Source organism: Devosia sp. ZW T5_3 (assembly GCF_044987315.1).
GTDB lineage: Bacteria > Pseudomonadota > Alphaproteobacteria > Rhizobiales > Devosiaceae > Devosia.
In genome coordinates, this window is sequence record NZ_JBJDRE010000017.1 from 56,898 (window position 1) to 101,261 (window position 44,364).

General features: G+C 63.0%; 43 protein-coding genes and 1 pseudogene (1 of these 44 cut by a window edge). 28 read left to right on the forward strand and 16 right to left on the reverse strand.

The features are described from left to right. The 15 genes from ACI3KW_RS19140 to ACI3KW_RS19210 all read left to right on the forward strand — a co-directional run. Positions 1-732: the 3' portion of an ABC transporter permease gene (locus tag ACI3KW_RS19140; protein ID WP_404849415.1), read on the forward strand. It extends 117 nt beyond the left edge of the window; the window shows 732 of its 849 coding nt (coding positions 118-849); the start codon falls outside the window, past its left edge; it ends in the stop codon at positions 730-732. Beyond that, positions 729-2,378, forward strand: a complete 1,650-nt coding sequence (locus ACI3KW_RS19145) for a dipeptide ABC transporter ATP-binding protein (RefSeq protein ID WP_404849416.1) — start codon at positions 729-731, stop codon at positions 2,376-2,378. Before ACI3KW_RS19140 ends, ACI3KW_RS19145 begins: the two co-directional genes overlap by 4 nt. Continuing rightward, on the forward strand, positions 2,375-3,415 hold the full coding sequence (locus ACI3KW_RS19150) for a putative FMN-dependent luciferase-like monooxygenase (RefSeq protein ID WP_404849417.1): 1,041 nt from the start codon (positions 2,375-2,377) through the stop codon (positions 3,413-3,415). Before ACI3KW_RS19145 ends, ACI3KW_RS19150 begins: the two co-directional genes overlap by 4 nt. Before the next feature lie 30 nt (positions 3,416-3,445). Next, entirely contained in the window at positions 3,446-4,105 is a 660-nt protein-coding gene (locus ACI3KW_RS19155) for a CMD domain protein (RefSeq protein ID WP_404849418.1), read from the forward strand. Between the two features lie 10 nt (positions 4,106-4,115). Beyond that, entirely contained in the window at positions 4,116-4,718 is a 603-nt protein-coding gene (locus ACI3KW_RS19160; RefSeq protein WP_404849419.1) for an alkylhydroperoxidase domain protein, read from the forward strand. 326 nt (positions 4,719-5,044) lie between these two features. Continuing rightward, positions 5,045-6,358 carry a PQQ-dependent sugar dehydrogenase gene (locus ACI3KW_RS19165; RefSeq protein WP_404849420.1) on the forward strand — a complete coding sequence of 438 codons (1,314 nt, stop codon included), beginning with the start codon at positions 5,045-5,047 and terminating at the stop codon, positions 6,356-6,358. 526 nt (positions 6,359-6,884) lie between these two features. Continuing rightward, positions 6,885-7,910, forward strand: a complete 1,026-nt coding sequence (locus ACI3KW_RS19170) for a glycine betaine ABC transporter substrate-binding protein (protein ID WP_404849421.1) — start codon at positions 6,885-6,887, stop codon at positions 7,908-7,910. Between the two features lie 310 nt (positions 7,911-8,220). After that, positions 8,221-9,090: an ABC transporter permease gene (locus ACI3KW_RS19175; protein WP_404849422.1), complete on the forward strand. Its 870-nt coding sequence runs from the start codon at positions 8,221-8,223 to the stop codon at positions 9,088-9,090. Next, positions 9,091-10,146, forward strand: a complete 1,056-nt coding sequence (locus ACI3KW_RS19180; RefSeq protein ID WP_404849423.1) for a glycine betaine/L-proline ABC transporter ATP-binding protein — start codon at positions 9,091-9,093, stop codon at positions 10,144-10,146. A 90-nt stretch (positions 10,147-10,236) separates the two neighbouring features. After that, positions 10,237-10,554, forward strand: coding sequence for a hypothetical protein (locus ACI3KW_RS19185; protein WP_404849424.1), 318 nt, complete (start codon positions 10,237-10,239; stop codon positions 10,552-10,554). 26 nt (positions 10,555-10,580) lie between these two features. Then, positions 10,581-12,308 (forward strand): ABC transporter ATP-binding protein, encoded by a 1,728-nt coding sequence (locus ACI3KW_RS19190; RefSeq protein WP_404849425.1) that lies wholly within the window; start codon positions 10,581-10,583, stop codon positions 12,306-12,308. A 389-nt stretch (positions 12,309-12,697) separates the two neighbouring features. After that, positions 12,698-14,233 carry a glucan biosynthesis protein gene (locus tag ACI3KW_RS19195; RefSeq protein WP_404849426.1) on the forward strand — a complete coding sequence of 512 codons (1,536 nt, stop codon included), beginning with the start codon at positions 12,698-12,700 and terminating at the stop codon, positions 14,231-14,233. Next, positions 14,230-14,367: a hypothetical protein gene (locus tag ACI3KW_RS19200; RefSeq protein ID WP_162740180.1), complete on the forward strand. Its 138-nt coding sequence runs from the start codon at positions 14,230-14,232 to the stop codon at positions 14,365-14,367. The genes ACI3KW_RS19195 and ACI3KW_RS19200 overlap by 4 nt, the downstream gene beginning before the upstream one ends. Before the next feature lie 42 nt (positions 14,368-14,409). Further along, on the forward strand, positions 14,410-16,170 hold the full coding sequence (gene mdoH / locus ACI3KW_RS19205) for a glucans biosynthesis glucosyltransferase MdoH (RefSeq protein WP_404849427.1): 1,761 nt from the start codon (positions 14,410-14,412) through the stop codon (positions 16,168-16,170). After that, on the forward strand, positions 16,157-17,380 hold the full coding sequence (locus ACI3KW_RS19210) for an OpgC family protein (RefSeq protein WP_404849428.1): 1,224 nt from the start codon (positions 16,157-16,159) through the stop codon (positions 17,378-17,380). Before mdoH ends, ACI3KW_RS19210 begins: the two co-directional genes overlap by 14 nt. Here the strand turns inward: ACI3KW_RS19210 and cobM are convergent, their stop codons facing one another. The 7 genes from cobM to cobF are packed head-to-tail and all read right to left on the reverse strand — an operon-like array spanning position 17,381 to position 23,591. Then, on the reverse strand, positions 17,381-18,145 hold the full coding sequence (gene cobM, locus ACI3KW_RS19215) for a precorrin-4 C(11)-methyltransferase (protein ID WP_404849429.1): 765 nt from the start codon (positions 18,143-18,145) through the stop codon (positions 17,381-17,383). A gap of 19 nt (positions 18,146-18,164) precedes the next feature. Continuing rightward, positions 18,165-19,370, reverse strand: a complete 1,206-nt coding sequence (gene cbiE, locus ACI3KW_RS19220) for a precorrin-6y C5,15-methyltransferase (decarboxylating) subunit CbiE (protein WP_404849430.1) — start codon at positions 19,368-19,370, stop codon at positions 18,165-18,167. After that, positions 19,367-20,128 carry a precorrin-3B C(17)-methyltransferase gene (locus ACI3KW_RS19225; protein ID WP_404849431.1) on the reverse strand — a complete coding sequence of 254 codons (762 nt, stop codon included), beginning with the start codon at positions 20,126-20,128 and terminating at the stop codon, positions 19,367-19,369. The genes cbiE and ACI3KW_RS19225 overlap by 4 nt, the downstream gene beginning before the upstream one ends. Continuing rightward, complete coding sequence (locus tag ACI3KW_RS19230) at positions 20,125-20,850, reverse strand: precorrin-2 C(20)-methyltransferase (protein WP_404849432.1); 726 nt, start codon at positions 20,848-20,850, stop codon at positions 20,125-20,127. Before ACI3KW_RS19230 ends, ACI3KW_RS19225 begins: the two co-directional genes overlap by 4 nt. Beyond that, positions 20,847-21,479 (reverse strand): precorrin-8X methylmutase, encoded by a 633-nt coding sequence (locus tag ACI3KW_RS19235; RefSeq protein ID WP_404849433.1) that lies wholly within the window; start codon positions 21,477-21,479, stop codon positions 20,847-20,849. The genes ACI3KW_RS19230 and ACI3KW_RS19235 overlap by 4 nt, the downstream gene beginning before the upstream one ends. 2 nt (positions 21,480-21,481) lie before the next feature. Next, positions 21,482-22,792 (reverse strand): precorrin-3B synthase, encoded by a 1,311-nt coding sequence (gene cobG, locus ACI3KW_RS19240; RefSeq protein ID WP_404849434.1) that lies wholly within the window; start codon positions 22,790-22,792, stop codon positions 21,482-21,484. A 52-nt stretch (positions 22,793-22,844) separates the two neighbouring features. After that, positions 22,845-23,591, reverse strand: a complete 747-nt coding sequence (cobF, locus tag ACI3KW_RS19245) for a precorrin-6A synthase (deacetylating) (RefSeq protein ID WP_404849435.1) — start codon at positions 23,589-23,591, stop codon at positions 22,845-22,847. Between the two features lie 102 nt (positions 23,592-23,693). Here cobF and ACI3KW_RS19250 point away from each other — a divergent pair, with 102 nt between their 5' ends. Together ACI3KW_RS19250 and ACI3KW_RS19255 are read left to right on the forward strand one after the other, a co-directional pair. Continuing rightward, the gene (locus tag ACI3KW_RS19250) at positions 23,694-24,032 is read left to right on the forward strand and encodes an ArsR/SmtB family transcription factor (RefSeq protein ID WP_404849436.1); all 339 of its coding nucleotides are present in this window, start codon (positions 23,694-23,696) and stop codon (positions 24,030-24,032) included. Between the two features lie 11 nt (positions 24,033-24,043). Next, a complete protein-coding gene (locus ACI3KW_RS19255; protein WP_404849437.1) occupies positions 24,044-24,541 on the forward strand; it encodes an SRPBCC domain-containing protein in 498 nt (165 codons plus the stop codon). Positions 24,542-24,553: 12 nt separating this feature from the next. On the opposite strand, the gene ACI3KW_RS19260 is transcribed toward ACI3KW_RS19255, so the two are convergent. Continuing rightward, positions 24,554-24,895, reverse strand: coding sequence for an ArsR/SmtB family transcription factor (locus tag ACI3KW_RS19260; RefSeq protein WP_404849438.1), 342 nt, complete (start codon positions 24,893-24,895; stop codon positions 24,554-24,556). Between the two features lie 108 nt (positions 24,896-25,003). Here ACI3KW_RS19260 and ACI3KW_RS19265 point away from each other — a divergent pair, with 108 nt between their 5' ends. Next, complete coding sequence (locus tag ACI3KW_RS19265; protein WP_404849439.1) at positions 25,004-25,357, forward strand: DUF305 domain-containing protein; 354 nt, start codon at positions 25,004-25,006, stop codon at positions 25,355-25,357. A 65-nt stretch (positions 25,358-25,422) separates the two neighbouring features. Here ACI3KW_RS19265 and ACI3KW_RS19270 read toward each other — a convergent pair whose 3' ends face one another. The 3 genes from ACI3KW_RS19270 to ACI3KW_RS19280 are packed head-to-tail and all read right to left on the reverse strand — an operon-like array spanning position 25,423 to position 28,306. After that, positions 25,423-25,623, reverse strand: a complete 201-nt coding sequence (locus tag ACI3KW_RS19270; protein ID WP_404849440.1) for a heavy-metal-associated domain-containing protein — start codon at positions 25,621-25,623, stop codon at positions 25,423-25,425. A 2-nt stretch (positions 25,624-25,625) separates the two neighbouring features. Continuing rightward, positions 25,626-26,033, reverse strand: coding sequence for a Cu(I)-responsive transcriptional regulator (gene cueR, locus ACI3KW_RS19275; RefSeq protein WP_113121316.1), 408 nt, complete (start codon positions 26,031-26,033; stop codon positions 25,626-25,628). After that, positions 26,030-28,306 carry a heavy metal translocating P-type ATPase gene (locus ACI3KW_RS19280; protein ID WP_404849441.1) on the reverse strand — a complete coding sequence of 759 codons (2,277 nt, stop codon included), beginning with the start codon at positions 28,304-28,306 and terminating at the stop codon, positions 26,030-26,032. The genes cueR and ACI3KW_RS19280 overlap by 4 nt, the downstream gene beginning before the upstream one ends. Positions 28,307-28,734: 428 nt before the next feature. Between ACI3KW_RS19280 and ACI3KW_RS19285 the strand changes: the two genes are divergently transcribed. Beyond that, positions 28,735-28,881 (forward strand): DUF1127 domain-containing protein, encoded by a 147-nt coding sequence (locus tag ACI3KW_RS19285; protein WP_113121314.1) that lies wholly within the window; start codon positions 28,735-28,737, stop codon positions 28,879-28,881. A gap of 173 nt (positions 28,882-29,054) precedes the next feature. Here the strand turns inward: ACI3KW_RS19285 and ybaK are convergent, their stop codons facing one another. Beyond that, positions 29,055-29,528 (reverse strand): Cys-tRNA(Pro) deacylase, encoded by a 474-nt coding sequence (ybaK, locus tag ACI3KW_RS19290; RefSeq protein WP_404849442.1) that lies wholly within the window; start codon positions 29,526-29,528, stop codon positions 29,055-29,057. 546 nt (positions 29,529-30,074) lie between these two features. On the opposite strand from ybaK, the gene ACI3KW_RS19295 reads away from it, so the two are divergent. Both ACI3KW_RS19295 and ACI3KW_RS19300 read left to right on the forward strand, forming a co-directional pair. Beyond that, complete coding sequence (locus ACI3KW_RS19295; protein ID WP_404849443.1) at positions 30,075-30,434, forward strand: hypothetical protein; 360 nt, start codon at positions 30,075-30,077, stop codon at positions 30,432-30,434. Positions 30,435-30,447: 13 nt separating this feature from the next. Then, positions 30,448-31,338, forward strand: coding sequence for a LysR substrate-binding domain-containing protein (locus ACI3KW_RS19300; RefSeq protein WP_113123197.1), 891 nt, complete (start codon positions 30,448-30,450; stop codon positions 31,336-31,338). Positions 31,339-31,387: 49 nt separating this feature from the next. On the opposite strand, the gene rhaI is transcribed toward ACI3KW_RS19300, so the two are convergent. Both rhaI and ACI3KW_RS19310 read right to left on the reverse strand, forming a co-directional pair. Beyond that, entirely contained in the window at positions 31,388-32,677 is a 1,290-nt protein-coding gene (gene rhaI / locus ACI3KW_RS19305) for an L-rhamnose catabolism isomerase (RefSeq protein WP_113123196.1), read from the reverse strand. A gap of 207 nt (positions 32,678-32,884) precedes the next feature. After that, a complete protein-coding gene (locus ACI3KW_RS19310) occupies positions 32,885-34,984 on the reverse strand; it encodes a bifunctional rhamnulose-1-phosphate aldolase/short-chain dehydrogenase (protein WP_404849444.1) in 2,100 nt (699 codons plus the stop codon). A 181-nt stretch (positions 34,985-35,165) separates the two neighbouring features. Between ACI3KW_RS19310 and ACI3KW_RS19315 the strand changes: the two genes are divergently transcribed. The 6 genes from ACI3KW_RS19315 (at position 35,166) to rhaM (ending at position 40,941) form a co-directional block, all read left to right on the forward strand. After that, positions 35,166-35,969 (forward strand): DeoR/GlpR family DNA-binding transcription regulator, encoded by an 804-nt coding sequence (locus tag ACI3KW_RS19315; protein ID WP_404849445.1) that lies wholly within the window; start codon positions 35,166-35,168, stop codon positions 35,967-35,969. A 39-nt stretch (positions 35,970-36,008) separates the two neighbouring features. After that, the gene (rhaS, locus tag ACI3KW_RS19320) at positions 36,009-36,995 is read left to right on the forward strand and encodes a rhamnose ABC transporter substrate-binding protein (RefSeq protein ID WP_262169007.1); all 987 of its coding nucleotides are present in this window, start codon (positions 36,009-36,011) and stop codon (positions 36,993-36,995) included. A gap of 140 nt (positions 36,996-37,135) precedes the next feature. Then, entirely contained in the window at positions 37,136-38,644 is a 1,509-nt protein-coding gene (locus ACI3KW_RS19325) for a sugar ABC transporter ATP-binding protein (RefSeq protein ID WP_404849446.1), read from the forward strand. Continuing rightward, positions 38,641-39,624: an ABC transporter permease gene (locus ACI3KW_RS19330; protein WP_404849447.1), complete on the forward strand. Its 984-nt coding sequence runs from the start codon at positions 38,641-38,643 to the stop codon at positions 39,622-39,624. Before ACI3KW_RS19325 ends, ACI3KW_RS19330 begins: the two co-directional genes overlap by 4 nt. After that, positions 39,617-40,612: an ABC transporter permease gene (locus ACI3KW_RS19335; protein ID WP_404849448.1), complete on the forward strand. Its 996-nt coding sequence runs from the start codon at positions 39,617-39,619 to the stop codon at positions 40,610-40,612. The genes ACI3KW_RS19330 and ACI3KW_RS19335 overlap by 8 nt, the downstream gene beginning before the upstream one ends. Then, positions 40,609-40,941 (forward strand): L-rhamnose mutarotase, encoded by a 333-nt coding sequence (gene rhaM, locus ACI3KW_RS19340; RefSeq protein WP_404849449.1) that lies wholly within the window; start codon positions 40,609-40,611, stop codon positions 40,939-40,941. Before ACI3KW_RS19335 ends, rhaM begins: the two co-directional genes overlap by 4 nt. A gap of 316 nt (positions 40,942-41,257) precedes the next feature. On the opposite strand, the gene ACI3KW_RS19345 is transcribed toward rhaM, so the two are convergent. Both ACI3KW_RS19345 and ACI3KW_RS19350 read right to left on the reverse strand, forming a co-directional pair. Beyond that, positions 41,258-42,517 carry a DUF3422 family protein gene (locus ACI3KW_RS19345; protein WP_404849450.1) on the reverse strand — a complete coding sequence of 420 codons (1,260 nt, stop codon included), beginning with the start codon at positions 42,515-42,517 and terminating at the stop codon, positions 41,258-41,260. A gap of 32 nt (positions 42,518-42,549) precedes the next feature. After that, the gene (locus ACI3KW_RS19350) at positions 42,550-43,740 is read right to left on the reverse strand and encodes a LysR family transcriptional regulator (protein ID WP_404849451.1); all 1,191 of its coding nucleotides are present in this window, start codon (positions 43,738-43,740) and stop codon (positions 42,550-42,552) included. A 119-nt stretch (positions 43,741-43,859) separates the two neighbouring features. On the opposite strand from ACI3KW_RS19350, the pseudogene ACI3KW_RS19355 reads away from it, so the two are divergent. Next, positions 43,860-44,364 (forward strand): annotated as a pseudogene (locus ACI3KW_RS19355) (aromatic amino acid lyase); the annotation flags it as partial.

Below are 44,364 nucleotides of genomic sequence, written 5' to 3' on the forward strand. Positions count from 1 at the left end.
GCCGTGGCGCCGGGCCTGTTCACCCCCCATAGCGGCACCATCGGCATTGCCGGCAACCAGCTCAAGGCGCCCGACGCCGCCCATTGGCTCGGCACCGACGAAATCGGCCGCGATGTGCTGGCGCGCATCATCTATGGCTCGGTCAATTCCCTCTCCGGCGCCATTGTTGCGGTGGCGGTCGGACTGTTCGGCGGCACCGCGCTGGGCCTCTTCGCCGGCGCCATCGGCGGCAAGGTCGATGACATCATCATGCGCCTGGTCGATGTCATGCTCTCCATTCCTGGCCTGTTGCTGCAGCTCTCCATCATCATCATTCTGGGCTTCGGCACCATCAATGTCGCCGCCGCTGTCGGCGTCACCACCGTGGCCAGCTTTGCCCGCCTCATGCGTTCCGAAGTCATCCGCGTGCGCCGCGCCGACTATGTCGAGGCCGCCTTCGGCAGCGGCGGCCGCTTCTCCGCAGTGCTGTGGCGCCATGTCCTGCCCAATTCCCTGGGCACCATCATCTCCTATGCAGCGCTGCAATTCGGCACCGCCATTCTCGCCATTTCCACGCTTGGCTTCCTCGGCTATGGCGCGCCGCCGCCCATTCCAGAATGGGGCCTGCTCATTTCCGAAGGCCGCAAATATCTGACTTCGGCCTGGTGGCTCACCGCATTCCCCGGTCTCGCCGTCATTCTCGTCGTGCTCGCCGCCAATCGCATCAGCCAATCGCTGCGGAGGACATCATGAACTCTTTGGCCTTTGCCGCCGCCCCGCCCATTCTTGACGTTACCGGCCTCGATATTGCCTATCGCGATGCCGCCGGCTGGCGCCGCGTCGTGCAGGACGTGTCCTTCACGGTCGGCGCTGGCGAAGTCGTCGCGCTGGTGGGCGAGTCCGGTTCCGGCAAGACCACCACAGCCCAGGCCGTGATTGGCCTGCTGCCTGATAACGGCAAGATCGAACGCGGCGCCATCCGCCTCAACGGCACCGACATTGCCCATTGGGCCGATCGGCGCCTCGACCATATTCGTGGCAAAAGCATTAGCCTCGTCCCGCAAGACCCCGGCACCTCGCTCAATCCCGTGCTGACCATCGGCGCCCAGACTGCCGAAATCCTGCGCCTGCATGGCGTGCGGGACGGCAAGGAACGCCGCCAGCGCGTCATCGAATTGCTGGCCCGCGTTGGCCTCGACCAACCCGAATTGCGCTATGGCCAATATCCGCATGAACTCTCCGGCGGCATGAAGCAGCGCGTGCTGATCGCCATTGCCATCGCCCTGCGTCCGGCCCTGCTGATTGCCGACGAACCCACCAGCGCGCTCGACGTCACCGTGCAGCGCCGCATTCTCGATCTCATCGATGAACTGCGCGCCGAATTCGGCACTTCGGTCCTGCTGGTCACCCACGACCTCGGCGTCGCCGCCGACCGGGCCGACCGCATCATCGTGCTCAAACAAGGCCAGGTGCAGGAACAGGGCCCCGCCCGCCAGGTGCTGGGCTCCCCCCGCAGCGACTATACCAAACGCCTGCTGGCCGACGCGCCATCCCTGGCCCCCGCGGCATTCCGCGCCGCCCCCGCCGCTGCGCCCGAGGCGATTGCCGTTACCGGCCTGACCCAGGATTTCCCCGTCGGCTCCCGCAACTTCTTCCGCGCGGTCGATGATCTATCCTTCACCGTCGCCGCTGGAACCACCCACGCCATTGTCGGCGAATCCGGCTCCGGCAAGACCACCACAGCCCGCACCGTCGTCGGTTTCCAGCGCCCCACATCAGGCCGCGTCACGATTGAAGGCACCGAGATCACCGCGCTCTCGGGCGAACCTCTCCGCCAGTTCCGCCGCAATGTGCAATTGGTCTATCAAAACCCCTTCGCCTCGCTCGATCCGCGCCAAAGCGTGTCCGAAATCATCGGCGAGCCACTGCGCAATTTCGAGCCCGTGGGCAAAGCCGAGCGGCTTGATCGCGTCAAAGCCCTGCTCGACCAGGTTGGCCTCTCCGCCGACACCCTGGACCGCAGCGCCCGTGCCCTGTCCGGCGGCCAGCGCCAACGCGTCGCCATCGCCCGTGCCCTCATCCTCGAACCCCGCGTTCTGGTCCTCGACGAAGCCGTCTCCGCCCTCGACGTCACCGTGCAGGCCCAAATCCTGCGCCTCCTCCAATCCCTGCAGGACCGGCTCGGCCTCACCTATCTCTTCGTCACCCACGACCTCGCCGTGGTCCGCCAGGTGGCCCACACCGTCACCGTGATGCAGGCCGGCCGCGCCGTCGAAACCGGAACAGTCGAAACCGTCTTCACCCAGCCGCGCGCCGACTACACGCGCGAACTCATCGCCGCCATCCCCGGCCGGCACCTCTCGACGCCCGCCCGATACTATGCAGGAGCAGCCCAATGACCCGGCACAATGGCAAACGCCTCGGCTTTTTCACCCGCCTCCTCGATGACGCCAGCCCCGGCGAGCGCTATCGCCTCGCCGCCGAACAGATCGTCGCCGCCGAGCGCCACGGCTTTGACGCCGCTTGGGTCGCCCAGCACCATTTCAGCCATGACGAGGGCGGTCTGCCCGCCCCCTTCGTTTTCCTCTCCCACGTTGCCGCGCAAACCCGCACCATTCGCCTGGGCACCGGCATCGTCACCCTGCCGCTCGAAGCGCCGCTACGCGTAGCCGAAGACGCGGCCGTATTCGACCTGCTCAGCAATGGCCGCCTGGAACTCGGCGTCGGCAGCGGCGGCACGCCAAGCTCGTTCGGCGCCTTCGGCCTCGATAGCGCCCAGCGCGGCCCCATCCACGCCGCCAATCTCGCCATCGTCCGCAAGGCCCTGGCCGGCGAAGACGTCGGCGGCGGCAATCATCTCTACCCCGAAGGCAAGGGCCTGCTCGACCGCATCTGGCAAGCCACCTTCTCCGTCGATGGCGGCCGCAGGGCAGGGGAGGCCGGCGATGGCCTCATGCTCTCGCGCACCCAGCCTCGCGACAAGGACAGGCCCAACGCGACCCTCGCCGAGCTCCAGCACCCCATCATCGACGCCTATCTCGCCGCCCTCCCGCCCGGCCGCGAACCCCGCATTCTCGCCTCCCGCACCCTTTTCGTGGCCGACGATCAGCAAACCGCGCTGCACTGGGCCGATATCGGCCTGCGCCGCATCGCCGAAAAGTTCGCCGCCATCGGCCACATCATCAATGGCGATAGCCTCGATGACCTGATCCGCGCCTTCGACACCCATGTCGGCACTGTGGACGACGTCGTCACCAGCCTCGCCGCCGACGACACTCTGGAACGCGCCACCGACATTTCCTTCCAGGTCCACTCCGTCGATCCCCCGCACGAGCTGATCCTGCGCTCGCTCGAACTCATCGCCACCCAGGTCGCCCCCGCTCTGGGCTGGCGCACCCTTGCCTCGCAGCTGCCGCGCGTTGCCGTCGCCGGCTGAAACCCGTCTTCACCATGAAAGGAGCTCCCCATGGGTGCCCAACATGCCGACCTGATCGATCAATTGCTCTCCGTCACCGCCGGCTCGCGCCTCGACCAGATCCGCCGCCACCGCGAGATCGCGCGCGACAATGTGCAAAAAGCCTATGACGCTCTGTTCTCCCCCCAAGATGCCGGCGCCGTCTCCCTGCTCGAGCGCTTCGCCATTGCCGGGTTCGTGGCGGGCCTGCACGGCCAATTGGGGCTGACCGATCACTATATCCACCGCCTGACTCTGCTCGAAGGCGGCCCGGCCCTCGCCGTCATCGTCGGCACCGAAACCGAACGCGGCGCAGTGCAGGGGCCCTATGGCGATTATCCCGCCGGCCCGCTCACCCCCGAAAACAAGCCCGGCCTCCACTACACCGCGGCGCCGGACAGCCGCCAGTTCCTCGGCGCCAAGCTATCCGCCGCCTTCGAGCACGCCCACCTGTTGGTCTTCCGCCCGCGCGATGCGAGCCGGCAGGCCCTGCAAACCCTGCTCGACGCCGGCTGGAGCAATGACGGCATCGTCACCCTGTCCCAGCTCGTCGCCTATCTCGCCTTCCAGGTGCGCCTGGTCGAAGGGCTGACCGCGCTCGCCGCCTCCGCCAGCCAAACCACGACAGAAGCAACCTTCTCCCAGGCCCTCGCGGCCGGCGCCAATTCCTGAGGAACCCACGATGACCACAACGATTTCTCACCCGGATAATGTGCCGCCCGTCGCCTTCACCCAGGCCGAACTGGGCTGGATTCCCTGGCTCGATCCCCTCACCGAGGCGGACCTCACCGACCGCCACTGGGCTGGCCTCGTCGATGCCTCGCGGTCCAAATCGCCCTATTTCATGCTGCTGGCGCGCGATCCCGAAGTGCTCGAAGCCCGCACCAAGGCCGACAAGGATATCTTCTACAATCCCAATGGCGGCCTGCCCCGCGCCGAGCGGGAACTCTCGGCCACCGCGACCTCCCGCCACAATGGCTGCATTTTCTGCGCCTCGGTGCATTCGCGCTTCGCCTCCACCCATTCCAAGCGCCGAGACGACGTGCAGCGCCTGCTCGATGAAGGTCTGAGTGCTGACCTCGGCACCCGCTGGAACAGCGTCAAGGATGCCGCCGTCGCCCTCACCGACACACCCGCCCGCTTCGGCGAAACCGAAATCGCCCAATTGCGCGCCAATGGCCTCGACGATTTCGAAATTGCCGACGTCATCTCCACCTCGGCCTTCTTCAACTGGGCCAACCGCCTAATGCTCTCGCTGGGCGAGCCAACCCCACCGGCCAAGTAACGAGCTGAAACGTTCGGCATCTAGAACCAGAGTTGCCGCATCGCCTCCCTCCCCCTTGAGGGGAGGGACCGAGGGTGGGGGTGCTGCGGCCTCCACGAGCATCGAAGGTTCGGAGAGCGCAGCACCCCCACCCTAACCCTCCCCTCAAGGGGGAGGGGACAGGATCGCGGCGCCCTGGCGTCGCGGATCGATCTTTTCCCCCGATTTCCCGTGGACGTAACCCCCGTGGAGTGGCAAAAAGCTATTCCCGCCCGGCGCGATCCCTCACGCGCGCTCACCGCATCAAAAACAAATCGGGCATCAATCCGCCCCTGGGAGAAACGTCTATGACTGGGAACAGTTTTCTTGTCCTTGTCGTCTTGGTCATATTGATCGCTGGCGCTGTCTGGTATCTGCGCGGCCGCAGCCGCAATGGCGTCAATCTGCCGGCCGCCATGGGCACCAATCCGACCATTCCCGCCGCCGTTTCACAGGGCAGCCTGCCGGTCATGAAAACGCCCAAGGCCATGGGCTGGCAGCCCGGCCACAAGCCGACCGTCGCCAAGGGCCTGGCGGTCACCGCCTTCGCCAGCAAGCTGATCCACCCCCGCTGGATTTACGTCCTGCCCAATGGCGACGTCCTCGTCGCCGAATCCGCCTCGCTGCCGCAGCAGGTCAAGGGCGTGGTCGACTGGTTCCGCAATCGCGTCATGCGCCGGGTCGGCGCGCTCGAAATCAACGCCAACCGCATTACCCTCTTGCGTGACACCAATGGCGATGGCGTGCCCGAGGTCCGCGAAATCTTCCTCGAAGGCCTGAGCCAGCCTTTCGGCATGGCCCTGGTCGGCGACACGTTCTTTGTCGGCAACACCGATGGCGTCGTGGCCTTCCCCTATGTTGAAGGCGAAACCCGCGTCACCGCGCCCGGCCGCAAACTGCTCGATCTCAAGCCCGGCGGTCACTGGACGCGCAGCCTGCTCGCCAGCCCCGATGGCACCAAGCTGTTCATCGGCGTCGGCTCGCAGAGCAACATCGCCGAAAACGGCATGGCGGAAGAAGAGGGCCGCGCCGCCATCCACGAGCTGGACCTGGTCACCGGCAAAAGCCGCATCTTCGCCTCGGGCCTGCGCAACGCTGTCGGCATGGCCTTCGAGCCGACGACCGGCGTCCTGCACACAGTCGTCAATGAACGCGACGGTATCGGCGACGAAACCCCGCCCGATTACCTCACCTCGGTCAAGGACGGCGGCTTTTACGGCTGGCCCTATTGCTATTGGGGCCAGACCGTCGACGATCGCGTGCCCCAGGATCCGGCCATGGTCGCCAAGGCGATCACGCCCGACTACGCCTTGGGCGGCCATACCGCCTCGCTGGGTCTCTGCTGGGTGCCGGCCGGCACGCTGCCGGGCATTCCCGAAGGCATGGCCATCGGCCAGCACGGCTCCTGGAACCGCAGCATCCTCAGCGGCTACAAAGTCATCCTCGTCCCCTTCGTGGATGGTCGCCCCACCGGCAACCCCGTCGAACTGCTCAGCGGCTTCCTCGCCCCCGACGAAAAAACCTCCTACGGCCGCCCCGTGGGCGTAACCCTGGGCGCCGACGGCAGCCTGCTGGTTGCCGACGACGTCGGCGACGTCGTCTGGCGGCTAACCGGCGCCTGAGGGCAGGGGCCTTGCCCACTAGCCTCCCACCCACCGCATCTCCCTCGGGCTTGACCCGAGGGCCACTCTCAGTCCGGCACAAGCGGCCAATGGTCCGCGGGTCACGCCCGAGGAAAAGTGTGGTGGCCTGCCCACCGTTCCTATCCCCACCCACAATGTCATTCCGGCGCAGGCCGGAATCCATGCTGAAGGCCATCCCAACGCTGGATGCGCGAGACGTCACGGACGGCCTCCGCCGGAATGACATTGTATTTGGCTGCGTGCCCCACCGCCCAAACCCGCCCAATTTGCGGCCATCTCGCGGCACGAGATTATTTTTTGCTTCAACACACAAATCGAGCGCCGATTTCGGCTGACCGGAAGAACATGCACTAACAAACTTTCAATATCAAATGTGTCGGCATTAGTTGATCTGCAAAGAACTGACGCGCCGTTTCTTCTTTAAACTGGCAAGTATTGTCCGATTTGACACATCGAGACTGTCTCCCTATGGTCCGGCCATCACAAAAATCCAGGAGACGACCTGATGATATTGAAATCCGGTGGCATTGCCGCCGCGATCGCACTTGCCTTTTTGTCTGCCGCTAGTGTACCCGCCATGGCCCAGGATAGCGCCGAAGCTGCCTGCGGCACCGACCGCACCATCGACATTGCCGAGATGACCTGGCCCTCCGCGGCCGCCTTGGCGCACATTCACGCAAAAATTCTGGAAGCCGGTTTCGGATGCGATGTCGCCATCGTCACCGGCGATACGGTTCCCACCACCAGCTCCATGGTGACGCGCGGTTCGCCCGCGGTGGCGCCCGAGTTGTGGACCAGCACCGTGCAAGACCAATGGGATGCAGCCCTGGCCGATGGCGCGGTGACCAAGCTGGGCGAAGCCATCACGGATGGCACCATCGAGGGCTGGTTCATTCCGCGCTACACCCAGGAAGCCCACCCCGAAATCGTCAGCGCCGAAACAGCCATTGCCAATCCCGCAGTCTTCCCCGATCCAGAGGATACGAGCAAAGGCCGCCTCTATTCCTGCCCGCCGGGCTGGGGCTGCGAATTGGCCACCACGGCGCTGTTCGACGCCTATGACATGAGTGATACCTGGACCCTGTTCTCGCCCGGTTCGGGTGGCGCCCTTGACGCTTCCATTGCCCGTGCCTTCACCCGCGAAGAGCCCATCCTGTTCTACTATTGGGGCCCCACCGCGATCCTGGGTAAATTCGACGCTGTGCCGCTCGACATGGGTGAGACCAAGCCTGAAGTCTATGCCTGCAATACCGATCCCGATTGCACCGAGCCGGCCGGCATCACCGCCTATCCGTCCTCGCCCGCAATCGTCGGCGCCGCCGCCTGGCTCAGCGAAGAAGCGCCCAACGTGGCTGACTATTTCAGCAAGGTCGGCCTGACCAATGCCGAAATCAGCGAATTGCTGGTCTATGGCGACGAAAACCAGGCCGACGCAGCCGCCACCGCCGAAAACTTCCTCAAGACCAAGGAAGATTTGTGGAGCAGCTGGGTGCCTGCCGAGGTCGCCGAAAAGGTCAAGGCGAGCCTCTAACGGTGGAGAGCCCCGATCCGCCTCCCTCCCCCTTGTGGGGAGGGATTGAGGGTGGGGCTGCGCCCTCCACGTGCACCGAGCCGACATCCCCCACAATGTCATTCCCGCGAAAGCGGGAACCTCCGTTTCGGGATGCCCGGCAAGAAAAACAGAGGTTCCCGCTTTCGCGGGAATGACACCGCGGTTGGGGTCCGCTCCCTCACCCACCTCACCCCGTTTTCCGCGTGATCCCCAAGCGTGCCTCTCCGGCGCCCTTTGGGATCGTGCTGAACAAATTTGCCCCTTTCGGGCCAGAAGAAAGTGACAAACCTTGTTTCCGCAATTGATTGATACCAAGCCCTTGCGCCGGGCGATCGACGACGGCCTCAATTGGGTCGTGCGCAATTGGGGCGATGGCTTCGAAACCGCCGCCTATCCGCTGCTCATGCTGCTCAAGGCCATCGAAGACCTGCTGATCGCCACCCCATGGTGGCTGATCGTCGCCCTGCTCACCGGCATCGCCTGGCTCGCTTCGCGCAGCTGGAAATTGCCACTCATCGTGCTGTTTTCGCTGCTGTTCCTTGGTGTGATGGAGCTGTGGAAGGACGCCATGACCACCATGGCCCTGATGCTTGCCGCCACCATCACCGCCATTGTCATCTCGATTCCGGTCGGCGTTTCTATGTCCCGCTCGGCTCGGGTGCGCCAGCTCATCACCCCGGTGCTCGATCTGATGCAGACGCTGCCCGGCTTCGTCTATCTCATCCCCACGGTGATGATCTTCGGTCCCGGCAAGATCCCCGCGCTGATCGCCACTGTCGTCTATGCCGCTCCGCCTCTGGTGCGGCTGACCGATCTCGGCCTGCGCTCGGTCGACCCGGCGGTGATGGAGGCCAGCCGCGCCTTCGGCACCAATCCCACCCAGCGCCTGTTCGGGGTGCAAATCCCGCTGGCGCTGCCCACCATCCTGGCTGGCATCAACCAGACCACGATGATGGCGCTCTCCATGGTCGTCATCGCCTCGATGATCGGTGCTGGGGGCCTGGGCTATCAGGTGCTGCAGGGCATCGGACGGCTCGAAGTCAGCCGCGGCCTCTTTGCAGGCCTGGGCATCGTCGCCCTCGCCATCGTCTTCGATCGCATCACCCAGTCTTTCGGCAAACAGCTTCAGGGCCGCATCGGCCTGGCGGAGGCCAGATAAATGAACGCCATGACATCCATGCAAACCGACACCAAGACCGATCTGGCGATCGCCATGCGCGGTGTCACCAAGATTTTCGGCAGCGACCCACAAGCGGCTCTGGCGCTGCTCCAGTCGGGCAAGTCCAAGGCCGAGGTGCAGGCGCAGACCGATCACGTTGTTGGGCTCGACAATGTCTCGCTCGATATCGAGCGCGGCCAGATTTTTGTGGTCATGGGCCTGTCCGGATCGGGCAAGTCCACCCTGATCCGCCATGTGAACCGCCTGATTGAACCAACCGCGGGCGAAATCGTCGTCGAGGGTAACAGTGTGTTAGCGCTAAGCCTCGACGAGTTACGCAAATACCGCCGCACCAAGGTGGCGATGGTGTTTCAGAAATTTGGGCTTTTGCCGCATCGCTCGGTCATCGACAATGTCGCCTATGGCCTAGAAGTCCGAGGTGTCGGCCGCGAGGAACGGCTCGAACAAGCCGCCAAATGGATCGCCACCGTCGGCCTCTCCGGCTACGAAAACAGCCGCACCCGCCAGCTCTCCGGCGGCCAGCAACAACGCGTCGGCCTCGCCCGGGCGCTGGCCATGGACACCGATATCATCCTGATGGACGAGGCTTTTTCAGCCCTCGATCCCCTGATCCGCTCGGGCATGCAGGACCAGTTGATCGAGCTGCAACAGAGCCTCAACAAGACCATCCTGTTCATCACCCACGACTTCGACGAAGCCCTCAAAATCGGCAATCGCATCGCCGTGCTGAAAGATGGCGCGGTGCAACAGGTTGGAAAACCTGAAGAAATTGTACTCAAGCCCGCCAATGCTCATATCGAGGAATTCGTCCGCGAGGTGAACAAGGCCCGCGCCATCCATGTCCGCTCCATCATGCAACGTGGCGACGTCGAGCCCTGCGAATACTCGGTCCCGATGAACGCCCGCTGCGAAGATGTGCTGCCCCTCTTCGCCGAGCATGAATGGGTCGGCGTGCTGGACGACGCCGGCCACCAGATCGGCCGCGTCACCGCCAAGCAGGTGATCAAGGCACTGGCCCGGCATAGCCCGACATAAAGGTGACAAACGCACTCGACTTTATCGCGAAAAACAGGCTAAAGGACCGGCGGCAGCGCAAAATGCTGCCGCCGAACTCGCGAGGGTCCCATGCCGCACAATTCCGAAAAGCCCGATGCCGCCTTCACCGCCATCCGCGCGGCGCTGATGGCATCCTATTCCGGCACGCTGGCAACCACCCGTCTGTCACCCCTCGATGCGCTGGAATATTTGGCAGCCGCCATCGGCTCGATCTACCGCGAAGTCGCCGACGCCCATCTTGATCCCGATGGCTGCCCCTGCGGCTGGGCGCCGTGCCATGTGCTCGATATAGTTGCACTGCAGCAGGCAATTGCGGCAAATGCCAGCATTGCCGATGAGGCGGACCCGTTCGACCTGCGCATGCTGGCGCCCGTCGGCCACGGCTGAACCGCCGGACTGAATTGACCTGATCTATGCTGGCTCGCTTTTTTTCCTATTACGCCCCCTACAAGGGCCTGTTTGCGCTGGATTTTGGCTGCGCCATTGTCGCGGGCCTGCTCGAACTGGCCTTTCCCATGGCGGTGGCCTATTTCATCGACCAATTGCTGCCCCGCTCGGAATTCGGCTTCATCCTGATTGCCGGAGCTGCGCTGCTGGCCATCTATGTTTTCAATGCGGTCCTGATGGGCGTGGTCAATTATTTCGGCCACATGCTGGGCATCAGCATCGAAACCGACATGCGCCGCCAGGTGTTCGACCACCTGCAAAAGCTCAGCTTCCGCTTCTTCGACAACAACAAGACCGGCCACCTGATCACCCATGTGACCAAGGATCTCGAAGACGTCGGCGAGGTCGCCCACCACGGCCCCGAGGACGTCTTCATCGCCATCATGACCTTCCTCGGCGCCTTCGCCCTGATGTTCACGGTCAACTGGCAGCTGGCGCTGATCACCACGCTGATCGTGCCGGTCATGACCTGGCTGGTCAGCCGCTACGGCGCCAAGATGACGCAGAACTGGCGCACCCTGTTCCGGCAGGTCGGCGAATTCAACACTCGTATCGAGGACTCCATCGGCGGCATTCGCGTGGTCAAGGCCTTCGCCAACGAACCGCACGAGGCCAATCTCTTCGCTGGCAACAACAGCAATTACCGCAAGACCAAATTGCAGGCCTATGCCTACATGACGGCCAGCATCACCATCACCTATCTCAGCACGCGCCTGGTGCAGCTTGTGGTCATGCTGGTTGGCGCCTGGCTCGTGGTACAGGGCGACCTGACCAATGGCGGCTTTGTCAGCTTCCTGCTGCTGGTCAATGTGTTCATGCGCCCGGTCGACAAGATAACCGGCGTGCTGGAAAGCTATCCCAAGGGCATTGCCGGCTTCCGCCGCTTTACTACGCTGATCGATACCGAGCCGGACATTGCCGACCGGCCGAATGCCAAGGCAGTGCGCAACCTCAAGGGCGACATCGTCTTTGCCGACGCCGGATTCTCGTACGAGCACGGCCGCCAGGTGCTCGACGGGCTGAACCTGACGATCAAGGCGGGGGAAACCGTAGCCGTGGTCGGCCCATCGGGCGCGGGCAAGACGACGCTCTGCTCGCTGCTGCCGCGCTTTTATGAACTCGATAGCGGCTCGATCAGCATCGATGGCATGGATATCCGCGACATGACGCAGGCCTCGTTGCGCAGCCAGATCGGCATTGTGCAGCAGGACGTGTTCCTGTTCGGCGGCACCATCCGCGAGAATATCGCCTATGGCCAGCTCGGCGCCTCCGACGAGGCGATCATGGCCGCGGCGCGCAATGCCCGCTTCGACAAGGTGATCGAGCGGTTGTCCGACGGGCTCGATACCGTGGTGGGCGAACGCGGCGTCAAACTCTCGGGTGGGCAGAAGCAGCGCGTGGCGATTGCCCGGATTTTCCTCAAGAACCCGCCCATCCTGATTCTGGACGAGGCCACTTCGGCGTTGGATACGGCAACGGAAGTCGCCATCCAGCAATCCCTCGCGGAATTGTCCAAGGGCCGCACGACACTGGTAATCGCGCACCGGCTGGCGACCATCCAGCATGCCGACCGGATCGTGGTGCTCGATGAGACGGGTATTGTGGAGCAGGGCGCTCATGCCGAACTGCTGGCGCGGGGCGGAGCCTATGCGCGGCTGCACAATGCCCAATTTGGATTCCTGCCGGGAGCGTGATCGCCGCCCGCACCCACCAAGCCCAAACTCTTAAACAAATCTCAACGCTGCAAACGCCCGGTCCGCGGGGCATACCGTTACCTATGCGCCTGGCGGCCATCGGCTACGCGGTGGGCCTGCCCTAAACCTGCCCCAAACTTTATCGACATATCACGACAACGCGAGCAACCCTTGCCGTCAACGGATCGTTAAGGGTTCGCGGCGGGTCACCGGGAGCCATGCGGTAGTTGCATGGCGCCCATGCGTCAACTTTTACGGCTATCCGGCGTTCGAATTAAGCCGGAAACCATGCAATACAACACCGAACGGGTAGTGTTTACTTGAAGCGTCACATCAACAGCCTGCCGAATCGCCGCGATGTCCTTTTCGGGATAGGCGCAGTCGCCCTCTTGTCGACCACTGCGCTCAGCACCAAAGCCTTCGCCCAGGCCGAACTGCCCGACCAATTCGCTTTCGATTTCGACTCCTTCAGCGCTCGCATGAAGGATTTGGCGGCTAGCCCGTTCCAGCCGGTGACGTTCGAACTCCCCGAGGGCCTGCAGGGCCTGGATTATGACGCTCATATGCGCATCCAGTTCCGGCCTGACCACGGCGTGTGGGCCAAGGATAACCTAGGTTATCAGGTACAGGCCTTCCACATGGGCTGGTTGTTCAAGGAGCCGGTCAAGCTCTACGAACTGATTGATGGCCAAGCCAAGCTCGTGACCTTCACGGCCGCCGATTTCGATTACCATGACGCCGAGACCGCAGCGCGCGTCGCCACCGTGGGCGAGTTCCCCGGTGTCGCGGGCATACGGCTCAATTATCCGCTCAATATTGCCGACAAGTATGACGAGCTCGCGACATTCCTGGGCGCCAGCTATTTCCGCGCACTGGGCCGCAACAATGTCTATGGCCAGAGCGCTCGCGGCATCGTGCTGAATTCCTGGCTCGATGTGCCAGAAGAGTTCCCGGTGTTTTCCGAATTCTATGTCGAAAAGCCCGCTTCTGCCGATGTGCCGATGACGCTTTATGCCGCCATGGAAGGCCCCAGCGTGACCGGCGCCTATCGTTTCGTGATCTCCCCGCCGCATGGCGAGCAGCAGGAAACCATCATGGAAGTGACGGCGCGGCTGAATTTTCGCAGCGATGTCAAGGAGCTGGGCGTTGCCCCGCTGACCTCGATGTTCCTGTTCGGCGATGCCAATCGCGGCAGCTTCGACGATTACCGCCCCCAGGTGCACGACACCAATGGCCTGCTGATCGAGCGGGAAAATGGGGAAGTGATGTGGCGCGCGCTCAACAATTCGACGACCCTGGGCAATTCCTATCTCTGGGAAGCCAACCCCAAGGCCTACGGCCTCTATCAGCGCGGCCGCGACTTCGAGACCTATCAGGATGCCGGCGCCCATTACGAGCGTCGCCCTTCGCTGCGCGTCGAGCCCACCAATAATTGGGGCCAGGGCCATGTGCGGCTGATCGAAATTCCGGCGCGCTTTGAAGCGGACGATAATATCGGCGCTTTCTGGGTGCCGGAAGCCCCGGCGAAAGCTGGGGATGAACGGGAATTTGGTTACCGCCTGATCTGGGGTGACCTTAATCCCGACAAGAATTCGAGTTTGGCTTATGTGGCCGAGACGCGTGCAGGGCAGGGTGGTGTATCCGGGGTGGAGAACGCCGCCAACCTGCGCAAATTTGTGGTCGACTTTGTCGGCGGTGAATTGTCGGGCCTTTCAGCTGAAACGCCGCCAGATGTGGTGGCAACGGTCGCGGGTGGCGTAGCGCAACATACTGCGCTCTCGCGCATTGATGCCAACGGTGCATGGCGTCTGGTCTTCGACGTGGAGACTGACGGCACGACACCGTTGGAACTGAGGGCCTATCTGGTGGGGTTAGGCCGTCAACTTACTGAAACCTGGCTCTACCAGTGGAGACCCACGGCATGAAACATTCGAGCGAATTTCTCTACGCCATCGCCCTACCCGATGCACCCCTAGCTATGCCCAAGCAACGCCTGGAGCGGCAAAAGTCGCTGATGGACGTTGTGCGCAACGCCTTTCTGGTCTTGTCCTGGCGCTGATGCGCCAGCCTTTTGTCTGCAATTTTTGACTGATTGAGACCAATGACCCGGCCGATCCTGATACGGTCCCTAACGCTGCTGGTAGCCGTCACGCTCAGTGCAGCGGGGGGATATCTCTTTCTCCGTTTTACCGGGGAAGGGGGGCTGACGACGCTCGATATCGTGCGCGCCATCCTCGTCACCTTCACCAGCTTCTGGCTGGTATGGGGCGCGGCGGCGGCTGTGCTGGGCGTATTTGCGCCCGCGCGAAAGCCCGATTTCGATCCCAGGGAAAAGCCCGAGGGGCTGACCGCCATTCTGGTGCCGATCTATAACGAGGACCCAGTCGCGACATTTTCGCGCATCGCGGCGATGAACCGGAGCCTAGTGGCGCTGGATATCGCCGACCGCTTCCACATTGCCGTGCTGTCGGACACCACGGTGCTGGAGACTGCGGCGCAGGAAATCGTGTGGTTCGAGCATCTGTTGCGCGAGCCGATGAGCGCAGGCCGCATTTTCTATCGCCGCCGCGAAAAAAACACCGGCCGCAAGGCTGGCAATATCGAGGATTTCATCGCCCGCTCGGGCGGCGCCTATGATTATGCGCTGATCCTGGATGCCGATAGCCTGATGGAAGGCGCAACCATTGGCGAGATGGCGCGCCGCATGGACCGGGACGATAATCTCGGCCTGTTGCAGACCGTGCCGCAGGTGATCAATGCCGCAACGGTATTCGGCCGTTCCATGCAGTTTTCCGCCTGCTACATGTCGCCCTCCTTTGCGCGGGGCGCCGCCCTGATGCAGGGCAGCGAAGGCCCTTATTGGGGGCACAATGCCATTGTGCGCGTCTCGGCCTTTGCCGCTTCGTGCGGGCTGCCGGTGCTGTCGGGCAAGCCGCCTTATGGCGGGCATATACTGAGCCATGACTATGTCGAGGCGGCTTTGCTGTCGCGCGCCGGCTGGACCGTCAAGGTCGATCCCGAACTGGGCGGCTCCTTCGAGGAAGGCCCGGAAAACCTGATCGAATATGCCAAGCGCGATCGCCGCTGGTGCCAGGGCAATCTGCAGCACCGCCGGCTGATCGGCGCGCCAGGACTCAAGTTCTGGAGCCGGTTCACCTTCATCCAGGGCATCATGGCCTATATGGCCTCGCCCCTGTGGCTGACGCTGCTGTTCACCAGCGTGCTGGCCGCCCTGTTCCCTGACCAGCGCTCGGCCTTTTCCGGCTTCGGCGTCGAGCACCCCGTGCCGATCTGGGCGGTGGGCGTGGCCGTGGCTGTCGTATTGGTCGTGCCCAAGCTGATGATCCTGGTGCGCGGCGCCATCGATGGCCGCAACCGGCATTTTGGCGGCACCCATGTCGTGCTGCTCTCGATCGTCACCGAGGTGGCGTTTTCCACGGTATTGGCTCCGGTCATGCTGATGCTGCAGAGCCGCGCGGTGATGCAGGTGCTGCTCGGGCTTGATGGTGGCTGGCCGCCGACCCGCCGTGGGCAGAACTGGATCAGCATCAATGATGCCTTCCAGGCCAGCTGGTGGATCGTGCTGACCGGTGTGCTGGCGCTCGGCTCGACGGCAGTCTTTGCCCCTTCCGTGGCACTGTGGTTGGCTCCGGCTGCTCTGCCGGCGATCTTTGCGCCGCTGCTGATCTCGATGAGCTCGCATCCCTCTCATGCCAAGCGGCCGCTGTATTTCCGCACCGATAGCGAAATTGCGCCGACCCCGGTGATGGCCGAGCACCAGGCCATCATGGCGAGCTGGACCATCCAGGGTAATCCAAGCGACGTTGCGGTCGCCAGGTCGGCCGAACATGTCGCTGCCTGAAGCCGTTCCGTTCCGCGCCGCCGGGCTGCTGGGCCCGAGCTGGGTGCGGGCCATCTGGGCACCCATCGCCGGCGATAAAGCCGCCGCGCCGCAGTCTGGTCGCGATGAGCGGCTGGACATGTTCCGCGGGCTGGCGCTGCTGATGATCTTCATCAATCACGTGCCGGGCACGTTCTACGAGGGCCTGACCAGCCGCAATTTCGGCTTTTCCGATGCGGCCGAAGCCTTTGTCTTCATGTCCGGCATGGCCTCGGGCCTCGCCTATTCCAACCGCTTCCGCACCGGCTCGCTCTGGGCCGCCACCGCCAAAGTGTGGGCCCGGGCGCGCCAGCTTTATTTCGTTCACATCACCATCACCATCCTGAGCCTTGCCATCTTTGCGGCGGCGGCCAAGTGGCTGGGGCTGGGCGAATTGCTGGCCAAGAACAATATCGCCCCGCTGTTCCAGCAGCCGCTGGGGACCATGGTGGGCATTCCCCTGCTGACCCACCAACTGGGCTATCTCAATATCCTGCCACTTTACATGACGCTGCTGCTGGTAACGCCGCTGCTGATCATCGTGGGGCTGCGCTGGCCCGTGCCGTTGGCGCTGGCGTCGGTGCTGCTCTGGGCCATCGCCGGCGAGTTCCGCCTCAACTTCCCGAACTACCCCAACGAGGGCGGCTGGTTTTTCAACCCGTTCTCCTGGCAGCTGGTTTTTGTGCTCGGCCTGCTGTCCGGCATGGCGATGAAGGTGGGCAAGCGGTTCATCCCCTATCAGCCGGTGCTGTTCGGCCTGGCCGCGGCCATCCTGGTGTTCACCCTGATCTGGATGAAAGTGCCGCCGATCGGCAAGGCGATGAATGGCACCATGGGCTGGTTCGGCAGCATGGGCACGCCGTTTTACCTGATCTGGTTCGACAAGACCTTCCTGACCTTGCCGCGATTGCTGCATGCGCTGGCGCTATTCTACGTGCTGGGGCACCTGCCAATCATGCGGACCATCGCCCAATCCTGGATAGCGGCGCCGTTCCGGCTGATGGGCCGGCAGGGCCTGGCCGTGTTCGCAGCCGGCACCGTGCTGAGCATGGCGCTGCAGGTGGTGAAAGCGCCGATGGACGCGCATCCGCTATGGGATGGACTGCTGCTCGGTGGCGGGCTGTTGTTCCTCGTGGGACTGGCCTGGGTGTTGACCAAGACGGCAGAGCTGTCGCGGGCCAAGGCGGCCTAGTTACAACCCATCCCGGCCGCGAAACCGGCGTTGGTAATCCGGGTCGTACAGCGCACTTTCGCGGAAGCCTTCGGCGTCCAGCGTGCGGCCGACAAAGATAATCGCCGTGCGCTCCACCGGGTCGGCAGCGAACGCAGCCTCGATCGTACCCAGCGTACCGCGAATGATCTTCTCATTGGGCCAACTGGCATGGGCGACGATGGCCACCGGGCAATCGGCGCCATAGAGCGGCGTCAGCTCGGCCACGACCCGATCCAGCGCATGAATGGCCAGATGAATGGCGAGCGTAGCGCCACTGGCGCCGAAGCCGGCGAGGGTTTCGCCCTCGGGCATGGGCGAGGCACGACCGGAGACGCGGGTGAGCACCAGGCTCTGCGCCTCGGCCGGAATGGTGAGCTCGCGGCCCAGAGTGGCGGCGGCAGCAGCAAAGGCCGGGACCCCGGGCGTCAGCGTATAGGGGATGCCGAGCCGGTCGAGCCGCCGCATCTGCTCGGCGACGGCGCTCCACATCGAGAGGTCGCCCGAATGCAGCCGCGCTACGTCCTGCCCGGCAGCATGGGCCGCCTGATATTCGGCTTCGATTTCATCGAGCGAGAGCGGGGCAGTGTCGACCAGCCGCGCGCCGGGCGCGCACCAGGCCAGCATCTCAGGCGGCACGATGGAGCCGGCATAAAGGCAAACCGGGCAGCGGGCGAGCAGATCGCGGCCGCGCACGGTTATGAGATCGGCTGCGCCGGGGCCGGCGCCGATGAAATGGACTGTCATGGAATAAGCCTGATCTCGTTCATCCCTTCACCCAGACCCATTGCGTGATCGGCATGGCGGGGCGCCAGGCTGTCATGGAGCCAACCGGACTGGGGCGGGCGATGTCGATGCGCGTGAGGCTGCCGCCGAGTTCAGCATGGCGGGCAAGGAGCAGGGCTTCCATCTCTAGCGTGACGGCATTGGCGACCAGGCGCCCGCCGGGGCGGAGGGCAGCGATGGCCGCGTCGAGTACACCGGGATCGGAGCCGCCGCCGCCAATGAAGATGGCATGGGGCGCTTCGAGGTCGGTGAGGGCTTCAGGCGCCGCGCTTTCGATCAATTGCAGATCGGGGACGCCGAAATTGGCGGCGTTACGTTTGATGCGGGCACAGCGCTCGGAATTGGCTTCCACGGCAATGGCCTTCATCGAGGGGTCGGCGAGCAGCCATTCGATGGCGATCGACCCCGAACCGGCGCCGATATCCCACAGCAACTCGCCACGCCGCGGCGCGAGGGCGGAAAGAGTAAGGGCACGGACTTCGCGCTTGGTGATCTGCCCATCATGCTCGAACAAGCCATCATCCAGCCCCGGCGTCAGCGGCAGGATGCGCGCGCCAGGCAGGGGGACGACGGTAATAGCGCAGATATTGAGCGGATCGATATCGCTCAGCGCAAAGCTCATGGCGACCTGCGAGCGGATGCGTTCGCGCGGGCCGCCCAGGGCTTCGAGCACGGTGACAATGGAAATGCCGAAACCGGCCTCGGTCAGCAATTTTGCCAGCGCCGCAGGGCCATTCTCGTCGGAGGTCAGCGCGAGAATGCGGGCGGCAGGATGCAGATGCGGGCGGATAAGATCGAGCGGGCGACCGTGCAGCGACAGGCTCGTAATATCCTGCAATGCCCAGCCCAGCCGACCAGCCGCGAGGCTGAAGGCGGACGGGTGGGGATAGACGGCCATTTGCGAAGCGTCGAGATGGCGGGCCAGCGTGGCGCCGACGCCATAGTGGAAGGGATCGCCCGAGGCTAGCACGCAGACGGGGCGGCCGCGTTCGGCCAATACGGCTTCGATGGATGCGGAGAACGGGCTGAGCCAGGGGCGGGCTTCGCCGGTGATGGCGGAGGCGGCAAGCTCGAGATGACGGGCGCCGCCGAAGACGATCTCGGCCTTGGCAATGGCGTCGCGTGCCGCTTGGCCGAGCCCGGCAAGGCCATCCTCGCCAATGCCGACCACCGATAGCCAGCTCATTGCGGCCCCCCGGTGGAGCGCGGCGAATAGACGATCGGCGCGCGGCCGGGGCGCTCGATGACGCGGGTTTCGGGCGAGCCGATAATGACGCAGGTGGCCATGTCAGCCTGTTCCGCCTTGGCTTCGGCAAGACTGGCGACAATAATGACTTCGTCGCTGCGACCAGCGGCGCGCCCGAAAATCACCGGGGTCGACCACGGCAGCACTTCGCGCAGGATGGCGAAGGCGGTGCCCAACTGCCAGGGACGAGCCTTGCTGATGGGATTGTAGAGCGCGATGACCAGCCCGGCGCCGGCCACCGCACGCAGGCGCTGCTCGATGACGGTCCAGGGCTTGAGGTTATCCGACAGCGAAATGGCGCAGAAATCGTGACCGAGCGGCGCGCCGGCCTTGGCGGCAACGGCGAGCATGGCGGTGACGCCGGGAACGATATCGAGGTCAAGATTGCGCCAGGCGGGCGGGCCTTCCTCGATGGCCTCGCAAATGGCGGCCGCCATGGCGAAAACACCGGGATCACCACCGGATACGACGCAGACATTGTTGCCGGCAGCAGCAGCCTTGAGGGCGGCCTTGGCGCGGCTGAGCTCCTCGCGATTGTCCGAGGCGATGCGTTGCTGATCGGGACGCAGATCGAGGCGGTCGAGATAGGGGCCGTAACCAAAAAATTGCGCGGCGGCGGCGATGGCGGCCAGCGCCTCGGGCGTGGTCTGATCGGGATTGCCGGGACCGGTGCCGACAACAGTGAGGCGTCCGGTCATGGGCGAGAACTCCAGCCGGGAACCAGCACCAGGGCAAAATAGGGGGCGATGTCGTCGGTCTTGTCGATCAGCTTGATCGAGTGGCCATTCGCCATGGTGCCGCGCTCGACATAGACCGCGTCCTCGAGCTTGCCGGCCTCTTCGATGGCGCGGCGGATCTTTGGCAGATTGCGACCCACCTTCATGATCACGGCGGCATCGGCTTCGACCAAGCGCCGGCTCAGCTCGACTTCGTCCAGCGTGCCGGGCAGCACCGAGAGCACGTCATCACCCTGCACCAAGGGCAGGCCGGCGCTCGACCAACAGCCGGACATGGCGGTGATGCCGGGGATGACTTCGGTGTCGTAGCGATGAGCGAGGCGGACATGCAGATGCATATAGGAGCCATAGAACAGCGGATCGCCCTCGCTGAGCACGGCGACGCTGCGGCCGGCATCAAGATGGGCGGCGACGCGTTCGGCAGCGGTAGCGTAGAAGGCGTTGGTCGCGGCTTTGTAATCGGCGTGGCGGCGGTCGATCTCGGTGGTTACCGGATAGTCGAGCGCTTCCTCGACTTGGCCGGGCATGATGTGCTCGGCGACGATGGCCCGGGCATTGCTGGCATTGCCCGCCTTGGCGAAATAGGCGACCACATCAGCCGCCGCGATGGCGCGCACGGCCTTGAGCGTGAGCAGTTCCGGGTCGCCCGGGCCGGTGCCGACGCCAATGAGTTTGCCGCTCATATGCCGGACCTCGCCAAAGCGTTGAGCGCCGCCGATGTCATGGCCGAACCGCCCAGGCGCCCGCGCACGATGGCATAGGGCACGCCATAGGAATTCTCGGCCAAAGCGGCCTTCGATTCCGCCGCGCCGACAAAGCCGACGGGCATGCCGAGGATTGCGGCGGGCTTGGGGGCGCCGTCGCGCAGCAATTCGAGCAGGTGGAACAGCGCCGTTGGGGCATTGCCGATGGCGACGACCGAGCCGGCGAGGCGCGGCAGCCAGAGCTGTAGCGCCGCGGCCGAGCGGGTGGTGCCAAGCTGGGCGGCGAGATCAGGCGTTTGCGGATCGCGCAGGGTGCAGATGACCTCGTTTTGGGCGGGGAGGCGGGCAGCGGTGACACCGCGAGCGACCATTTCGGCATCGCACAGGATCGGCGCGCCATTGGCCAAAGCCGCGCGCGCGGCGGCGGCAAAGCCAGGGCCGAATTCGAAATGCTGCGCCGCCTCGACCATGCCGGCGGCGTGGATCATGCGGATGGCGATATCGGCCTCGTCGGGCGCGAAGGCGGACAGGTCAGCCTCGGCCCGGATGATGGCAAAGGACTGGGCGTAAATGGCCTCGCCATCCCTGATATAGTCGTAGTCGGTCATGCTCATTCCTGCCGGAACAGTCCGGCGATTGTCGAGGCGCCCAGCCGGGTGAGGCACGCGGCGCTGGTTTCCCCGGGCAGGCGCTGCTGCACCAGGCGGGCAAACGCCGATTCCAGTCGGGCCGGGGCGATCTCGACCAGCGGCGTATCGCCCGCCAGCCCGTTTGACACAAGGGCGCAATTGGTCGCCGTGCCCACAAGAGTGAGCGAAGCGGCGCGCGGATGGGCGCAGCCCTTGACGCAACCCGAGACGTGAAGCGTCACCGAGCCGTCGAACAGGGCGGCGTGGCGCTCGGCCAATTGAGCGGCAAGCGCGCGGGCGGCGATATGGCCGGAGGCGCAGCCATCGCTGCCAATGCAGGCGCTGATGGCGCGGCGCGGATCATCTGGAGTGGTGATGAAGCCCAGATTAGCGGCTTCATCGCGCCAAGCGTGGAGGAGTGCGGTATCTGGCGCCAGTGCAATGAGGGCGTGGTGGGGCGCCAGAAGCAGTTTGGTGATGCCCAAGCCTTTGGCGATGTTGGCGAGTTCGATAAGGGTTGCGCTGCTGACCGAGCCGAAGGGCAGGGCGATGCCAGTGGCAAAGGCTGCATTTAGGGTGAAATCACCGATAGCGTTTGTCGCCAGGCGCGGGACAGCCGCGACATCATTTGCAAGAAGAGAGGCGAGAGCCGTTCGGATTTTCTCGGGGGCGAGGTCGCGGCCACGGGCGGTTTCGCCACGATTGGCTATGAGCTCCAGGATGATGCGCGCTGCATCGACTGCGTCGGTGGTGGCGACGGTGCCGACAGTCTTGGTGTCGACGCGCAGGTGCCAATGATCGGCGCCGGCGGCAGCAAGGCGAATATCGGCGCCGAGGGCGTTGAGATCGATCTGACCACTGCCATCGACAACGACGGTGACTTTGGGGCCCAGGCCCGCGATGGGCAGGGCGCGGATGGCCTGAGCGAGCGGACGCGGATCGGCGCGCTCAAGTGGGTCCTGACCGGCCAAGGGCGGGGTTTCGACGACGAGGCCGCGTTCGATGGCGGTGATCGCCTGGATGGCGGTGGCGAAAACTGACGCGGTTTGGGGTGTCAGGCCGCGGACCTGCAGATTGCCGCGGGCGGTGATTTCGAACTGGCCATTGCCATATTGGGCGGCGGTTTTGGCTATGGCCTGCAACTGGCGGGGCGTCTGGCGGCCATTGGGAATGCGGAGACGGGCCAGCAGACCATCGCCGGTCTGCATGGGCTCATCCAGGCTCGGGCATGCGCCGCGCCGCAGCGCGGGGAGCGCTTTTGGTGCGGCGGCGATGGAGAGGGCCTGGGACAAGTCGGGCTCGTGATTGGTGAGCGATGATCTTTATACGATCCGGGGCGGGTTATCACCCCTCCCGCTTGCGCAGCAGATAGGTATCCATGATCCAGCCATGCTGAGCCCGGGCGGCCTTACGCGTCTCGATGATCTTGTCGCGAACCTCCATCAATGGCCCCTCGATCAGAATCTCATCTGCCGTGCCCAGATAGGCGCCCCAGAAAATATCGAGGTCGGGATTGTCCAGAGCGGCGAAGGCGGTCTGGCCGTCGAGCATGATCACACTGTCACTGCGCACCCCCTCCTCGCCGAGCTTGCGGCCGGTGGTGATATGGACGGGCTCGCCAATGCGGTTCAGCGCAATGCCATGGGCGGCGGTGAGGGCCTGGATGGCGGTGATGCCGGGGATGATCTCGATTCTAAAGGCGGCGCCGTCGAGCCGCTCGATGATGCGGATCGTGCTGTCGTAAAGGCCGGGATCGCCCCAGACGAGGAAGGCGCAGGCGCTATTTTCGGGCACTTCAGCATGGATCAATCGGGCAAAGATGGCGGCGAGGGCGTCGTGCCAGTCATGCACGCCCGCGCCATAATCGGGATTGGCGGCGTCGCGCTTGGGCACGCTATATTCGACGCGGCGGCCGGCGGGATTGGTCACATAGCGATCGCAGATGTCGCGGCGCAGATCGGCGAGATCGGCCTTGCCCGCGCCCTTGTCGGGAATGAACAGCACATTGGCGCGGTTGAGCGCATTGATGGCCTGGATGGTCAGGTGCTCGGGATTACCCGCGCCGATACCCACGATCAGGATTGTTTTCATCGCCCGCTCCTTTGGCGGCAGATGACGCATAAGCGCGGCGGTTGACAAGCCCCGCTGTTAAGTATATTCAACTAACTAGTATTATACAAAATGGTTGAATAAATGGACAGCTTGAGCATCACGCTTTCGGCGCTGGCCGACCCGACCCGGCGCGCCATCCTTGCCCGACTGGCGCAAGGGGAGGCGAGCGTCAACGAATTGGCCGAGCCGTTCGACATGACGCTGGCCGCTGTGTCCAAGCACATCAAGGTGCTGGAAAGCGCGGGCCTGATCAGCCGGAGCAAGCAGGCGCAATGGCGCCCCTGCAAGCTGCAGGCCGGCCCAATGCGCGACGTGGCGGGACTGGTCGAAAGCTACCGCCGGTTCTGGGAGCAGAATCTGGATCAGCTCGACGCCTATCTCACCAAATTGCAAACGCCCAAAACCGACAGCAAAAACTAGGAGGAATGATCATGAGTGCCGCTCAACAGAACCTGTTCAAGACCGAATTGCCGGCAGACGAGCCGATCATCGTCATGTCGCGCACCTTCAATGCGCCGCTCGATCTGGTCTGGACGGTTTGGACCCAACCCGAGCACGTCGCCTATTGGTGGGGACCGCGCGAGGCCAATGAAATCGTCGAATATGATGTGCGCAAGGGCGGTAAATGGCGGATTGTCTCGTCCATGGGCGACGGCACGGAAGTCGTGTTCTTCGGCACCTATCTCGATGTTCAGCCCAAAAGCCTGATCAGGAACACCTTCGTGGTCGAAGGGCAGTTCGAGGAGGATGACCGCTTCTTCGAGGAGCACCATTTCGAGGCGCGGGACGGCAAGGTGTTCTATCGCTCCATCGCCCGGCTCGACAGCTTTGAGACGCGCCAGGGCGTGGTGGACAGCGGCATGGAATGGGGCGCCAACGCGTCCATGGCCAAGTTCGACGAGATATTGGAGCGGTTGCAGCACGGGTGAGCACCCAGGCTGTCAGCTCCGCGTCTCGGGCTCCGTCTCGGCCAAAAACTCGCCCAGGCGATCAAGCCGCCGAACCCAGGTGGTGCGGCGGTCATTGATCCATTGCTCGGCGAGGCTCAGCGCCTCCGGCTCGATCTGGCAGGTGCGGACGCGGCCGACTTTTTGCGAGCTGACGAGGCCACTGGCCTCCAGCGCCTGCAGATGTTGCACGACGGCAGGCAGCGACATGTCAAAGGGCTTGGCCAGTTCACTGACCGAGGCGGGGCCGCGGCTGAGGCGGTCCACCATGGCGCGTCGCGTCGGATCGGCCAGGGCCTGGAACATGAGATCGAGATTGGATTGTTGGTTAAGCATGAAGTTAAGTAACAAATTGGCGGGTCGTTTGTCAATGCGATGCGACGGGCTTGACCTTCCCATTGGGTAAAGCCGCAGAACAGGGCATCCAACATGAGGAGAACGCCAATGAAATCCCTGCTGCTTGTTTCTACCCTGCTGCTAGGCGTAGCGACGCCCGTCTTTGCGCAGGACCATTCCGGCCACGGCGCCATGGCGGCCGGCGATGGCCCCGCGACCGAGGCCTACAAAGCCGCCAATATGGAGATGCATGGCCAGATGGAGATCGACTATTCCGGCGACGCCGATGTGGACTTCATCCGAAACATGATTCCGCACCACCAGGGGGCCGTGGCGATGGCCAAGATCGTGCTGGAATATGGGACCGATCCCGAGGTGAAGAAACTGGCCGAAGGCGTCATTGCCGCGCAGGAGAGCGAGATTGCCTGGATGGAAGAGTGGTTGGCGAAGCGGGGAGAATAGGTCCGCGACGGCCTTTCAATAGTAAAAGCGGAGGTCCCTGCTGTCGCGGGGACCTCCGTTGTGGGTTACGCCGCTTCCGGCGTGTAGCCGGCCTCGCGGATCGCCTCTTCACCCACGCTGCGGTCGCCGGTGAATTCCACCCGATGGCTGGCCAGGTCAACCGAGATATCAGCGCCGGGCAGGGCCGTTTCCAGCGCCCTGCGGACGGTGCCGACGCAGTGGCTGCAGGTCATGTCGTTGACGGCAAAGACGGTTTTTTCGCTCATTCTCAGTGTCCTTTATGTGCAGGTGTTCCAGCCAGATCGTCCAGGATCGGGCAATTGGGGCGGTCGTCGCCGGAGCAGCAATGGGCCAGGTGCTTGAGGGTTTTGACCATGGATTGCAGCTCGGCGATCTTGGTTTCCAGCGCCCCGATATGGGCGGTGGCGATGTCTTTGACTTCGGCGCTGGCGCGGGTCTTGTCCTGCCAGAGGCCCAGCAGTGTGGCCGTTTCCTCAACCGAAAAGCCGAGGGTCCGGGCGCGTTTGACGAAGCGCAGCGTGTGCACCTCGTCGGCGCCATAGACGCGGTAATTGCTCTCGGTGCGGTTGGGCGGGCTGATCAGGCCGATGGATTCGTAATAGCGGATCATCTTGGCCGAGACGCCCGAAGCGCTGCTGGCTTGCCCGATATTCATGCGGTTTCTCCTTGCAGGTTGGCCGGCTTTACCCCGCGCAGGCGCTGGGCGTTGCCGACCACGAAGACGCTGGACAGCGCCATGGCGCCGGCCCCGATCATCGGCGAAAGCAGGATACCGAAGCTCGGATAGAGCACGCCGGCAGCCACCGGGATCAGCAGCACATTGTAGCCAAACGCCCAGAACAGGTTTTCCCAGATGTTCTTCATCGTGGCGCGGCTGACATCGAGCGCATTGAGCACACCCTTGAGATCGCCGCCGAGCAGGACCACGTCGGCGCTTTCGATGGCCGCATCCGTGCCGGTACCCACGGCGATGCCGATATCGGCCTCGGCCAGAGCCGGGGCGTCGTTGATGCCGTCGCCGACATAGGCAATCTTGCCGAGCTGACGCAGCGACTTGATGGCCGCCACCTTGTCGGCGGGCAGCACTTCGGCACGGACTTCGTCAATGCCCAACTGGCGGGCAATGGCCTCGGCCGTACGCTTGTTGTCACCCGAGATCATCGCGGTTTTGACGCCCATGGCGTGCAGCGCGGCGATGACCGCCTTGCTGGTCGGCTTGATCGTGTCGGCGACTACGATGGCTGCGGCCAGCTTGTCGTCGATGGCGGCAAAGACCGGGGTCTTGCCTTCATCGGCCAGCTTGTCGATGGCCGCGGTGAAGTCAGAGAAGTCGAGATGGCTCAGATGACGCTGCGAGCCGATAGTGACCAGCCGCCCATCGACGCGGGCGCGGACACCATTGCCGGCAATCGCCTCGAACTCGCTGACCGCACCCAGGGCAAGTCCCTGCTTTTCGGCGGCAGTGACAATGGCCTCGGCGATCGGGTGTTCCGACTTGGCCTCCACGGCGGCAATCAGGGCCAGCACTTCGTCATGCTCGAAATCATCGTCGAGGATGAGATCGGTCAGCGTGGGCTTGCCTGATGTCAGGGTGCCGGTCTTGTCGAAGGCGACGATCGCGACGTCACGCAATTGCTGCAGGGCTTCGCTCTTGCGGAACAGCACGCCCAGTTCGGCAGCGCGGCCGGTGCCCACCATGATGGAGGTGGGCGTAGCCAGGCCCATGGCACAGGGGCAGGCGATGATCAGCACGGCAACGGCATTGACCAGGCCGAAGACATAGGCGGGCGTCGGCCCCCAGAGGGTCCAGACGGCGAAGGTCGCAATGGCCAGCGCGATGACGGCGGGGACGAACCACATGGTGATCTGGTCGACCACCTGCTGGATTGGGAGTTTGCCGCCCTGGGCTTCCTCGACCATGCGGATGATCTGGGCGAGCATGGTATCGCCGCCGACCTTGGTAGCGCGGAAGCTGAAGCTGCCATTGGTGTTGAGCGTGCCGCCGATGACATTGGCGCCCACTGTCTTGGCGACGGGCAGGGGCTCGCCCGAGATCATGGATTCATTGATATTGCTGGCGCCTTCGACGATCTCGCCATCGACGGCAATCTTCTCGCCGGGGCGGACGACGACAATGTCGCCGGCCTTGACCTGCTCGATGGGCAACTCGATCACCTTGCCATCGCGCTGCACGCGAGCGGTCTTGGCCTGTTCGCGCACCAGGCGCTGAATGGCCTCGCCCGTGCGGCCCTTGGCCATGGCCTCGAGCCACCGGCCAACCAGGATCAGCGTGACGATGACGGCCGCGGCTTCGTAATAGACATATTGCGTCTGCGCCGGCAGCACCTGCGGCGCGAAAGTGACGACCACCGAATAGAGATAGGCCGCGCCCGCGCCGAGGGCGACCAGCGAATTCATTTCCGGAGCGCCGCGCAGCAAGGCCGGAATGCCGATCTTGAAGAAGCGCCAGCCGGGCACGAACAGCACGATGGAGGTGGCGATGAAATAGCCCACATAGAGCACATCCATCGAAACGACGGACATCAGCCACATGTGGAAGGGCATGTAGAGATGGCCCAGCATTTCCAGCACGAAGACGGGCAGGGTGAGGATTGCGGCGATGATCACGTCGCGGCGCAGCACAGCGGCGTCCTCGTCGTGATGCTGGTGGCCGGCATGATTGTGGTGGTCGTGATGCTCGGGCGTCTGGCTGCCCTTGTAGCCGGCCTTGGCAATGGCGGCGACCAGCGCATCGGTGTGGGTCGGCTCATGCAGCTGCACGGTGGCGCGCTCGGTGGCCAGGTTGACCGAAGCCGAGGCGACGGACGGAACCTTGAGCAGGGCCTTCTCGACGCGGGCGACGCAGGACGCGCAGGTCATGCCTTCGATATCGATGGAAATGGGCTTGGTATGGACGTGTTCATTCATGGCTTTTTACCTCGTCCCACAGCATATAAGGCTTCCCATCATGGGAAGGTCAAGGGGCGATGTGGATGCCACGATGTGTGGGTGTAAAAGGCCTCCTGATATTAGGCTTTTGGCATGTGGGACCGGGTTTGACGACCATCCAAGCCCTGCGCGAATGGCATTGGCTGCATGGCTCGTTTCAGCGTGGTTACCAAAGCGTCAATTTGAACGCCTCGTGAAAGGCAGCAATTTTAATGATGAATATCAAAGGGTTGATGGTCATCGCCTGTGGATTATTAGGCATTTGCCTAAAATTGAACCTGACGCGAATATGAATGTTCTGCCCATTTTGTTTGCACTGAGTGCATAACGGATGTGCATAGAGTCCATCTTCTAATCACGACTAGCTGGCTATACATAAGGGTCATCAAAACGAAGGGGAAACCAAAATGACCATCCGCCAGAAAATCGCACAGTTTGCTCAGTACCAGCGCACCCTGCGTGAGCTGAACGCTCTCGACACCCGCCAGCTCAACGACCTGGGCATCACCAAGGGCGACATCAAGAACATCGCTCGCGGCACCTTCGGCAACTAAGCCGAACTGTCGACATAGACTTGAGATGAAGGCGTCCAATCGGGCGCCTTTTGTCTTTTCTGGGACACTGCCGAGACCTCATGGTGAGCTTGTCGAACCACAAGGTCGAGCGAGTGGAGGCTTGGGTGCCACGACCTCGTCCTTCGACAAGCTCAGGATGAGGTCTACTGGTGCTAGCGGATCAAATCCGCCGCTTTCCCACCCAGCGCGGCAACCAGATCATCCGGCTTCATGCGGATCTGCAGGCCTCTCTGGCCGCCATTGAGGAAGATTTCGTCTTCCAGCGTCGCCAATTCCTCGATAGCGGTGGGCACCGGCTTTTTCTGTCCGAACGGGCTGATGCCGCCCACCTTGTAGCCCGTCAGGCGCTCCGCGTCGGCGGGCTTCATCATATGTGCGCTCTTGCCGCCAAAGGCTGCTGCGAGCTTTTTCATGTTCACTTCCTCGTCGGAGGGCACGACGACGCAGACTGGCTTGCCATCGACCTCGGCCATCAGGGTCTTGAGCACGATGGAGGGTGGCACGCCCATGGCCTCGGCCGCCTGCAACCCGACGCGGTCGGCGTCGGGGTCATAATCATAGGTGGCGGTGGCGAAGGGGATGCCGGCCTTGGTGAGGGCCAGCGTTGCGGGCGTGGTCTTGGACATAGGAGGAAACTAGTGAAATCGCGCCTCCGGATGCAAGAGGGCATTGAGGTCGGGAGCATCCCCACCCATCCTCCTCCTGAAAGGGGGTGTTTACTCGGGACGCGCACCGCGCACGGTTTCATTCCGGCCTGCGTCGGCATGACAGTGTGATTGATTGACACTTGAGGGCACCATCTCTCCTCCCCACCGTTCTCCCTCGGGTTCGACCCGAGGGCCACTTACCGCTTGCGCCGGACCAGATAGGCCCTCGGGTCGAGCCCGAGGGAGACGCGGTGATATTGGGAGCAGCGGCGACCATCCCTTGCCCCGATCTATCCATCTTATCCCCGCCCCCAAACCCTCTGGCACTATACCTCCATTCCCGCCAGTTACGCGGTCCCGACGCAGGGCCGGGTGGGGAGACCGTGGGATGGGGGCGCCTGTCCAGTGGGGTTGGAAACTCGGCAGCCGGACCTGCAAGAATGTTACCGCCTGAACCGGACCCTGCATAAAAAGCGGATCGTGACGGGCGGCCATTGGCCCACTCTATCTGTTTCGGAAGGTCCAATGGCCGCCCGTTACCGTATAACCGCGACGCTACATCGGCCGGGCGGCGTTTCGGCGCGTCCCGACGCGTTAGCGCCACTACCTCCGCTTGGTCGTGATGTCTTCAGTGACCCCGATATCTCGCAGCAAATAGGGCGAGGCGTGGATGAGGTCGATCATTGCCTGCTTGCGGCGACGCTCGGTGCTGGTAAGGCGCGGAAGGCGCCAGTGGGGCAGGCGGAAAACTGCGGCTACGGGCTTTGTCAGGGCAATCATGGCTATGACCATCCTTATGGGGATGGCTCCGGTCTTGGTTTCCATGATCGTAATTTGGCTGGTAACACGGGCGGTTTCCAACTAAAGCTCGATCTAGGTGCATAAGGAAATTTGATCCATGAGCACATTGCCGCCGCTGACCGCGATCCGCGCTTTCGAGGCCGTTGCCCGCCATTTGAGCTTCACCCGCGCGGCGGTCGAACTGGGGATGACGCAGGCCGCGGTGAGCTACCAGATCAAGATTTTGGAGGAGCGCGTCGGCACGCCGCTGTTCCTGCGCAAGCCCCGGCAGATCGCGCTGACGGAAGCCGGTGCGCGGCTGGCGCCCGAGGTGAGCGCGGCGTTTGACACGTTGCACGCGGCCTTTGCCGAGACGCAGGGAAGGGTGGCGGGGACGCTCAGCATTTCATCGGTCCCTACCTTCGCCAGTCATTTTCTCGTGCAGCATCTCGGCCTGTTCCAGGTCGAACACCCCGAACTGGCGGTGCGGCTCGAAAGCTCGCCGCGGGTGATCGATTTTGCGGCCGAGGAATTCGACCTTGCCATTCGCGGGGGCAAGTCAATCGCGCCCGGATTGACCGGGCATAAGCTATTGCCGGCCGACTTTTCGCCAATGTTAAGCCCAAAGCTGGCTGAGAGCATTGGCGGCGTTAAGCGCCCGGAAGACCTGCTGAAATTGCCGATGGTGGATGCCGACGATCCGTGGTTTGCGCTGTGGTTCGAGCAGGCGGGGGTGTTTGGCTATTCGCTGGATATGCGGCCGATCAGCCGGCTGGGAGCGCAGAATCTGGAGGCTGCTGCGGCCATTGCCGGGCGTGGCGTGGCCATGCTGACGCCCGCATTTTATGCCGAGGATATTGCGGCGGGGCGGTTGATCCAGCCGTTTGATCTGCTGGCGAGCGATGGGCATGCCTATTATCTGGTCTATCCGGAGGCACGCCGCAACGCCCCGAAAATCAAGGCTTTCCGCGATTGGCTGCTGCCACTGGCGGCGTCTTTGGGGAAATGAAAAAGGCCCGGCACTGCTGCCGGGCCTGGTATTTTCAGGGCGCGATGGCTTAGACGATGCCGCCAGAACCACCCTCGACCGCGGGGCGGATTTCGGCGACTTTGGCGCGGTAGCCGGCAGCACGGTAGGTGCCGAGCAGGTCGATGGCGCCGCCCTTTTCGAGGCGAGCCATGGCCAGGATTGGCTCCACATCGGTGCGATAAGCGTGACGCAATTCCTGCGTTGCGGCGAGTGCATCGTTAGCGGACTGTGCACCTTGAAGTGCGTTGCGGTTAACCAGTAGCGCCTGCGCATAGGCCCGCTGCACATCCGAGGCGGACAGCATCAGCGACTCGATCGGGTCGGTCACGTTGTGCGACTGATCGAGCATGTGGGCGGGGTGGAAATCCGCGTAGCGCGCTTCGGCATCGACCAGTTCGTTGAACACGAGGAACAGGCGATAGGGATCGATGGCGCCGGCATCGAGATCGTCGTCGCCATACTTGCTGTCATTGAAATGGAAGCCGCCGAGCTTGCCGAACTGGGCGAGGCGGGAGACGATCATCTCGATGTTCACATTGGGCGCGTGGTGGCCCAGATCGACCAGGCAATAGGCCTTGTCGCCCAGCTCCTTGGCGATGATGTAATTGGTGCCCCAATCCTGCACGACGGTGGAGTAGAAGGCCGGCTCATACATCTTGTGTTCGGTATAGATGCGCCAGTCATCGGGCAGCTCGGCATAAACCGCCTTCATCGAGTCGAGGTAATGCTCGAACTGGGTGGCGAAATTGGTCTGGCCGGGGAAGTTCGAGCCGTCGCCGATCCACACGGTCAGGGCCTTGGAGCCGATGGTCTTGCCGATTTCGATGCATTCAAGATTGTGCTCGATGGCCTGCTGGCGGGTGCCGGCGTCGGCGGAGGAAAGCGAGCCGAATTTGTAGGACTGCAACTGGCCCTTGGCATCGGAGAAGGTGTTGGAATTCATTGCGTCAAAGCCGAGGCTGAAGCGCGATGCGGCCTGCTTGAGGCGATTGGGATCGGCCTTGTCCCACGGGATATGCAGCGAGACGGTATTGGTGGCCTGGGTCAGCTGGGCGATGACAGCGCAATCCTCGATCTTGTCGAAGATGTCGCGCGGCTCGCCCAGACCCGGGAAGCGGGCAAAGCGGGTGCCGCCGGTGCCGACGCCCCAGGAGGGCACGGCGACATTGAACTCGGCGACCTTGGCCTTGATGGTGTCGATATCAATGCCGCGCCGGTCGAGCCGCTCGCCCAGGCTTTCGTAATCGGCATGCAGATCATCCACGCGATCGGCATTTTCCGCTTCGATGATGGATGGGTCGATAATGTGATCGGTCATTTTGGTTCTCTCTCCCAAAGAAAGAGACCCCTCATCCCAACCGAAATTCGCCTTCGCGAATTCGGTGTCCCTTCGGGCACCTTCTCCCTCAAGGGGAGAAGGAAGGTCCGGCGGTTGCGCTGGGCTCGAAGCCAACCCTCGCCCCTTGAGGGAGAGGGTGGATCGGCCGCAGGCCGAGACGGGTGAGGGGTTCTTTCTTCCCTTTTCTTACCGCGTGAATGACTGGGCGTTGCCCGCGTCGACATTGATGATGTTGCCGGTGGATTTGGCCGAGGCATCCGAGGCGAAGAAGTAGATGGCTTCGGCGATGTCCTCGGGGAACACGGAGCGCTTGAGCATGGAGCGCTCGCGATACATTTCTTCCAGGCCATCCTTGTCGGTCTTGTAGGTCGAGGCACGCTGCTCGAGCCATTCGCCGGCCCAGATCTTGGAGCCGCGCAAAACGGCGTCGGGATTGACCGTGTTGACGCGGATCTGCTCGCTCGCGCCTTCAAGGGCCAGGCACCGGGCGAGGTGAATCTCGGCAGCCTTGGCGGTGCAATAGGCGCTAGCATTGGGGGAAGCGGCAAGGCCGTTCTTGGACGCGACGAACACCACATTGCCGCCGATCTTCTGCTTGCGGAACAGGCGGAAGGCTTCGCGGCTCACGAGGAAATAGCCCGTGGACAGGATGTCCATGTTCTTGTTCCAAAGCTCGAGCGTGGTCTCCTCGATCGGGGCTGAGGAGGCGAGGCCCGCATTGGACACCAGGATATCGAGGCCGCCAAATTCGACCACGGCATGGGCGAAGCCGGCAATGACGGCCTCTTCCTTGGTGACGTTGAGGATGACGGGGCGGACGAAGTCAGCGCCGAATGCCTTGCCCAGCTCTTCGGTTGCAGTGGCCAAAGCGGTCTCGTCGATATCGGCGAGGACGACGCAGGCGCCTTCGCGGAGGAGGCGGACAGCAGTGGCCTTGCCAATACCGCCAGCGCCGCCGGTGACCAGGGCGATCTGACCGGCCAGGGATTTCGGCTTGGGCATGCGGGCCAGCTTGGCTTCTTCAAGCAGCCAATATTCGATGTCGAAGGCTTCCTGCTCGGGCAGGCCGACATAGGTGGAAACGGTCGAGGCGCCGCGCATCACGTTGATGGCGTTGACATAGAACTCGCCGGAAATGCGGGCGGTGGCCTTGTCCTTGGCGAAGGTGAACATGCCCACGCCCGGCATCAGGTAAACCACCGCATTCGGGTCGCGCACGGCGGGCGAATTGTCGTGTTTGCAGCGGTCGTAATAGGCCTGGTAGTCGACGCGATAGGCAGCGATGTCCTCAGGGATTTTTGCAATGACCGCATCCACATCGGGATTGGCCGGATCGAATTCGATCACCAGCGGACGGATTTTGGTGCGCAGGAAATGGTCGGGGCAGGAGGTGCCGAGCGCAGCCAGCGGACGCAGGTTGTTGGAATTGACGAATTCCAGCACGGCGGCGCTGTCGTCGAAATGGCCCAGCTTGTGGCTGTCTTCCGAGATGAGGCCGCGAATTTTCGGCATCAGCTTGGCTGCAATAGCGCGGCGGTCGGCGGCGGGAAGCGACTTGACGGCTTCGCCGCCGAAAATGGTCTTGCCTTCGGTCTGCTGCTCGAACCACTCGATGGCCTGATTGATGATGCCGATCGTGGTTTCGTAGCATTCCTTGGGGGTGTCGCCCCAGGTGAACAGGCCATGCGATTCAAGGATCAGGCCCTTGGCACTCGGGTTCTCTTCGCAGAATTTACCCAGCCACAGACCCAGCTCGAAGCCCGGCTTCTTCCAGGGCAGCCAGCCGATAGTGTCGCCAAAAATCTGCTTGGTGAGTTCCTTGGAATTCTCCGAGGCCGCGATAGCGATGATCGCGTCCGGGTGCATGTGATCGACAAAGGGACGGTTCACATAGGCATGCAGCGGAGTATCGATCGAAGCGGCGCGCGGGTTCAGGTTGAACGTGGCGTGGGGCAGGTAGCCCACCATTTCGTCTTCAAATTCGACGCCGCGATAGAGGCCCTTGAGGGCCCGCAGCTTGTCCATATAGAGGGTCGAAAAGCCATCGAGCTTGATCGAGGCGCTGTCGCCGCCCGAACCCTTGACCCAGAGGACTTCAACATCCTGACCGGTCAGCGGGTCTTTTTGCCAGATTTTGGAAGAGGTATTGCCGCCGCCGTAATTGGTGACGCGCTTGTCCGATCCGAGCAGGTTGGAGCGGTAAACAAGGCGCTCGGGCTCGCTCAGCGAGGCGGCCTTGGCGTCATCCCAAAGGTTCGCAAGGCGCTTGGGCGCGGTGGTGGACATGATACTCCTCCCAGAGAGTTGGATGGTGGAAAGTTGGCCGGACATGGCCATAGTTCTCGTCAAGCTGTCAATCAGAAACAATCATCAACGATCAGATTTCGTCGATACTGATCGGTCGTGGCAAAATCATGATTGACACTGATTGGTTTTGATGAAACTCAAAGGCCCAGGGAGAAGTCATTTGCACGAAACCGAGCGCCACAGGGTCATTCTGGCCGCCGTCCAGGCACGGCCCGTCGCGACTGTCGCCGAGCTGGTGGATATGACCGGCACCTCGGAAGCGACGATCCGCCGGGACATTGCGGCGCTGCATGTGCAAGGCCAGCTGCGCCGGGTGCGCGGCGGCGCCGAAGCGGTCAATCCGCCCGAGCAGGGTGGGTTGATGGGCCGGCCCTTCTCCGTGAACGAAACCATCAACATGACTGCCAAGCGCGCCATTGCCCGCGCAGCGGCGGAGCTGTGTCGGGATGGCGAGCCAATCATCATCAATGGCGGCACGACCACCTACCAGATGGTGCATCACCTGACGGCGCGGCGGCTGAGCGTGTTCACCAATTCCTTCGCCATCGCCGAATTCCTGATCCAGAATTCGCGCAATTCCGTGGTTATTCCCGGTGGCACCATCTATCGCGAGCAGAATGTCATCCTGTCGCCCTTTGGCGGCGTGGTGGCCTCCCATTTTTACGCCAAGCGCATGTTCATCGGCTGCCAGGGCATCGGCCAGCACGGCTTGATGGAAGCCGATCCGATGATCGTTCAGTCCGAACTGGGCCTGATCGGCCAGGCGGATGAGCTGATCGTGCTGGCAGATTCATCCAAGTTTTCGGGCAGATCGAGCCTCATCCTGTGTGGGCTCGACCGAATAACCGCTGTCATCACCGACAGCGGCATCCGCGACGCAGACCGCCAAATGCTCGAAACGGCAGGCGTGCGGCTCATCGTCGTGGAAACCAGCGCTGAGGCCGTCCGAAATTCGGTGGCTTGAGCCAAATCGTAAGACCAAACGTCCCAGGGAGGGAATAAAATGAAACTGCTTAAAGTCCTGGCCGCGACCACTGCCGTGGCAGTGCTCCTCGCCAGCCCCGCTTTCGCCCAGACCCGCATTGCACTGGTCGTCAAGTCGCTGGGTAACGGCTTCTTCGACGCCGCCAACAAGGGCGCCCAGGAAGCGGCCAAGGAACTGGGTGACGTCGAAGTCATCTATACCGGCCCGACCGCTGCCACTGCCGAAGCCCAGATCGAAGTCATCAACTCGCTGATCGCCCAGCAGGTCGACGCCATCGCCATCTCGGCCAATGACCCGGACGCTCTGGTGCCGGCATTGCAGAAGGCCATGCAGCGCGGCATCAAGGTGATCTCGTTTGATAGCGGCGTTGCCGAAGCCGGCCGCCAGATCCACCTCAATCCGTCCGACACCAATCTGATCGGCGAGACCATCATCAAGCTGGCAGCCGACTATCTGCCTGAAGGTGGTGACGTGGCGATCCTGTCGGCCGCCTCGACCGCGACCAACCAGAATGCCTGGATCGAAGCCGCCAAGGCCGTGCTGCCCGAGAAGTTCCCAAACATCAATCTGGTGGCAACCGTCTATGGCGACGATGACTCGGTGAAGTCGACCGACGAAGCCAAGGGCCTGATCGCATCCTACCCCAACCTCAAGGCCATCATTGCCCCGACCACTGTCGGCGTCGTGGCTGCCGCCCAGGTGGTGACCGACCAGAACCTGATCGGCAAGATCAACGTGACCGGCCTGGCTCTGCCAAGCGAGTTCAAGCAGTTCATCGACAATGGCGCGTCGCAGGCCGTGGCTTTGTGGAACCCGATCGATCTGGGTTACTCGGCTATCTATCTGGCCAATGACCTGATCAAGGGCGAAGAAGCCAAGCCAGGCGCCGTGTTCTCGATCGGCCGCGTTGGCGAAATCACGCTGGACGACACCAACTCGGCCCCAATGGCCGCGCCGTTCCAGTTCGACAAGTCCAATATCGAAGAATTCTCCAAGATCTATTGATCCCGCTACTGGTCCGGCGCTTCGGCGCCGGGCCTCCTTCTCCCGCGGAGTCATTCCCGCGAAAGCGGGAACCCCTGTTTCAGAAAACGGCGGTTCCCGCTTTCGCGGGAATGACTTGGTGAAAGACAAAGACATCCGACATGAACCAAGACCCCATCCTCACTCTCGCCGGTATCACCAAGACGTTTCCCGGCGTGCGGGCGCTGCATAATGTGTCGCTGGAGCTCTATCCCGGCCAAGTGACCGCGCTGATCGGCGAAAACGGGGCCGGCAAGTCGACGCTGGTCAAGATCATGACCGGGATTTATCAGCCCGATGAAGGCCAGATCACAGTATCGGGCAAGGCGCTGAGCCTGCCCACGGCGCATTCGGCGTTTAAAGCGGGCGTGACGGCGATCCATCAGGAAACCGTGCTGTTCGACGAGCTGACGGTGGCCGAAAACATCTATCTCGGCCATGCCCCGCGCAATCGCTTCGGCATGATCGACTGGAAGACCATGCGCGCCGAATCGCGCAAGACGCTGGAGTCGATGGCCGCGGGGATCGATCCCGATATCAAGCTCAAGGAATTGGGCATTGCCAAAAAGCACCTGGTCGCGGTGGCGCGGGCGCTGTCCATCGATGCGCAGGTCGTGATCATGGACGAGCCGACTGCGGCGCTGAGCCAGAAGGAGATCGAAGAGCTTTACGTGCTGATCGATCTGCTCAAGCAGGACGGCAAGGCGATCCTGTTCATCAGCCACAAATTCGATGAAATCTACCGTATTGCCGACCGTTTCACCGTGTTCCGCGACGGCGAGCAGGTGGGCAAGGGGCTGATCAAGGACACCAAGCAGAGCGACATCGTCAAGCTGATGGTCGGGCGCTCGGTCGATCACATTTTCCCCGAGCGCAAGGCCGAGATCGGCGATGTGGTGCTCGAGGCGAAGGGGCTGAGCCACCCGACCGAATTTGCCGATATTTCCTTTGCCGTGCGCAAGGGGGAAATCCTGGGGTTCTACGGGCTGGTGGGCGCGGGGCGCAGCGAAGTGATGCAGGCCGTATTCGGCATGACGCGGCCTTCGCATGGCGCGCTGGTGCTGGATGGAGCGGTGATCAACCCCAAGTCTCCTGCAGATGCGGTCGAGGCGGGGATTGTTTATGTGCCCGAGGAGCGCGGCAAGCAGGGCGTGATTACGGGCGAACCGATTTTCATGAATGTCTCGCTGCCCTCGCTGCAAAAGACCTCGCGTTCAGGCTTTTTGCGAATGGCCGAGGAATTCAAGCTGGCGCGGACCTATACCGAGCGGCTGGACCTGCGGGCATCCTCGCTGAGCCAGAATGTGTCGACCCTGTCGGGCGGCAACCAGCAGAAAGTGGTGATCGCCAAATGGCTGGCGACGCTGCCCAAGGTGATCATTCTGGATGAGCCCACCAAGGGCATCGACATCGGCTCCAAGGCTGCGGTGCATGGCTTTATGGCCGAGCTGGTGGCGCAGGGGCTGAGCGTGATCATGGTGTCGTCCGAACTGCCCGAAGTCATGGGCATGAGCGACCGGATCGTGGTGATGCGCGAAGGGCGGATCGTGGACACATTGGACAATAAGGGGCTGGCCCCCGAAACGCTGGTGCGCCTGGCCGCCGGTATCGCCGAGGAAGCCGCAGCATGAAGTCGCTCGCCAAACATCGTGAAATCTGGCTGGGCTTGGCCATTATCGCCGTCATCATCCTGGTGACACTGCGCTTCCCGCGCTTTTCCCAGCCGGGGAACCTGCTGACCATTTTCAACGACACATCGATCCTGATGATGCTGGCTTTGGGGCAGATGGCGGTGATCCTCACCCGCTCGATCGATCTCAGCATGGCGGCCAATCTGGCGCTGACCGGGATGATCGCGGCCATGCTCAACGCGGCCTATCCCGCCATTCCCATTCCGCTGATCATGGCGCTCTGCGTGGTGATCGGGGGCCTGCTCGGCGCGTTCAATGGCGTGCTGGTGTGGAAGCTCAATATTCCGCCAATCGTCGTGACGCTGGGCACGCTGACCATTTTCCGCGGGCTGGTCTTCGTCATTTCGGGCGGCGCCTGGGTCAATGCGGCGCAGATGAGCCCGGACTTTATTCAACTGCAGCGCGCTGTGGTGCTGGGGCTGCCGGTGTTGAGCTGGATCGCCATTGTCGTCGCGATCCTGTTTTTCCTGCTGATGACGCGCACGCCTTTGGGCCGGGCGCTCTATGCCATCGGGGTCAATCCGACGGCCTCGGTCTATACCGGCATCAATGTCGGGCTGACCAAGTTCATGGCCTTCGTGCTGGCGGGGGCGGTGTCGGGGCTGTGCGGTTATCTCTGGATTTCGCGCTATGTGATCGCTTCGGTGGAAGTCGCGAGCGGGTATGAGCTGACCATCGTCGCGGCCTGCGTGATCGGGGGCATTTCGATTGCCGGTGGTATCGGCACGGTGGCCGGGGCGCTGCTGGGGGCACTGTTCCTGGGCGTGATCAACAATGCGCTGCCGGTGATCAATATTTCCCCGTTCTGGCAGATGGCCATTTCCGGCACGGCGATCCTATTGGCGGTGATCCTCAATGCGCGGGGCGAACGGCGCAAGGGCCGCGTGATTTTGAAAACGGCGGAGGCGGCCCATGTCTGACGTAACAACCGGGCGCCAGCTGCCCAATCGGCTCGATAATCCGCTGACGTCCACGCTGTTGAGCTGGGAGAGCCTGCTGGTTCTCGTGGCGGTAGTGGTTTTCATCTTCTTTTCCAACGCCTCGCCTCACTTCCTCAATGAGTGGAGCCTGAGCGATATGACGTTCAACTTCACCGAAAAGGCGCTGATCGCCCTGGCCATGGCGCTGCTGATCATCTCGGGCGAAATCGATCTGTCGGTGGCCGCGATCATTGCACTGGCCTCCACCTTGATGGGGCTGGCGCTGCAATATGGCGCCGATACGCCGGTGCTGGTAGCGGTCGGTGTAGGCGTGGGGCTGCTGTGCGGGGCGTTCAACGGCTTTCTGGTAACGGGGCTGAAACTGCCCTCCATCGTGGTCACGATCGGCACGATGAGCCTGTTCCGCGGCATTTCCTACATCATTTTGGGTGACCAGAGCTTCAAGGGTTATCCGACCAGCTTCACTTGGTTCGGGCAGGGCTATGTGTGGTGGGTGATCTCGTTTGAGCTGGTGCTGTTCCTGGTTTTCGCAGTGATCTATTTCGTGCTGCTGCACCGCACCAATTTCGGGCGGCGGGTGTTTGCCATCGGCAATAATGATGTGGCGGCGCAATTCTCCGGCGTTCGCGTCGATCGCATCAAGTTCATCCTGTTCTGCCTGACGGGGCTGATGAGCGGGATCGCTTCCGTGCTGCTAACGGCGCGGCTGGGCTCTACCCGACCGTCCATTGCGGAGGGCTTCGAGCTTGAGGCCATCACCATGGTGGTGCTGGGCGGGGTGTCGATCCTGGGCGGGGCAGGCTCGATTGTCGGCGTCGTGCTGGCGGCGCTGATCATGGGGCTGGTGACCTTCGGGCTGGGGCTGCTCAATGTGCCGGGGATCGTCATGTCGATCTTTATCGGCGGGCTGCTGATCACGGTGATCGCACTGCCCATCCTGTTCAGAATGTGGAGGCAGCGCGCATGATCGCGGATGGCGGCTACGAAAAGCATGCGTTCAAGATGCTTCTGAACCCCGGCATGGCGGCGGAATACAAGAAGCGCCATGACGAGATCTTCCCCGAGCTGGTCGAACTGCTGCATGAGGCCGGAGTGAAGGACTATTCGATCCATCTGGACGAAGAGACCAATATCCTGTTCGGCGTGCTATGGCGGCGGGTGGACCATACGATGGGCGATCTGCCGGGTACCGACGTGATGAAGCGCTGGTGGGCGCATATGGCCGACGTGATGGCAACCAATGAGCAGAACGAGCCGCTGTCCACCGATCTCGTGCCGATGTTTTGGATGAAGTAGTCACACACTCAGCTCCCAACCACGGTGTCATCCCCGCGAAAGCGGGGACCTCTGTTTTAGGGGGCTAGAGAAGGAAACGGAGGTTCCCGCTTTCGCGGGAATGACATTGTGGGGTGTGCGGGGATCGAAGCAAGGGGCGAGGAAGGTTCAGTGCCTTCCCTAGTTCTTCGCCAGATAGGCCGCCAAGCGCTCAAGCCGCAATGCCCACATCCGCTTGCGGGCTTCCAGCAACTGTATCAGATAACGGGCCATAATGATCACTCCGGTTAAGTGATCACTTTAGTATTCGCCTGGCCCCGCCACAACGCTTAATTGATCACTTAACAGTGTGAGCCTTCCGCACGCTGCGGGCCATGAGCCAGACGGCGAGCACTACGAAGGGAGCGGCGATGGAGAGGGTCATGACTTTGTTGAAGTGGAACTCTTCCAAGGGGCCGGCCAGCATGTAGCTGAGGATGCCGAGCAGGTAATAGCTGATGGCGATGGTGGAGAGACCCTCCACCGTGCGTTGCAGGTAGAACTGGCTGCGGGCGGTTTGGGCGATATTGTCGAGCACGGCATTGTTCTGCTGCTGCATATCCACGCTGATGCGGACATTGAGCAGGCTAATGGCGCGCTCGATCTTGCTCGAAAGAACGGAAAGCCGCTTTTCCATGGCGGCGCAGGTCGCAAGGCCCGGGTCGACCCGGTTGCCGATATAGTGGGTGAGGCTGGAGCCGAAAGCAGTCGAGCTTTCGCGCAGGCCGGCGAGGCGCGTGCGCAGGATATCGCCATAGGCGTGGCAGGCGGCAAAGCGATAGCCCAGCCGCTCGGAGAGCTGGCCCGAACGGACCGAAAGGGCGTCGAGCGCGGTGAGCGCGGTCTGGACGGTCTCGGACGTGGTGGCTTCCGACAGGCTCTCCATCAAGGCGGTTAGTTCGATCTCGGTGGCGCGCAGGCTGGGGGAAACTTCGCGGGCCAGCGGCAAAGCGAGCAGGGCCATGGTGCGGTAGGTTTCCACTTCCAGCAGCCGTCGGATGATGATCGAGCGGCGCAGGACCGAGAGGCCGCCAGCGGCAAATTCGAAGCGGGTGAACTTGTCGGCATCGGGCACGAAATCGGTCGCGACCTGCGCCTTGCCGCTTTCGACATCGGCGACGCAGAGGCTGGGCAGCGAGAAGGCGGGCAGCAGGGCTTCGGGCACGGTCTTGTCGGCAATAACATCGATGCGGGTGGCGCCGATGAGCAAGCCATCCTCGATGGCAGCGAGGCCAATACCGTCGGGATAGTTCTGCTTGTCCGTGAGCGCGCTGCGCCAGGTGATGGTGACGAATTCGGTGTGGAATTCCCAGGTAATGTGCCGGTTGTCGCGGTCAAAACCATGCTGGCGGCTCGATGGGCCGGGCACGGCAACGCCAGCATCGCGGCAGAATTGCTCGAAACGGTGAAACACGCGCATCATGGCGCCGGCTTCGGAGGGCATGACAAAGACCAGCCGGCGAATGCGGCATTCCGCTTCGATAATCTCGACGGGGCGCGCATGCACCTCGTCCATGATGGCAGTGCGATAGGGGTGGTCGGTCAGCTGTGTCTGCACGGTCGGAGGCTCCATTCGGGACCAATCGACACTCAGCTGACTGTCGATTGATCCTGGCGATGAGTAACGCGTTCACCGCTGTTGACAATGAGACTTTCGGGCGCGGCTCGGTCGATGGTGGAGAGGATTGCCTGGGCAATTGTGGCATTGCCGCGCGGCCAGCAGAGCTGAAAGGCCATGTCATAGCGGGCGGGCAGCGGCATTTGCGTCAGATCGCCGCGAATGCGGGCGACGGAGGCCTGCGGCAGCACCGAGACGAAACCGTGATGCAGCACCAGATTGAGAATGACCGGGATCGAGTCGATCTCGATGAGGCGTATGGCGCTGCGCTCGGTATCGCTCAGATGGTCATCGAGAATGCGATTGATGCGCTGACGCAGACCGCTGCGGGCGCTGGGCACGGCCAGCGGGCTCAAGAGCAGCGCATCGGCAATGCTGCCGGCGGGCTGGGTGCTAACCACGGCGAGGGGCGTGGTGCTGACAATGCGGCCATCGAGATCGGCGGGGAGGTGATCGATATCGAGAAAGGCGGCGTCGAACAGGCCTTTCTTGAGGCCGGCCAATAGGTCCTCGGCCGTGGTGGAGCTGACAAAGAGCGGGGCGCGGGGACGCTCGTCGAGCCAGCGGGCGGCGAGGTTGGCGAGGAGCCTGGCGATCTCGCTTTCATAGCCAAGGGGGATGATCGAGCCCAGCCGGGCGGTGGCGGCGGATTTGCGGAAACGCTCTTCGGCAGCGCGAGAGATGTTTCGCCAAGCGGTCAGCAGGTTTTCGGCATTGGCGGCCAAGGCAGCGCCTTGCTCGGTGACCGAGGAGCCGGCACTGCCGCGTGCGAGAAGCGAGGCGCCGAGCAGGGCTTCGAGATGGGTGACCTGGCGGGTCAATTGCGGCTGGCCCATGCCGAGGGCGCGGGCGGCGCGGCGAATGCTGCCTTGCGCCACCACTTGCCCGAACCGCTCCAATGCTTCGAACTTGATAGCGCGATCCCCGGTGATCTGGCGGGCTAGCTGGGCGGCTGCGGCGATTTCCGGTTCCAGCCGAATGGCTTCGAGGCTGGCGACGAGGCCGGACCCGGCCTTTTCCACCAGCCGCACCGAGATTTCCGCCTCGACCCTGGCGATGGCCGCAGCAATAGTGGAGACGGGGCGGTTCAATGTGCGCGCGGCGCCCCGCAGGCTGCGCGTGCGCAAGACCAGGTCCATGGCGATCAAGCTTGCCGTATCCATCTGCCCACCATCTGAGCAGGCCCGGTTCATGCTTAGAAAAACCGCATAGCCTGTTCAGTATTTGGGATATCCCATCCCTGCGTGCGATCCAATAGCGTGCTGCTTATGAACGAACTGGCAATGAGCATAACCGGCCTTCCCATCACCCTGAGCGGCAAGCCGCTGAGCTTTGCCGATCTTGCCCGGATCGGCGCGCGCAAGGTGCGGCTGGTGGCCGATCCCGATGCCATGATGCGGGTGGCGGCGGCGCGCGAAGTGGTCGAGCAGGCCATTGCGGCGGGGCAGCCGGTTTATGGCTCGACCACGGGCGTTGGGGCCATGAAGGATGTGGAGTGGACGCCCGACCAGCTCGACGCCTTCAATCTGGGACTGGTGCGGGCACATCACTTCGGCACGGGTGAAGCGTTTTCCAATCCGATCGTGCGGACGGCCATGGCTATTCGCGTCAATATGGCGCTGACCGGACGGGTGGGGTGCACCACCGATCTGGTGGAGGCGTATCTGGCGCTGCTCTCGGCCGATGTGGTGCCGGTGGTGCGGCGCACGGGATCGATCGGTTGCGCCGATATCGGGCTGATGGGGCAGATCGGGGCGGTGCTGACGGGGGCGGGCGAGGCCATGTTC

Excerpts from the sequence above, each read along its gene's own strand:
- ACI3KW_RS19145 (WP_404849416.1), top strand. The coding sequence starts at position 729 with ATGAACTCTTTGGCCTTTGCCGCCGCCCCGCCCATTCTTGACGTTACC.
- ACI3KW_RS19150 (WP_404849417.1), top strand. The coding sequence starts at position 2,375 with ATGACCCGGCACAATGGCAAACGCCTCGGCTTTTTCACCCGCCTCCTC.
- ACI3KW_RS19155 (WP_404849418.1), top strand. The coding sequence starts at position 3,446 with ATGGGTGCCCAACATGCCGACCTGATCGATCAATTGCTCTCCGTCACC.
- ACI3KW_RS19160 (WP_404849419.1), top strand. The coding sequence starts at position 4,116 with ATGACCACAACGATTTCTCACCCGGATAATGTGCCGCCCGTCGCCTTC.
- ACI3KW_RS19165 (WP_404849420.1), top strand. The coding sequence starts at position 5,045 with ATGACTGGGAACAGTTTTCTTGTCCTTGTCGTCTTGGTCATATTGATC.
- ACI3KW_RS19170 (WP_404849421.1), top strand. The coding sequence starts at position 6,885 with ATGATATTGAAATCCGGTGGCATTGCCGCCGCGATCGCACTTGCCTTT.
- ACI3KW_RS19180 (WP_404849423.1), top strand. The coding sequence starts at position 9,091 with ATGAACGCCATGACATCCATGCAAACCGACACCAAGACCGATCTGGCG.
- ACI3KW_RS19185 (WP_404849424.1), top strand. The coding sequence starts at position 10,237 with ATGCCGCACAATTCCGAAAAGCCCGATGCCGCCTTCACCGCCATCCGC.
- ACI3KW_RS19190 (WP_404849425.1), top strand. The coding sequence starts at position 10,581 with ATGCTGGCTCGCTTTTTTTCCTATTACGCCCCCTACAAGGGCCTGTTT.
- ACI3KW_RS19200 (WP_162740180.1), top strand. The coding sequence starts at position 14,230 with ATGAAACATTCGAGCGAATTTCTCTACGCCATCGCCCTACCCGATGCA.
- mdoH (WP_404849427.1), top strand. The coding sequence starts at position 14,410 with ATGACCCGGCCGATCCTGATACGGTCCCTAACGCTGCTGGTAGCCGTC.
- ACI3KW_RS19210 (WP_404849428.1), top strand. The coding sequence starts at position 16,157 with ATGTCGCTGCCTGAAGCCGTTCCGTTCCGCGCCGCCGGGCTGCTGGGC.
- cobM (WP_404849429.1), bottom strand. The coding sequence starts at position 18,145 with ATGACAGTCCATTTCATCGGCGCCGGCCCCGGCGCAGCCGATCTCATA.
- cbiE (WP_404849430.1), bottom strand. The coding sequence starts at position 19,370 with ATGAGCTGGCTATCGGTGGTCGGCATTGGCGAGGATGGCCTTGCCGGG.
- ACI3KW_RS19225 (WP_404849431.1), bottom strand. The coding sequence starts at position 20,128 with ATGACCGGACGCCTCACTGTTGTCGGCACCGGTCCCGGCAATCCCGAT.
- ACI3KW_RS19230 (WP_404849432.1), bottom strand. The coding sequence starts at position 20,850 with ATGAGCGGCAAACTCATTGGCGTCGGCACCGGCCCGGGCGACCCGGAA.
- ACI3KW_RS19235 (WP_404849433.1), bottom strand. The coding sequence starts at position 21,479 with ATGACCGACTACGACTATATCAGGGATGGCGAGGCCATTTACGCCCAG.
- cobF (WP_404849435.1), bottom strand. The coding sequence starts at position 23,591 with ATGAAAACAATCCTGATCGTGGGTATCGGCGCGGGTAATCCCGAGCAC.
- ACI3KW_RS19250 (WP_404849436.1), top strand. The coding sequence starts at position 23,694 with ATGGACAGCTTGAGCATCACGCTTTCGGCGCTGGCCGACCCGACCCGG.
- ACI3KW_RS19255 (WP_404849437.1), top strand. The coding sequence starts at position 24,044 with ATGAGTGCCGCTCAACAGAACCTGTTCAAGACCGAATTGCCGGCAGAC.
- ACI3KW_RS19260 (WP_404849438.1), bottom strand. The coding sequence starts at position 24,895 with ATGCTTAACCAACAATCCAATCTCGATCTCATGTTCCAGGCCCTGGCC.
- ACI3KW_RS19265 (WP_404849439.1), top strand. The coding sequence starts at position 25,004 with ATGAAATCCCTGCTGCTTGTTTCTACCCTGCTGCTAGGCGTAGCGACG.
- ACI3KW_RS19270 (WP_404849440.1), bottom strand. The coding sequence starts at position 25,623 with ATGAGCGAAAAAACCGTCTTTGCCGTCAACGACATGACCTGCAGCCAC.
- cueR (WP_113121316.1), bottom strand. The coding sequence starts at position 26,033 with ATGAATATCGGGCAAGCCAGCAGCGCTTCGGGCGTCTCGGCCAAGATG.
- ACI3KW_RS19280 (WP_404849441.1), bottom strand. The coding sequence starts at position 28,306 with ATGAATGAACACGTCCATACCAAGCCCATTTCCATCGATATCGAAGGC.
- ACI3KW_RS19285 (WP_113121314.1), top strand. The coding sequence starts at position 28,735 with ATGACCATCCGCCAGAAAATCGCACAGTTTGCTCAGTACCAGCGCACC.
- ybaK (WP_404849442.1), bottom strand. The coding sequence starts at position 29,528 with ATGTCCAAGACCACGCCCGCAACGCTGGCCCTCACCAAGGCCGGCATC.
- ACI3KW_RS19295 (WP_404849443.1), top strand. The coding sequence starts at position 30,075 with ATGGCCGCCCGTTACCGTATAACCGCGACGCTACATCGGCCGGGCGGC.
- ACI3KW_RS19300 (WP_113123197.1), top strand. The coding sequence starts at position 30,448 with ATGAGCACATTGCCGCCGCTGACCGCGATCCGCGCTTTCGAGGCCGTT.
- rhaI (WP_113123196.1), bottom strand. The coding sequence starts at position 32,677 with ATGACCGATCACATTATCGACCCATCCATCATCGAAGCGGAAAATGCC.
- ACI3KW_RS19310 (WP_404849444.1), bottom strand. The coding sequence starts at position 34,984 with ATGTCCACCACCGCGCCCAAGCGCCTTGCGAACCTTTGGGATGACGCC.
- rhaS (WP_262169007.1), top strand. The coding sequence starts at position 36,009 with ATGAAACTGCTTAAAGTCCTGGCCGCGACCACTGCCGTGGCAGTGCTC.
- ACI3KW_RS19325 (WP_404849446.1), top strand. The coding sequence starts at position 37,136 with ATGAACCAAGACCCCATCCTCACTCTCGCCGGTATCACCAAGACGTTT.
- ACI3KW_RS19330 (WP_404849447.1), top strand. The coding sequence starts at position 38,641 with ATGAAGTCGCTCGCCAAACATCGTGAAATCTGGCTGGGCTTGGCCATT.
- ACI3KW_RS19335 (WP_404849448.1), top strand. The coding sequence starts at position 39,617 with ATGTCTGACGTAACAACCGGGCGCCAGCTGCCCAATCGGCTCGATAAT.
- rhaM (WP_404849449.1), top strand. The coding sequence starts at position 40,609 with ATGATCGCGGATGGCGGCTACGAAAAGCATGCGTTCAAGATGCTTCTG.
- ACI3KW_RS19350 (WP_404849451.1), bottom strand. The coding sequence starts at position 43,740 with ATGGATACGGCAAGCTTGATCGCCATGGACCTGGTCTTGCGCACGCGC.